Below are 57,671 nucleotides of genomic sequence, written 5' to 3'. Positions count from 1 at the left end.
CAGCTCCGCTTCCATGGATTTGGAAGAACAATTTGAAGTGATGAAGAAGTTCTATGACAAGGGAAAATTCATCGTACGCCTGCATACGGGTGACCCTTGTATCTATGGTGCCATTCAGGAACAAATGAACTACTTTGACCAGCACGGTATGAGCTACCACATCACCCCCGGCATATCCTCCTTCCAGGCGGCGGCAGCTGCCTTGAAGTCGCAGTTCACCATTCCGGAAAAAGTGCAAAGCATCATCCTAACACGCGGCGAAGGACGTACGCCCATGCCCGAACGCGAAAAGCTACATCTCATGGCACGCTCACAAAGTACCATGTGCATCTTCCTCAGTGCAAGCATTGCGAAGCAGGTGCAGGAAGAACTGTTGCAGGAATATCCGGAAACTACCCCCGTAGCTGTCTGCTACCACTTGACATGGAAAGACGAACAAATATTCAGGGGGGAACTCAAAGACCTTGCCAGAATAGTGAAGGAAAATAACCTCACCTTGACAACCATGATTGTCGTAGGCGAAGCCATCGGCAACCGTGAAGGTCTGTCACGGCTCTATGCACACGAGTTCAAACATCTGTACCGGAAATAAATCAACGATTAATCACCCATAAACATTCAAACATGATATTAATATTTGGCGGAACCACCGAAGGACGCATAGCCATCCAAACCCTTGAAGAAGCCGGAAAAACTTTCTACTATTCTACCAAAGGGGATGAGCAGGACGTACTTCTGCATAATGGCATCCGCCTGCAAGGCGCGATGGATGCAATAGAAATAGAAACATTCTGTGCACAGCATCACATAAAGCTGCTGATAGACGCCGCGCACCCCTTTGCCACACAGCTGCATGAGACTCTGGAACAAGTCTCCGTGGAATCGAATATCCCCGTCATCCGTTTCGAGCGTATCTTCCCGAAACGCGATGAAGAACACATCACCTGGTGCAGGGATTATGACGATGCCATCGAGAAGATACAGAAAGAAAAGATTTTCATCTTACTTGCACTGACCGGCGTACAGACCATAGGTAAGCTGAAGCCTTTGTGGCAGAATGCCTGCTGTTACTTCCGCATCCTCGACCGTGACAGCTCGCGCAAGCTCGCCCGGGAACAAGGTTTCTCCGAGAAGAACCTCTACTACTACACGCCCGGAGAAGACGAGCAAGTCCTGATGAAACAGCTTCATCCCGAAGCCATCCTCCTCAAAGAAAGCGGGATATCGGGCGGATTCTGCGAAAAGGTGGAAGCTGCCCGGCAACTGGGTATACGCATCTTTGCCATCTGCCGCCCCAAGACATCCGACAAGTTTATCTGTGTAAACGGCGAGCATGGCCTGCGCCGCATAATCGAGAAACATTTACCCGACTTCTTCCCCCTGCGCAGCGGACTGACCACCGGAACATGTGCCGCCGCTGCCGCCGTAGCCGCCACCTGGGATGTATTCAATATCTACTTCAAAAAGCGTCCTACGGAATTTCCGGTAGTTCTTCCCAACGGAGAAACCATCCAGGTTCCCGTAGAGCCTCAGCACCATATTCCCCACTCCGACCTTCTGGAAAACGGTGACGGCATGTTCGAGACAAGCGCTACCGTCATCAAGGATGCCGGCGACGACCCGGACATCACCAACGGGATGAAAGTTGTGGCCAATATAGCCGTACCTTTCCGCACAGACGACCCGCTGCCGGAAGACACTCCCCAGGATGACTACAACATCATCGTCTGCGGCGGCGAAGGCGTAGGTGTCGTCACCATGCCCGGTTTGGGACTTGAGCTCGGTAGCTCTGCCATCAACGACACCCCACGCGAAATGATAAAGAAGAACGTCAAGCTATGTCTTGAACGCCTCCATATTGCCAAACAGCCCAGTCCTATTCTCATTACCATCTCCATCCCCGGTGGAGAAGAGATAGCCAAACGCACCTTCAATCCCCGCCTCGGTATCGAAGGAGGCATTTCCATTATCGGGACCTCCGGCATCGTGAAGCCATTCTCCTCGGAAGCCTTCGTCAATTCCATCCGGAAGTCCATGGAAGTGGCAAAGGCGACCCGGAGCCCTCGTATCGTCATCAGCTCCGGCGCAAAGAGCGAACGTTTCATCAAGGCGTATTATCCCGACCTCCCTGCCCAGGCTTTCGTACATTACGGCAACTTTATCGGCGAAACCTTGAAAATAGCAGCCGAAGAGCAAGTACCGCACGTCACCCTCGGCGTGATGATGGGAAAGGCCGTGAAACTGGCCGAAGGCAATCTGGATACCCACAGCAAGAAAGTGACCATGAACAAGGAATTCATCCAAGACCTGGCACGCCAGACGGGATGCAGCGAAGAAACGCTTGCCGCCATCGGACAGATGAACCTGGCCCGCGAACTCTGGGACATCATTCCCGAAGAGCTGCTGGAAAAGTTTGGCAAGGCACTGATTGAGCTCTGTCACCGGCACTGTACCCCCTTGCTGCCCAATGGCGAACTAACAGTATTACTCATAACCGAAAACGGAAAAATTTACTCATGAAGAAGAAGATAATCATTACCGTCTGTATGGCAATGACCGTACTGACCGGTCTGGCACAAAGCCCGCTGTCCTTTCATGCAAAAGCTGGAATCGGTACCTCCCATTTTCATGGGAAACACTCCAGCAGTGACACCCAAATAGCTTACAAAGCTGGTGTCGGTGCAGAATATGTCCTCAACAAGACCTTGGTGCTGCAATCCGCATTGGAGTTCGTGTCCATCGGCGGTAAAGACGAGATAAGCCAAATCGGCAAGGCCAAAATGCATGAACTGTATCTGCAAATCCCCCTCATGATAGGGGCCCGCCTCCATCTGGGCAGGGATTATCATGCCTCGCTGAGCGTCGGCCCTTATGCGGCCATAGGCGTGGCAGGCAAGACCTCCGGCGAGACCTACGATTATAGCAGCAGTAGTATGCAGGGAGGATACCAGTTCAAGATAGACACTTTCGGCAGCATGGTAGACGGGAAAATGGGTAACAACCGTTTCGATGCAGGTATTGCCCTGGGACTTACTTTTGAATACAGAAGATTCATCATCGGTACAGAGATGCAGGTGGGACTGGTAAAAATCAATGAGCAGATAAACCAGATGATAGACTATTCGGAAGAAGGAGGATATTTCCCCAAGAACTTCGCCGCATTCTTCACGCTGGGGTACCGGTTCTGGTATCCGTAGGCATCGAATACCATGCAGCTCCCCTCGATAAAGTAAAGCGGCAACTGATAGTCCCGTAAGCATTGAATAAGATACTCAAGACTACCGCTGTTGCAGTTGTTCCGCCTCCTTCCTCTTCATCTCCGCCAGCACCCCGCAGGTCAATGGAATGGCGAGGAAGAAGGTCAGCATGTCCGACGCCGCCTGGCACATTTCCACCCCTTTCAGTCCTAAGAAATAAGGAAGAATGAAGATGAGGGGGATGAAGAACAGCCCTTGACGGGCAGAGGAAAGTATCGTAGCGCGTACGGGCTTGCGGATCGTCTGCAGCATCATGTTGCTGACCACAATCCATGCACCCAACGGATAAGTGATGAACTGCCAGCGCAATGCTGCCGCACCGGTAGCTACAACAGCAGGGTCTCCCTTGCGGAAGATAGAGACAATCTCCTCGGCATATCCCATACCTGCCACCGCACAAACCAACAAAAAGAAAAAGCCTACCTTCACACAGAACCAGAATCCCTGGCGCACTCTAGCATACAGCCCGGCACCATAATTGAATCCGCATACCGGTTGGAAGCCTTGTCCGAAACCAATCAGGAAAGCATTGATGAACATAGAGATACGCGTCACAATGGACATCCCTGCAATAGCTGCGTCACCATACGCACCGGCCGCCACGTTCAGCAAAATGGTTGCCACGCTTGCCAGTCCCTGGCGGGTGAGTGACGGAGTTCCACCCCCGATAATTTCCTTAATGAAAGCCAGTGTAGGCGTAAAGTTTCTGTAACGTATACGTATATTCCCTCCTCTGCGCCCCATACATAAAAGAAGGATGAAACTGCATATCTGGCTGATTACCGTGGCAAGTGCGGCACCGGATATGCCCATATCGCATACAAAAATCAGGATAGGATCGAGCACCACGTTAATGACCGCTCCACTCACAATCCCCACCATGGCATACGCCGCATTACCTTGAAAACGTATTTGGTTATTCAGCACCAATGAGGCGGTCATAAAAGGAGTCCCCAGCAGAATGATTTCCAAATAGCGCTCCGTATACGGAAGAATGGTATGCGTTGACCCCAAAGCAAGGGAAAGCGGTGTAAGGAACAGCAATCCCAACACAGCCAGAACCGCCCCGACAAACAAGGCAAAAAAGAAGCCGGTGGATGCCATCTTCTCGGCATCCACCGTTTCCTGCGCCCCTAACTTACGGGAGATGTAGTTCCCCGAACCATGACCGAAGAAAAATCCCACAGCCTGGATAATGGACATCACAGAAAACACGATACCTACGGCAGCCGTAGACTGGGTATTTATTTTACCCACAAAATAGGTATCTGCCATGTTGTAGAAGGACGTCACCAGCATGCTGATGATGGTTGGCACAGCCAATGACGTAATCAGCCGGGGGACCGGAGCCGTCGTCAAGTGGACATAATTATCTTTTGTAGAATGATGTATCATAGTGAATGGAATGACAAAACTATTTGAAGCAATTCCTCAATGGAGTACACCGTTACCGGCTCCTTACCCGGCCGATGGAACACGAAGCTGCCGTCTCCCTTCAAATCTCCGGTTTCGATATAGATCTCCGATTCAACATTCCGGTTTGCCAGAATCCCGTTTCTCTGGAATGCCTTGCGCACCATGGCATACTTCTGTCCGTGACCCGCCAAGCGTATCTGGGAGGTATATTCATTGGCTACCCTGAACAGTCCCGTTTCCAAATCAAAGGCAATACCCTTACGGGCAAAGAAATTGCTCAAGCTGCCGTTTAGCGATAGGTCTTCGGGCGTGCCGATGGTCACTCCGTTCGCCTTGTCCATCAGCCATATTTTGTCCGCTATCTGCAGGGCCAGTTCCAGGTCATGGGTAGAAAGGAAAATCGTCTTGTCCATTTGCCGGCTGAGCTGGTGAAGCAGTTGCATCATCTCTACTTTACTGGGAAAATCGAGGAAAGCTGTCGGTTCATCCAGATAGATGACGGGAGTTTCCTGGGCGAGCGCCTTGGCTATCATCACCTTCTGCCGTTCACCGTCACTCAGCGTATGCACCATGCGGTGTGCCAGATGGGGAATGCCTACCAGGGCGATGGATTTGTCCACCACAGTCTTGTCCTCTTTCGAAAGAGTTCCCCAGAAACCGGTGTAGGGGCTGCGCCCCAGACCTATCAGTTCTACGACGGACATATTGCGTATATCGCACTTCTCTGTCAGCACCACACTGATGACGCGCGAAAGCTGCTTGTCGGTATAGTCCCCTATCTCTTTTCCTTCAATAAATATGTTTCCTCCAAGTTTTGACTGGAAGGCGGACAACGTACGGAGCAGCGTGGACTTCCCCACTCCATTAGCTCCCAACAAGCAAGTCAGCTCACCACTGTTGATTCCGGCGCAAATGCCGTCTGCCACCACTTTCACATCCCCCTTACCGGGGTAACCGATGGAAAGATTCTCTATATGTATGGTTTCCTTATTCATTCAATTCTCCTTTCCGTTTTCTAAAAAGTACAGAAGCCACTACCGGCGCACCTACCAGTGCCGTCACCGAGTTTACCGGCAAAGCTCCCTCGAAGCCGGGCATACGGGCTATCAGATTGCAGACCAATGCCAGGGAAGCGCCTACCAGCAATGTGGCAGGCATCAGCACCCGATGGTCCGAAGAGTGGAAGATGGCACGACACAAATGAGGAACCGCCAATCCGATAAACATTATCGGACCGCAATAGGCCGTTACAATCGCCACCAGCACACCGGAGCATGAAATAACCAGCAGACGTGCCCGCTTGATGTTCAGTCCCAGATTGCGTGCATAGCCATCGCCCAGCAGCAACAGATTCATCGTCTTTATCAGCAGGAAGGACAACGGAAGCAGCACAGCCATGATGCAGACAAACAGCACCATCTGGTCGCCCGAGACACGGGCAAAGCTACCCAATCCCCAAATGACATATGCACGTATATCTTCCTCCACACTGAAATATTTCAATACGCCGATGACGGCACTTGCCACATAGCCTATCATCACACCGATTATCAGCAGCGTCACGTTACCCTTCACCTTCTGGGAGACGTAGACAATGAGTGCCATCACAGCCAGCGCACCGATAATGGCGGCAACCGACAAGGCAACCTCGCCCATATACCCCAAACGGCTCAACGCCACACCGCCCATCGCCCCGGACAGCAACACCACACAAGCCACACCCAGGCTGGCACCTGAACTGATGCCCAATACCGAAGGCCCTGCCAGCGGATTGCGGAACACCGTCTGCATCTGCAGACCGCTGACCGACAGCCCTGCTCCCGCCACCAATGCCGTCAACGCCTGGGGCACGCGGGACTTCCAGATGATATTCTGCCAAATAACGGATTCATCCGTATTTCCCCACAATATATTCCACACGGAGCGCAGAGGAATGTGAACCGACCCCAAAAGCAGGTTCAGCAGGAAAAAAAGAAAGATAGATGCCAGTGTCAGCAACATCAACGGAAGTACGGGTCTTTTTATCATTTCAGCAGTTCGTAGTAAGTCGGTTTATAGTCGGGCAACAAATCGGGATGGAAAGCATGTATCAGGTCTTCCAATACAATTTCGGGCTGCATGGGCATACTTTCGTAGAAGGGTTTCTCACGCATGTTGCAGTATACCACTCCCTTCTCACGGAACGCACGGAAGTCGGCATAACGCGGGTCGAGGGACTTCAAGGCATCATACGTGAATGTCCCGTCGTAGCTGTTGACAATGCGCCAGTAGTCGGCACTCTCTGCCTGGCTGTATACGGTTTCAAAGTCCAGCGTAACACCTCCCGAACGGGGGTCGTCTTTCAAGAAATAATCCGCACCGGCATCACGGAACAGTTCGGCAAGAAAGCTCTTTCCTCCCACTGCATACCAGTTGCCCCCCCGTATCTCGCCGCTGAATACCACCGGACGCTTCTTCACATTGGCAGCCAGTTCCTTCAATTCGTTATAGCGCTTCTCTATCGCAGCAAACTTTTCATTCGCCTCCACTTCCCGGCCAATGAACATGCCGATGAATTTTATCCATTCGGCCTGCCCCAACGGGGTCATCTCCTTGTACCCCAAATGGGGAACCAGTGGGATGCCTATTTCCCGCATGGCATCATACCCGCCCCGCTTGAAAGGAGAGATAAAGATAACATCCGGATTCATGCTCATTATCACTTCATTATCAAAGTTCCCTTCGATACCAATCTTCACAGTCTCGCCGGACTTCAAACGGTCGTTCATCTCCTTGTTGAAGAGATGGCGCGTACTGGTGATACCCACCACACAATCGCAGGCATCCAGACGGATGAAGTTGGAAAGTTGCAGAGATGTCATACACATGACGTGCTCCACCGGCGTTTCTATCACCGTATAATCATCTGGTACACCGGCGGGTTTTATGCCTTTCGGTACCAGTGCGTAATGAAAGGTGTTGCCATTTTCTTTCTGAGGGTCGTGTATATCCACTAGGCGGACATGGTCCGGCAAGTACTTCACCGTATAGCCTTTAGCATAAAGCGGGACAATGGCAGCCGCCGTATCTGCCGCAACTGGCAAATGACTCTTTTCTGAAGAGGATGCTGTAGAAGTCTGTTTTGATTTTGAACTGCAAGAGGTTACGCATAAAGCGCACAGCAGTGCAATGCCTATGGCAGATATCCGGGTCATGATTATCAGGGTTTATAGAATTCGGGCACAATATTCGTCATTTTTGGGGAGATACGCAAATGCTCTTCCTGCAAATTGACGGATATTGTGCCTAAATAATCTTTAAAAGCCCATCAGGTCATTCAGTGCTTCACTCATGCTGGGATGTGTAAAGACCGGCAGTTTGTTGCCTCTTATATTCAATCCCTTCTTGCGTGCTTCCGGTTTCATACGTCTATTTCCTTAATTGGTTCAATACTCTTTTTGCACTGTCAGACAGTACGACAATGGCACCGGCAAGAATGGCCGTATCCTTGATGACCAAGCGCCCTGCCCCCGTCAGCAACGGAAAGCCGTGCTCCCCGCTTCCCAAGTCGGGCACCCACACCTCAGGAGTTGTCACCAGGAAAGAGAGGGTACCCATCGTCATGACAATGGCAAGTGCGGCTCCCGCCAGTCCGATTTTCGGAGAGAATATCCCCAGAAATGTCAGGATGCCGATGGCCATAATCAGAATGCCCAGACCGTGGGAGAAACCATACGTATTGTTCTCCACGTGCCACTGATGTTTCGCCTCATTGAACTCGCCCTCTTTCAGCTTATACTCCTTGTACTCCGGGGCACTCTTTGTATAAAAGAAGCTCATGAACGGGCTGTTCGCCACAAAAGGGACAATCCCTTCAGCCTCATAATTCCAGAATTTCAACCCACCAATCCATACGAAAATAACCAGGATGGCTACACGAATCAAATTAACACCCAACTTTTGAGTGGAAGCGGCCAGCGTCAACGCAGCCATAAACAAGTTTTGCAATTTCGTTTTCATCTTTGTTCTACTTTTTAAATGGTTTCAGTAATATGACTTGATTTTTGTTTTTGCAAAGTTCCTTGTTTTCCACCACGTACGAAATGGCAATTATTCCGCAACAGTTGGCAATTCTTCCCGTTTCACTCTTTTCCGGTAGTCCGAGACACTCTCGCCGGTCATTTTCTTGAAAAAACGGCTGAACGCGGGCAAGTCTTCAAAGCCCAGAATGGAGCTGATTTCTTTGGCGCTCTTGCGGGTATACAACAGCAGTCTCATGGCTTCCGCCTCAATGCGCTCATGAATCACCCGCAACGGGGAAGGCAACCCGCAGGCCGAGAACAGATTGGAAAGTGTCTTGGGAGAACGGCAAAGAATATCGGCATAATCCTGCACCTGCTTCTTCTCCTTGAAATACCGGTCCACCAGCACATAATACTGTCGGATGATGTCAAACGTCTTTTCCTTCTCCTGCCCCACCCCGAAAAGCTGGCGCGCAATGCGTGTGCAGGTAATGATGAAACGTTTCAAGACAATGCGCAGCATCTCCTCCTGCAGATTGTCATGAATGACCGATTCCTGCCGGAAAATGCGGACTATGTCATGCAGGTTGGAAGACTGCCCGGCAGAAAGCGCCAGTCTCATCACCTTGGAAGAGCCATAAAAAAGGAATCCGTTGCAAGAGACCTCGTTGTCATGTCCATAGATGCAATAAAAATTGCTGTTGAATACAAACGTCAGGTATTCACCGTCCACCTCTTTTACCTCCAGGTGATGCAACGGGGTCAAGGTCACGATTTCGTCCTTTTCCAAGCGCATGGAGATATGGTCTATTTCCAGAGTGAGCGTACCGCTCTGTACCCAAATGAATTTATACAGAGTCTTGTCACGTTGCAGCGACGCACGCTCATGGTAGCTGGAAGTCATGGCTATGTTGCCATTCAAGCGGGTGTTCAGTTGATAATCCATAAAAAACAGATTGTTTTAGTAAATAACAAAGATAGCGAATATCTTGTTTGCTACTGATTATTTCCCCACTTTTGTAGCCGTTTTGCTGTTCTTTAATTTTTAACCTTTAATGTCTTCATGCAAATGTTCCCCGTCATATTTGTATCTCTCGGTCCCGGCGAACCGGAACTGATTACCGTAAAAGGCTTGAAAGCCCTGCAGACAGCCGACTGTATATTCTGTCCCGAGACACTGGCCAAAGATGGAAACAGAGTTTCACGCGCAGCCGACATCCTATTGCAACTCGACATTCCGGAAAACACGGTGCACCGCTTTCCACTCCCCATGAGCAAACAGCGCGAAAAAGCCCTGAGCGCCTACGACGAGGTCTATATGGAGAGCTCCACCCTCCGGCAACAAGGAAAGAAGGTCTGTATCGTTGCCGAAGGAGATGCCGGATTCTACTCTTCCATACACTATGTATATGACAAATTGCAGGCAGACGGCATCCCCGTGAAGCACATCCCCGGTATCCCCGCCTTCATTGCCGCCGGCGCATTGGGCGGGCTCCATGTAGCCAGCCAGGAAGAACGGCTGACGGTGATACCCGGCATCGTCACGACAGAAGAGATAGAAAGACTGACAAGCGAAAACAGTGCGGTTGTCATCATGAAGCTGTCCAGATGCACCGATGAGATTCACCGCTGCATCCGCCTGCATCCCGAATACCGGTATCACTATTTTGAGAATGTTGGCACTCCGGAAGAGAAGTATATCAATGACAGCAAGCGGATAGCGGCCATCCGCTTCCCCTATTTTTCCCTGCTTATCATTCGCCCAGAGGCCTTTTGAGCCCGATTTAATACAATTTCGCACACCATAGGCATTATTTTAATGAAAATGGGTTACCTTTGCGCCGTTGAAATATAAAAAAGATAAGAACATGAAGAAAGTCGTTTTTTATATGATGATGCTGGTTATGAGCATCGGTTATGCCTATGCACAAGGAAAGGCAGACATCAAATTCGAACAGACCACCCACAACTTCGGCACATTCTCCGAAAACAGTCCGGTAGTCAGCTACACCTTTAAGTTTACGAACGTAGGCGATGCTCCGCTTGTCATCCATCAAGCTGTAGCTTCCTGCGGATGTACCGTTCCCGAATATTCACAAGAACCGATAGCACCGGGAAAGACAGGAACAGTGAAAGTAACCTATAATGGAACCGGAAGATACCCCGGACACTTCAAGAAATCCATCACCCTGCGCACCAATGCCAAAACGGAAATCATGCGATTGTTTATCGAAGGGGACATGACCGCTAAAGATGCCAAATAAGCATTTTACCATACAGAATTAAGGAGATTTTTTTAAATCTCCTTTTTTTTTGCTTTCTTTGCCTAAAATGCGAAGATAGGCTGCACCTCAGCAGAATAATAATGAGCTTGCTCATTTTATCCAGCATTCGGTTTGCACTATCTTTGAAGTCTATTAAAGAAAAACATAAAACTACAAAACCTATGAAACAAGAAGAAGAACCTATTACCGGCTTGCCGGAAAATGCGTTCCGTGAACTGAAACCGGGAGAAGTGTACAACCCTCTGATGAGCCCGGACAAGAAGTATTCAGAAGTAAATGCCTGGTCGGTGACATGGGGTATTCTGATGGCCATTCTCTTTTCGGCCGCAGCCGCCTATCTGGGGCTAAAGGTGGGGCAAGTATTCGAAGCCGCCATCCCCATCGCCATCATTGCCGTCGGCGTATCAGGTGCCGCCAAACGCAAGAACGCATTGGGCGAAAACGTCATTATCCAGTCTATCGGTGCCAGTTCTGGCGTCATCGTGGCAGGTGCCATCTTCACCCTTCCGGCGCTTTATATCCTTCAGGAAACCTATCCGAAAGAAATCACTGTTACCTTTGCACAAGTCTTTATCAGCTCTCTGCTGGGAGGTGTGCTGGGTATTCTCTTCCTTATCCCCTTCCGTAAATATTTCGTGAGCGACATGCACGGCAAGTATCCCTTCCCCGAAGCAACAGCCACCACACAAGTGCTCGTCTCCGGTGAAAAGGGCGGCAGCCAGGCAAAACCATTACTCATGGCAGGTATCATCGGTGGTCTATACGACTTCATCGTGGCAACCTTCGGCTGGTGGAACGAGAATTTCACTACCCGCGTATGCGGCCTCGGCGAAATGCTGGCCGAGAAAGCCAAGCTGGTATTCAAGGTTAATACGGGTGCTGCTGTGCTCGGTCTGGGTTATATCGTGGGACTGAAATACGCGTCCATCATCTGTGCCGGTTCGCTGGCCGTATGGTGGATTATCATCCCCGGTATGTCCATGATTTGGGGAGACTCCGTACTGAACCAATGGAACCCCGAAATCACAGCAACCGTAGGCGCTATGGCTCCGGAAGATATTTTCAAATACTATGCCAAGAGCATCGGTATCGGTGGTATAGCCATGGCAGGTATCATCGGCATTATCAAGTCCTGGGGCATCATTAAGAGCGCCGTAGGGCTGGCTGCCAAGGAAATGGGCGGTAAATCCAATGTAGAGGCCAGCGTGAAGCGCACGCAACGGGACATCTCCATGAAGATTATCGCCATCGGCTCCATCATCACATTGCTGCTGGTTGTTCTGTTCTTCTACTTCGATGTGATGCAAGGTGACCTGACACATACCATTGTAGCCATCCTGCTGGTAGCAGGTATCGCTTTCCTGTTCACTACCGTGGCAGCCAATGCCATTGCGATTGTGGGCACAAATCCCGTATCCGGAATGACGCTGATGACATTGATTCTGGCATCCGTAGTCATGGTAGCCGTAGGGTTGAAAGGTCCCGGAGGAATGGTTGCGGCACTGGTGATGGGTGGTGTTGTATGTACGGCACTGTCCATGGCGGGAGGCTTCATCACAGACTTGAAAATCGGTTACTGGCTGGGTAGCACGCCTGCCAAGCAGGAGACCTGGAAGTTCCTCGGAACCATCGTTTCTGCCGCTACCGTAGGTGGTGTAATGATTATCCTGAACAAGACATACGGTTTCACCAGCGGACAACTGGCTGCTCCGCAGGCCAATGCCATGGCAGCCGTTATCGAACCTCTGATGAACGGTGTGGGTGCTCCTTGGCTGCTCTACGGCATCGGTGCAGTGCTGGCCGTCATCCTCAACTTCTGCAAGATTCCCGCACTGGCATTTGCATTGGGTATGTTCATCCCATTGGAACTGAATGTCCCGTTGGTAGTAGGCGGTGCCGTCAACTGGTACGTGACCAGCCGCAGCAAGGATGCCGCTCTCAATGCCGAACGCGGGGAAAAAGGCACACTGCTTGCCTCCGGTTTCATTGCCGGCGGTGCATTGATGGGCGTGGTAAGCGCCGCCATGCGCTTCGGAGGAATCAACCTCGTGAACGATGCATGGTTGCAAAACACTTGGTCTGAAGTGCTGGCGCTGGGTGCTTATGCCATTCTGATATTCTACCTCATCAAAGCTTCCATGAAAACCAAATAACCTTTAAATACCAAGAACATGAAAAAGATTCTACTTTTATCTTTTCTATTTGCAACGACCATGTTATCTGCACAAAAGCCCGTTGAGCTGCCCCTATGGCCCAACGGTGCCCCCAATAACAACGAACTGACCAATTCCGGACAGAACCATAACAACGAATGGGTGTCCGATGTCACCACCCCTACCCTTACGGTGTATCCTGCCTCCCACCCCAACGGCATGGCCATCATCATGTGTCCGGGAGGTGGCTACGGAGGGCTGGCCATGAAGCACGAGGGACACGACATGGCTCCCTGGTTCAACACACAAGGCATCACCTATGCAGTACTGAAATACCGTATGCCCAACGGGCACCATGAAGTGCCCCTTTCCGATGCCGAACAAGCCATCCGCATGGTACGCAAACATGCCGCTGAATGGGGTGTCAATCCTCAGCGCGTAGGCATCATGGGCGCTTCTGCCGGCGGCCATCTGGCAGCTTCGCTTGCCACACTATACAGCAGTGACAAAACCCGTCCCGACTTCCAGATCTTGTTCTATCCGGTGATTTCCATGCAGAAAGGCGTTACCCATGGAGGTTCCCGCCAGAACCTTATCGGAGAAAATCCATCTCAGGAGCTGGAACAAAAATACTCCCTCGAAAGACAAGTGTCCCCACGCACTCCGCAGGCTTTTATCATGCTTTCTTCGGACGACGACGCAGTGCCACCCATCAACGGCATTGGCTATTTCCTCGCCTTGCGTGACCACAAAGTGCCTGCCAGCCTGCATGCCTACCCTACCGGCGGACATGGCTGGGGATTCCGGGACAACTTCACCTACAAGCGTCAATGGACGGAAGAACTGGAGAAGTGGTTGCGTGAAGGGCTCGTATTCCCGGTCTCTGAACCTACCACAAAGAAATAAAAGCAATTATGAATAAAAAGTATTTTTTACTCACTTGCCTCGCAGCTTTTCCCTTTGCCCTGACTGCTCAGGAGAACAATCGCTACGAAGAGATTACCAACCCCAAGCTGACAAGCATCAACCGGGAGCCTGCCCGCAGCACGTTCACCTCCTACGTCACGGAGGCCGATGCCGTCATCAATGACCGCAAGAACGGAACCTTCCGCTTGTCCCTTAACGGGAAATGGAAATTCCATTATGTGGAAACCTTCGCCGACCGCCCCACGGACTTCATGATGGACCGTGTGGACGCCAGCCGCTGGCCGGACATCAATGTACCCGGAAACTGGGAGTTGCAAGGATTCGGCACGCCCATCTACGTGAACCATCCCTATGAGTTCTGTTCTTCGGGCTATCCTCCTTATTGGGACAAGCCCAACCCTCCGTACGTTCCCAAGGAATGGAATCCCACCGGCACCTATCGCCGCGAGTTCACCCTTCCGGGAGACTGGGACGATAAGGAGATTTTCCTGAGTGCCGACGGTGTACGCGGGGCAGCCTTCTACTACCTTAACGGCAAGTTTGTAGGCATGAGTAAAGATGCAAAGACTCCGGCGCGTTTCAACGTCAGCGCCATTGCCAAGAAAGGGAAGAATGTCATTGCCATTCAGATACACCGCTTTTCCGATGCCAACTATCTGGAATGCCAGGACTTCTGGCGCATCAGTGGTATCGAACGGGACATTTACTTATATGCCCAGCCTCAAATCCATCTCACAGACTTCAAGGTGGAAGCTCCTCTGGACGACAACTACCGGAACGGTATCCTCAAGGTAAAGGTGCAGTTTACCAATGAAAGCGGACAAAACGCCCCATTTGTCGTTGGTTACCGCCTGCTGGACAAGAACGACCAGCAGATAGCCCAGTCCTCTACTCAGGTCAGCGGTGACCAAACGGAAGTGGAATTCACCAAGAAGACCATCCAGGAACCCCTGCAATGGACAGCCGAAACGCCCAACCTCTATACCCTCGTCGTCAGCTTGAAGCGCCCGAACGGAGATGTGATTGAAGCGACAAGCTGCAAAGTAGGTTTCCGTACAGTGGAAATCAAGGACAAGCAACTGTTGGTAAACGGACAACCTATCCTCGTGAAAGGCGTGAACTATCACGAACACAACGAGAATACCGGTCACTATGTCTCCGAAGAACTGATGAAGAAAGATTTCGAGCTTTGGAAGAGATACAATGTCAATACCGTACGCACTTGCCACTATCCCCAGCAGGAACGTTTCTACGAACTCTGCGATGAATATGGTATCTACGTCATCGACGAAGCCAATATCGAAAGTCACGGCATGGGTTACGACTTGCGGGTAGGCGGTACGCTGGGAAACAATCCGCTCTTCATGAATGCCCATCTCGACCGCACCATGAATATGTACGAGCGGGACAAGAACCATCCGTCAGTCATCATCTGGTCGCTGGGCAACGAAGCCGGGAACGGATTGAATTTCTACGTCACTTACAACACCTTGAAGACACTCGACAGCCGTCCCATCCAGTATGAACGTGCACTGTTGGAATGGAATACGGACATCTACTGCCCGATGTATGCTCCCCCTTCCTATCTGGAGAAGTATGCCCGGAACAAGGAGATGACGCGTCCCCTCATTCTTTGCGAGTATGCCCATGCCATGGGCAACAGTCTCGGCAACTTCCAGGACTACTGGGATATCATCGAAAAATATCCCATCCTCCAGGGCGGCTGTATCTGGGACTGGGTAGACCAAGGCTTTGCCGCCAAGACAGACGACGGCCGTAAATACTGGACCTATGGCGGCGATTATGGCGAGAACGGCACTCCCTCCGACGGCAATTTCTGCATCAACGGCGTGGTATACCCCGACCGCAGTGTCAAACCGCAGACGGAAGAGATGGGGAAGGTCTACCAGAACATCAAGTTCCTCGACTTCGACAAGCAAACTTCCACCGTGAAAATCCGCAATGATTTCTCTTTCACCAATCTCGACAAGTACGACTTCTACTACATCATCCGCGACCATGGAAAGGAAGTCTACCGTGGCAAGATTGAAAATATCCATGCTGCACCGGGCAAGACAGTAACCACCGGCTTTCTGAACGGCATACCCAAAGAGAAACAGACAACGGGAGATGTACGCATCGAGTTCTATGCAGCCATCAAGACGGCAGAACCTTTCCTCCCGGCCGGCACGGTCATTGCACGCGAACAGACCTACGTCCATACCTTCTACAAGAAAGAGGCTACGGCACAGAAGCCCGCCACTTCTAAGGAAGAAGGAAATTTGGTGGCGTTCTTCGGTCCCGACTTCAAAGCCACCTTCGACAAGCAAAGCGGCCTACTCACCTCCTATTTGTACAAGAAGCACGAGTACATACTGAACGGTCAAGGTCCCCGCCCATTCTTCTGGCGTGCACCGACGGACAATGATTATGGAGCCAACCTCCCCGTCCGCCTCAAAGCCTGGAAAGAGGCAAGCTATCAAGAACCAAAAGCCGAAAGTTTCCAAGTGACTCCGGGCAGCAATGCCACGACAGTAAAGGTGACCTATCATTTTCCGCAGACAGATGCCCGTTGGGACATCACCTATAAGATATATGCCAACGGAGTTATCAAGGTAGACAACCGCTTCGTGGCCGAAGGAGACCAGGCTTCGATGATACCGCGTGTAGGCCTGCGGATGCAGTTGCAAAAGATCTTTACAGACTTGACCTACTACGGTCGCGGTCCGAAGGAAAACTACCGAGACCGCCGTACCTCCCAGTTTATTGGAGAGTATACTATCCCGCTCAAGGATATGTACGAGCCTTACGTCCGCCCGCAAGAGAACAACCATCGCACAGACATCTATTGGTGCGCCCTTACCGATAAGACGCAACGTGGCTTGCTACTCATCGCCGACCGCACCTTCGAACTGAACGCCTCCAACTATCCCCTGGAGAGCATGGATAGCGGCGACACGATTGATAACGGTGCTCCGCGTACCGAAAAGACCCATCATCGCCACCTCACCGATCCTCTGCCGGAAAAGATGGTTGATTTGTTCATTGACTACCGCATGATGGGTGTCGGTGGAGACGACAGTTGGGGCGCAACCGCCCATGAACCCTATCTGATTCGTCCGGGCAAAGAGAATGCCATTGAATACGGTTTCTCCCTTGTTCCGTTCGATAAAAAGGAGGATTATAAATATTTAATCCAGCAATATTGAATTTAATCCCTCCGGATTAAGCTTTTATAAAAAGGATGTAGTAAATTTGCTGCATCCTTTTTACGTTTAAGAACAATAATAATCAAAAGAGAGAAAAATGAAAACAATGACTAAATTTATGTTCAGCGCCCTCTGCGCCGCAGCCATGGTAACTTCCGTTTCTGCCCAGGGAGGGAAAGATATGTTGAGCAATGGAATAAAGTATCTGGATGTGCCATACGTAGCCCATACGCTGGAAGCAGATGGTCCCGAAGAACTCGTCATCAACTGCGATGAGGTAGACTGCACCACGCTGGTGGAATATGTGCTGGCAGAGACACTCACCCCCAAATTGGCCGACGGAGACATCTCGGAAAGCGCTTTCGCCGATAACCTGCAAAAAATCCGTTACCGTGACGGTAAAATCGACGGGTACACTTCCCGCCTGCATTATATTGCCGACTGGATAAACAATGGCGTACGCAACGGCTTCCTTCAGGATGTAACGGGCGCCATGAGTCCCGACACCGAACAGTTATCCATCTCCTACATGTCTTCCCACCCCCAACTCTACAAGCAGCTGGCAAATTCTCCGGAGAACATAGCCAAAATGAAGAAGATTGAACAATCCTTGTCCAGCAAGGAAATTCACTATCTTCCCAAAGCCAAACTTCCCGCCGATGGTCTCCCGTGGATTAAAGACGGCGATATCATAGCCATCACCACCAACACTCCGGGGCTGGACGTAGCCCACATGGGAATCGCTTTCTATGCAGATGGCAAACTCCTGTTGGTACACGCTTCTTCTACCGACAAGAAAGTGGTTGTTTCCAAAGTCCCCTTGTCCCAAATGCTGAAAGACAATAATAAGTGGACGGGAATACGGGTGCTGAGAATGAAGAAATAAGGTGAAATTTTATAATATGGAAAAGGCGATGGAGAATTAATTCTCCATCGCCTTTTCCATATATATGATTGTTCGTTCCTATTCCTCTACGACAATATATTCATCAATATTCCGTGTTTCTTTACTGAAGTTCACACCTACTTTCACTAATTTCCTGCCATCCAAGGTATAAGGAATCAGATACCCCTTCTCATCTATTTGCTTCAGAGCTGCGTCGGCTGTACCGTCCAGTTTGAACTCAAAAACATAAATAGCGGTAGGGGTATGAACTACCGCGTCCGCACGGCCGCGGCTGCTGCGAACCTCGGACCGGATGAACTGTCCCAGCAAAGTAAATACTACATGAAAAATAACCTGATAATGACGTTCCGTATCATCACTCAACTCGTACGGAATACCGGAGAAGAATATCTTAAGACGCTCCATAAACGCCTCCACATCCCCACTCTTCAATTCACGCATGAATTTAGCGATGTGGAAACCAGTCTCATCATCAGTAACTTTAGTATAAAAAGGAACCAGAAAATTCAGAAAGCCGTAACGAACCTCATCATTTGGAAAGCCTAAAGTGTATAGCTTCACATCATCATCATACCCTTTTATGGTCAAATAACCACTTTGATAAATCATCGGAAGAGGATTATTTGTTTCCGCACGATATTCAGAGAAAGCGGAAGCCAGCACTTCCACTCCATCTATCAATAGACGTATATCGTAATCACTCTGCTTCAGCAAGTCAACCAAGTAAGTAGGTGTGCCGGTCTGAAACCAATAATATCCCATCTCTTCTGCATCAAAAGCATTCAATACACTGAACGGATTGAACATTCCTACACCTTCCGGATGAAAATGATAACCATCATATTGACGTTCCATCAAATCAATCACTTCTTGTAAGGATATCCCTCTTCGTTTAGCCAGTCTCTCAAGTTCCGGCAGAAAGGTTTTCACCAACTCCTCTTTGGTAATACCACACAAAGCAGCGTAAGGAGACTTCATGCTGATATCATTCAGCTGGTTCAAGTCACTGAACACACTTACTTGCGCAAACTTGGTCACTCCGGTCAGGAAAACAAAACGAAGATAACGGTCAGCGCTCTTCAAGACACCGTAGAATGCTTTCAATGTTTTCCGATACTCATCCAGCAAGTTCTCATCCAAGACCGCTTGAAGCAATGGCTTGTCATACTCATCAATCAGCACAACAACCTGCTTTCCTGTCTGCATGCATGCCCGCTCTATCACGTAAGCAAAACGCTCTTCCGGATTACGGTCTTTCTTCTCCTGACCATAGAGCAGCTCCCATTTCTCCAGATACTGATTAAGCATAGCCGTCAGGTCAGCAGCAGTTTCATATTTCCGGGCATTCAAATCCAAGTGCAAAACCGGGTATTCTTCCCATTCCTTTTCCAGCTGTTCGATGGCCAAACCTTGAAACAGATCCTTGCGTCCTTGAAAGTAGGCTTCAAAGGTAGAAAGAAGCAGACTCTTGCCAAAACGACGGGGACGGCTCAAGAAATAAGGTTTACCTACATTTGCAATTTGATAAACCATAGCCGTCTTATCTACATAGAGATAACCATCCCTACGTATTTCCTCAAAAGTCTGTATGCCAATCGGCAGTTTACGCATCTGTTCCATGTTATTATTATAACCTGATTGGTATATGACAAAGGTACGATTTATATTTCAAAAATAAGACGAAAGGCGATGGAGATTTTAGTCTCCATCGCCTTTCATTATTTTACTAATCATCATTTCAGTATTACTCACGTAGACTGGTGCAATCCGAAATACTTCTTCATAAAGCAGGTATAAGAAAAACAAAGCAAAAGAATTATACCTGTCAAATACCAATAACCGTAACCTAAACACATTATATATCCTACGATTATGATTGCCTGCACCGCCATGTAAATAGAAGAAACCATTACATGAGGAATCTTCAGCTCATTCGCCATAATCTGATACAGATGCTTGCGATGCGGTAGCCCGATATTCTCATGAAGCATCAGGCGGTGAATGATAGTCAGTACACTATCCACACCATAAACGGATAAAAGGACTATCCAGCTGAAATCTTCCGTTTCAATGATGAGCCTGCCTATCAGGAAAAGAAGGATGAAGGCAATGCTCACCGCCCCCACATCACCCGCAAAGCATTTGGCTTTCTTACGAAAATTGAAGAAACAGAAAACTAGAACGGAACAGATAACGGTATAGATGAAATCTGCTTCCACAAAAGTAACCACCTCCTTATTGATATAGGCCAACGCAGCAAGAATAACCAGAGAATAACCACCGGTTATGCCGTTAATGCCATCCATAAAGTTGTAGGCATTGATGATGCCCGTACAGACTATCAAGGCTATGACTATCCACCACCAGGACAAAGAGAACAGCCCCCACTGATAAAACATCATAGCCATAGCAGAGAAATGAAAAAGCAGTCTTGTCATCTGTCCGGTGGATTTTATATCGTCCACGAAGCTGATGAACGTCACCAGTGTCAAGGCAAGCAGGAACCAGGGATATTCAAAGCCACTCGTCAGGAAATAGGCAAACGCCCCGAAATAGAAAATAATCCCACCACCGCGTAAAGTCACTTTCGTATGGGAACTCCGCTCATTGGGCTTGTCGATGATATTGCACCTATCAGCCACTCTAAAATAAAAAAGTTCTGCCAAAAACAGCAGAACCAAGACCATCCAATAATACATCATCCGTTTTTGATTATCCAGTAAAACCAAAGCTGAATACATGTAAATCCCAAAGATACAATACCCAGCCCTATCAATATGACATCTAAATATACATTCATTCTATCTTGAAGTTTTCCAATACACGGGTCGGCTTCCATCCCAATTCACGCATCGCCTTTTCGTTACTGAAAGTAAGCGATTCTGTGATTTTCTTCAGTTTCAAAGAATTGATAGGCGCTTTCTTTCCTAAGCAATCTCCTACCAAAGCCATACATTTAGCTGCCCAATAAGGTATTGAGAAAGGCATTTTTTTATTCAGCTGTTTGCAAATAACCGCTTCCAACTCTCTGAAAGAAGGATGGTAACTATCACATACATTATAGACACCTCCTTTTTCTGCCAACAAAGGAACCAGACTTGCTATATCCTGTACCATCAACACACTCTTCCGCGCACGACTTCCGGCAATACCTAAATATCTTCCATTGCGTATGCCTTGAATCATCGCTCCTAAATTTCCCGGAGGATTACACCCAGCAATTAAGGAAGGACGAATAATACCCAAAATAACGTTGTGTTTGTAGCACCATTTATGCAAAAACTCTTCGGCCAGACGTTTGCTCATGGCATACGGAGTTTTCCCACCCAAAGGATACTCTTCTGTTATCTCTTCTCCATACTCGCAACCATATACGGCTACTGTAGAAATAAAGATAAAAGCTCGGGGAACCCCTCTTCTTTCCAATGCTGCACAAAGATTCTTTGTACCTTGCAGATTTACATCAAAAAAAGCTTGTTTCTCTGCTTTCGTCTTGGGTGTCACATGTGCTTTTCCAGCTGCATGAAGAACGATATCATACCGTTCACGCAGCTCCGGTATCTCCTGTGCCATGTTCACGGTATAGTCATCCTGTGGCAACAGACCTACAGTAGTAACCTCATATATAGCTTCCAAAAGAGGATGCACGTTGTTACCCAAGAACCCGGAGGCCCCTGTAAATAAAAGTTTCATGAAAATTAAATAGAAAAAATTAACTCAAAAGAAAAGTAATATCAAAATGCTGTTCCGGAGTCATAACAAAATTCCTTCCCCATCTCAACTAATAACAACAAATCAATGTCGCTATCCGAACGTACATCACCACGTGCCTCGCTCCCATAAAGAATAACCTTCAAATCAAGAAAGTTACGATGTAATGCTTCTTTATATTAATGATACGACATGTGGACGACTCATAGAAACTTTGTTAAGTATGGTGACAAAGTTTCCGTAAGTACTCAATTTAGGGCATACCCCTTAATGAAAGCACTTTTCAGTGCCCTAAAACGAGTTTTGTTAATTAATTAGTTTTGAATTTAACATTGGCTGGTAGCCAAAGTGATTTTGCCAGGAACCATGTTAACATAATCCCTGCACCCGTTAAAAATATTTTTGAAAAAAGTTCCAATGAAGTTCCAGATAGAACAGCCATGAAGCTTTACAGTTCCTATTACACTATGATAAGTTACAGCCATCCCAGCACCGGAATCACTGCCATAATGAAGGGAATTGTTGCGTTGAGTGGTCAGCTTCCGAAGTAAGCCCGGCTTCATCATAAACATGTTCTTTCAAAAAGAATCTCTTTAAAAGGTTTGAAAAACGCCCGGCTACCGGTTCACCGCCTTGATTACCGGCTTTAATGAACTTGTTGTTTGCACGAGACATGCAAACCTGATGTATAGCTGATTTCAGCTCATTGCCGATAAATACATAAGCATTGTATCCGTCAGACATAATACTCTTTAATTCCGAATCACCCAAGAAGTCTGTTAGTACCTCACGACTGCGAGAGTCATTCTCATAGAAGAAAGGCTACTCCCATCGTTTTATACCCGTCGGGACGATTGCCCAGGTCACGTTCCTTTTGGGGAAGAACCGGCCTATTCCGAAATTTATTTTTGTCCAGAGAATCTGTACGGAGTGTATCGTCCGTACCGTCATATTTAAACCTTTGATTTACAAACACAAAGGCAGCAAAACAATCTCGAAACCTCAAGTAAACAAACCTATTCGTCTGATTTTTTAATATTTTAACCATAGGAATCTCAAGTATCAGAATTACATCTTTCCAGTCGATCCGATAAACCGTATCTGCCCCATTCCGCTCTACTTTCATAAACTGATAGCCAGCAACAAACTTCTTTTCGAACAGGCTGTATGAACGGTTGTCAAATGAAAACATACGGACTATTCTCCGATTTCGAGACAACGCATATCGGCAAAGTCACGGACATAATAGAAATAATTCAGACCAGTTACATTCAATATAATCTCTTCAGTTTCTCTACCATGCGAACTAAATCCTGATAACTTAAATTCTTTTGGGATAAACGCAGCCTATTGCTGATACGAATCTCAAGCCAAATACGAGCAGAGGTATCATTACTGCTTTTTGATGCAGGGGTAGGTTGGTCACTAGTCCTGTTTTTTTCCTCATAGGTAATCACAGAGACATCATCAACCCAGACTGCAACCACTTTTTTGCGAGTATCCTTAAACCATTTCTGGAAAATGTTATAAGGTACTTTGTTCCTAACACAAAACGATTGGAGAGATTCTCCATGAGGCAAGCCTCGCTCTGGTACTGAAAATAAAACCTTTCAAGATATTCACTGCTATACATAATTCTATAAATTTAGTTGGCAGCAAAATTATTACTTTCAATTAATAGCCATTTTTTGACTGCTTACTCATCTATTTGTTTAATCCACAATTCCATTATAAATCCTCAAATATCCATCTATCATATTATCAACAGTCAGCTTCTTTTGATAGCTTTTTAAAGCGTTTTTTGAGAAACGGGTATAAACATCTTTATTCTCTAAAATATAGCAGATTTTCTCACAGAAAGCTTTCGCTGAATTCTCTACTGTATAACCATTTTCATCATCTAATACAATCTCGCTAATACCTCCTACTTTTGAAGCAACCACCGGTTTTCCAAAAGCCATGGCTTCAATAATAGTCATCGGTAATCCTTCATAATTACTGGGAAGAATAAACAAATCAGCGTATTCATTATACGCGCCCGCATTGGGAAGACTTCCCATGAAAAACACATTTTCAGAATACTGTCCACGAAATTCATGCTGATTACCAATCCAAACAAAGGCATATTGAGGTAATAATTCAGAAACTTTCAGAAATAAGTCTATATTTTTTGGGGGAGATAATCTGGCAATACATAATATTATCTTTGAATAGCTTCGCATTTTATTAAAGGGACTTTCCGGTAAACGCAATGGTTGACTAATACCATTATATACAAAACAAACATTGTTATTTATCCCCTCATTACACAAATTATCTTCATCATATTTACTTACACCAATAATAGTTCTACACCTGAATTGCAGCATCTTTTCGAGGAATAAATATTTTCGATGGGCTATACGTATAGAATCAAAGCCATGAACTGTATATACTATTTTTGCAGAAGGAAATGCTATTCGGCCTAATAATCCGGCTTTTGATGAATGCAAATGAATTATATCTGGGTGATACTTTTTATAAAGTTTCCGCATAGCTCGAATTGTCTTGATTTCATTGAGTAGAGACAAAGCTCTTCGTAACGATGGAATGCGTTCACATATCACAGACGGATGAAGCAACAACCACATTTTTCCGTCACCAGCTCCCGCCGCCACTATCACCTCATGTTCTTTAACCAACCTATTTGCCAGATTGACAACGACCGACTGTGCTCCTCCAAGATCACAGAGAGTTATTACTTGAAGTATTCGCATAAAAATAACGTTCAAAAATGACGTATAATATAATTTACAAAATCATTAAAAAGTCTGAAACAATTTATTATAGAGGTATAGGAAAAAATAAAGGCGGTATCTTAAAGCATAAGTCATGCCTATTGCAATCAGATTTTTTCTATATACAGCATGCCGTATGGCATTATCATAGTAAGGGTTTTTCAGTTCTTTATTAATCTCGCGGCACACCTCTCTATATTTTTTATTTTCAAAGAATTGAGATGCAGCTACCGTAGCCACTTCATGCGTAACAAATCGATATAACTGCTCTTTAAAGTCATATTTAGACATATCAATTTGTTTTTCTAAATGCCTACCTATAACTTCCGGAGTATTCCAAGGGAAAGCTTTTCTGCATTTTGTCATAGACGACGGATTCATTCTATAATAATAACCGCAATAATCCATCACTACTGCGTTTCGAGCAAAGTTCATAAATGCTATCGTACAGGCTTTGTCCTCTCCAATCTTCAGAAACAAACCTTGCTGTTGTTGTTGTTGTTGTATGTATATATCAGATTTAAATGCCTTACCCCACAATTGTCCCGGCAGACAAGCATCATCATTCCTTCTCATAAGTAGAGGATAGATTTCCTTCACCAATTGTTCTTCATTATAATAGCCTGTTCTTAACGAAATCCTTCGATACTTGTGATTGGTTTCCAAAGCAAAAACATGTCCCATCATAACAATATCCGGATTTTTATATTGCTTTATGCTATCAGATATCAATTCAAGATAACGGGAATCTATCCAATCGTCCGAATCCAGACAAATACAGTAATCTCCTCGCACTTCATCAGCTCCTGCTATTCTTGCACTCACCAATCCACCATTCGCTTTATTTACCAACCGGAAACGGCTATCCCTTACCAAATACTCCTGACAAATGGTCAAGCAGTCATCGGTTGACCCATCATTCACCATAATGGCTTCAAAATCCGAAAAAGATTGGTTCAGAACACTGTCAAGGCATTGTCTAAGATACCTACCTGTATTATAGATTGGAATTATAATACTAAATAAAATCATACTAAACTATTCATTACAATATTACCATCTTGAACTAACATGTAATCCGACCTTGATATAAAGCCTTAGCAATGCTATCATCTTTGTATCCAGCAGAAAAAGCAATAATCTGTCTTTCATTCCGATTTTAGTTTTATCACCCCCCGATATGTTTGGAAAAAGAGAGATAGAGTATTTGAAAGCTTCTTCATTGTAGAATGATGATTTCATAGAATGTACTTTTACATAAACCTTTGCCAGGGATAATACGGGTGCATAATACTCAAGATTTATCTTCAAAAAGAAATCCTCCAACAGCAAAGCGGCTCTTTCCAGACTTTTAATAGATTTTACACTCACAGATGCGGTATAAGACGTAGCTATATTTTTAAGATAATAATAGCACGTTTTCTTCAGATATGCCACCTTATTGGAGTTATAAACCAGTCGTGGACTGGTAGCATAGTCTTCACTATAACAGATGCTTTCATCCAATTCAATGCCGTTATACACTTTTCTATTACAAAAGCGGAAGCAGAGTTCAAACCTCGTCTTTCTTATAATCATTTGATACAGATACTGCTCTTTTGTTTCAGGCATGGATAAAGTAATGTGTTTTGTGAAGTTGTCATATAATTCGTCTATGTCAAACACCACCATATCGGCATTTTCATCCAAAGCCTTGTTTACAAGACATTCTACTGCATCTGTCGAGATATAGTCATCGCTATCAATATGCCATATATACTCACCTTGGGCATGCGACAAGCCTGTTTTTCTGGCAGCAGTCAGCCCCTTGTTCACTTCATGATTTATTAATATCACTTGCTCCCTCCGATGTGGATAATCAGTCATTTTATCTTGGATATGCTTCATGCTATTGTCTATAGTACAATCATTTACAAAAATGTATTGCATATTTTCGTAAGATTGCGAAAATAATGAATCCAAACATTTATCAATGTAGCGTTCAACATTGTACACCGGAACGACAATAGAAACTAAAGGTTCTCTATTTCTTAACATAATCATTTAATATAAATATAAAGTTCACCGTTGGGATTAACATTATTCATCACCCAGTTATCGTCATAGTCCATGGAAAGAGCCACGGGATATGGACTGAATAAATAGTACCACCTTGTTATGGTATGTTTTCTCCATTCAAGCATGAATCCGAATAGAGTAAGGAATACATAGGTTTTAAAAAGAACTTTCAGTTTAGACATTCCCGCATATTTCATTAAGAAAAAGATGCCGTAATAATAGAAATATGCCATCACTCTACCATTTACGGCAAAAAATGCGGAAGTAAATGCCGTCAGCAGAAATAAATTATACACCAAAGATGTCTGTTTTGTTATAGGAACATTCTTGCAGAAAATAGCAAAAAACAATATATTGCAAGTGTAATGTCCTATCGTAGGAAGCCAAAAAAATATATTATGCCCCTCAAGATATTCGGTAGAAGCGTATTCTCCCTCTGTATAACTAACAAGATAATCATTTAATTCTCCTAAAGGAAGAACGGAAACCAATAATCCAAACGATTGCGAAACAAAAAAAAGAATTCCAAAAACCAAATAGAAAATGGGCTTATGCCTTACATACAATCCAACCTCTGCCAGCAGAATGAGTGGTATCACCATCATGACACCAAAATGAAAGAAAAAGGCAATTAATAACAGCCCTATGTCAATAAAACGTTTTTCGTTCAGCACATAGTGTCTGAAAATGTAATAACTTACTAAAGATGCTGCAAAAGAGCTTCTCAATCCTACTGCAACAGCAGCGTAGGGAATTATAAAAATCACGAACCATAAAAACACACAGCGGTCTCTATCGTTCGGCTTCATGCTTTTGCAATAGCTATTATAGGCATTTAAGAAGAGCATTGTAGTGCTCGCAACAAGCAAGAACCTCAAAAATCCAAAAGAGATACCATATTTTATAAAAATAAATTCCAACAATGGTAATAGGAAATCCACTTTTATGTTCACTCCCAAAAAGAACAAGAAATCGTTCCACTCAAACAGCTTTATGTCTTGAAAGTTTACCCAATGCCTATACAAATCTGCTACGGGAGGATAAAGCAACATGGCGCATAAACCCATAAACAATGAAAAAAGAAGATACATATTCTTCTTTTGCCGATAGCAGCCATTTATCACCATGGGCATGGCCAGTACAGGGCAGCAAAAAAAAGCCACCCACACAAACCAATCAGTTCGGATTAAGCTCCTCAATTTCAAATTGTCCATATACATTCAATAATTCCGGATGACATTTAAACCCAAGAAGATGTTTTTTACATTCCTTCGGGAATGAAAAGATAGAAGTACTATTAATTGTATATGCATCGGTAAAGTACAAACCTATCAAAGAAAACAACTCCGCCGGCATTTTTTTTGAATATACCATTACATCGGGAAACATTCCTCTGTAATCCATAGTATCTCTGGGATGTGTCTTGATTACTACATCTTCTGCATTGTATTGATTAATTATACCTTGATATATCTCTCTCATCACTTCGTCACCCACACCTTGATTGAAAGGTTGTGCCAGTATAATCACCTTCTTTTCGCGAAGTTTTTCTATTTCCTCCTTATTAAAGCTGAACATATCAAGAATATAATCTTTATAATCACACGTTTCCCATAACTTCCTGATATCGACAAGTATAGCTTTTTCTTTGAGACAAGCAGGAATAGATCCCATAGCACCGGTAAGAACAACTTGTGAAGCATATTTAGAATTACCATACTCACCATAACACATGCTGGAGCCAAACAGCAATCTGTATAACCACTTGTGCTTCATCGTTGACGGTCTTACTAAAGCGCTTTCTATATAGTTTGCCAGACCATCTTCAATAACCACCATAGAGCGTTTGCGCAACAGAGCCGGAGTGTACCACAGGTGATCTTGACCAAAAATCGGGAGCGTACACAGAAAAGGCCATTTCATATAGGCTGTACATTTTAACCAAAAGCGGCATAATACTCTCAACACAAACGGCTGTGAGGTCATTTTCACATAAGAGAGAAATTCCTTATACTTGAGTTTACTCTGAAATTCAGACGAGAATGCATCTGATATAAAAAAGAAAGTCTTGTCAAATTGTTCCTTTCCATATACCAGCATATAAATGAGCATGGTATACGTTGAATCAACAAAACATACAGCTTTCAAATCTTTATATTTCTTCATCTTTATTCTTATTTAGATTTATTATTCTATTCATATTGTGACGTAATCACCTCACGTATTTATTAATTAATCCTTTAGCTCTAAAAACCACCATCGCCACCATAAGGGCTTTAAGGAAAACATAGAGCAGACAGGTATAGTAAAGGCTGTATCTGGTAAACAGCATTGACAGTCCTAAATGGAGAACAGAGCAACTGAATGTTATGAACATCAAATCCTTGGTTCTATCATAGTAGAAAAGATAGTTGGTATAAAGAAAATATATACACTGAAAATATCCGGAAATGCCTAATAAATAAAAATAAGGCAAGGAAGATGAATACTTGGGCAACAAAATAGGGATAATGACTGAACAACCTACAAAAACGATGACAGCCCCAATTGTATAAATAACAAAGATATCCCTTGTTTGGCGTTTCAGCCGCAACCACCTGTCATTCGCTTCCGAAGACAATATTTGATAGATTGACACAGAATTTGTCTGATTAAATGCCGCCCCAATCATATCTATGATATTCGAAAGATTGAGTGCAAAACTGAAGATTCCAACTTCGGCAAGGGTATAATAGTAATTGATGATATATCTGTCACCGCCTTGCTTAATCCAACTCGTAGCCAAGTGTGGAATTAAAGGAATGCCCCACATCAAGATAGGCTTTACCTGAAGCCACGAAAGTCCCTTGAAAATAAATAGGCGATAGCGAAAACACACATAAAAAGCTACAAGTCCATAGAGTACTCCGCAAGCAAGCTGTGCATAGATACGTCCCACCCATCCCTGCTTCAAAGCAACAACAAACAGCATAGTTACAGCGAAATTTACAACGGCAAAGCTGCAACTCACCAAACCAAAAGAAGTCAGTTTCTCACGGATGCGATAATAGTCGAGTACAATTTGAAAATAGCAGTTCATCACAGAAATGACTAATGCAAACCAAAGATAATGTATCGGCAATTCTAACACTTCCGCAACAAAAGTATTACCCAACAGAAGCAAAAAAGCGAAAAACGTAGCTACCGCAAAAGTGATTAGGAAGATGAGAGTATAGTCTTGCTTAAATTTCTTTTCATCCTTTTTAAAGAAAGAAATAGTTATGTAACCATGCGTTGAGAGAGAAACAACAAACCCCAAAAAAGAAATGATGGTGTTGAATAAGCTCAAAGTACCATAATCTGAAGGAGCAATATAATTGGCCAGAATAATCAGTAACAAAAAGCTTGCACCCTGATTAAAAAAAGAGAAAAAAGAGAACAAAGCTCCTTTAAGCAGAAGCTTGTTGCCTAATAAACAATTTAAAAACATTATTTTTATTCAGCAGCAGTGCTACGCAATCCTCTCCACCTTTTCCACACTATCACCGGCAATATGCTCAGTGATACGGTAAGTATTATCGTCAGTGTAGCGCAGATGTATTTATTGCCCACAAAATCCAGCAACATTCCATGTGGAAAGAATGCGAAAACAAACATCTGAAGGAGAAAAATCTCGAAGGAATATTTCCCCATCAGACCTATAAACTCTTTTAGTTTAGTACTCAAACGATTATAACAGAATTTCAGAAAGAAAAGGAACAAAGAGGCTACATAGAAGTAGCATATCCAATGATATATCTTCCAGTCTGTCTGAAAAAATAAAGGTTCGAAATTAATTGAGGTATAAGCGAACATCAAAATAAACGCTATACTGACCACAGAAAGCAGCAATCTAATATTATCCAAGAGAATACCTTTCTCCACCCACATATATCCCAAATAAATCAAAAAGAAATACCGGAAAAATAAAAGCCTGTAAAGCATCTCAGGTATGTGGATATATATGCATACCAACTCCCAAAGGCAGCTTAACGCAATCATCAGCAAGCATATTTTACCCCCCCTACAACTTTATTTAACAATTTGATTATCAATGCAATAATAGGCAACAACAACGCAAACTGTATGTATATCCACACATAGTAGGAACCAGGACCTATACCGCCACCAATAATAACAGTCTTCATCACCTGCAAAGGATCTCTTTGCAATACCACTACCAGCAAAAATACCTCAAAAAGCAGTAAGAGAAGAAAAGGCTTGAAAATCCTATTAAACAGCTTAACCAAATTAGGCATTTTCACAGCCTCGTCCACTCCATGCTTATAGGCATGAAAGACCTGTATCAATAGGAACAAAGGCACTGCTTGGTCTCCCCAAAGAGGAAACAAGATATATTCTGTGTGTGGCAGACAGTGTGCCAACACTACCAAGAAGATACAGACTCCTTTGAGATAATCTATGAAAGGGTCATATCCCTCCTTTTGTAATGTAATGGGTAGCATTCGTTTTATATTTGTAAGCACTCAATTTAAGGTATCCCCCTTAATTAAGGCACTTTTCAGTGCCCTAAACCGGTAAGTTCTCTCCTGCTTCCCTGAAGGGACATCAGGCATATCGCCAAATGCTTATGGAATATTATCACCGGGAAGAGTACCGTCAAAAACTGATAACCTTCGACCTGAACGAAAAGACGCTCAAAATCACTGCTACTAATACATACTTCTATTTAGGTCGATGACAGCAGCAAAGGTCGAAATCTTTAGAATAGAAAACAAAACGGCATTTTTGGACGCTTACTTTTATATCCAATTTATTGGCAATCTATTCAACAACACACTCATGCCGTTCGCCAAAGTTCTTTTTTCCCTATACACATAGGAAAATACTTCACAAGTAGTAGAGTAAGGAAGTAACTTACCACTATAATCAAAGGAAACTCAAAACACAACACAGCCGCCCAACTATTGGGGACTATGTGTAATACTTTGACTACGGGTATCTGTGCAAAAGGGAACATTGCCAAATGGACACCGAATATTACAATGGAATTTCTTCCAAAAAACAAAAAAGGCCTATCAAAAACCAAATACCGCCTACTCCTAAAGGATTGGGTTCAAGAGCATCTATTGGTATAACAGTAAAGAGTTTGGCAAGTCCTATAAATTTATCCAAAATAGAAAATTCAAATAGGCCTTCAAACAGATAGCGTACACACTGCACCAAAAGTTGCAAAGTTATTCCGAATAACCAAAAGAACACAAAGGGTACTAAAAGTGTATTCACTTTCTTGATAAAAAAGTCCTTAAAACAACTCCGTTGTCTGAAAAACAATCCGGATACCAAGAAAAAAAGAGGTAATCGTAAAGGAGCATTTATCGCAACTCCGGTCAAATCGAAATGATAAAGTACCACCCAAAGTACTGAAAAACCTTTTATCGCATCTATGTAATCTATACGTTTTGTTGCCATTGAATTTAATATAAATTATTCCTTACATAAGCACAATATCTATAAAAATATTACATTGGGGACGTCAACAATTAGCATCCCCAGCTGATATGCAAATTAAACCTTCTCTTACTCTCTCTTTCTCACCTTCAGCCATCCCTCCAGCCACTCATTCACCATCTGCCTGATTTCATCATCCTCCAAATCCATGGAGTAGTAATAAAAAAGTGACTGATAAGCACTTAATCTCACATCCAGCCCTTTTTTATTTTTCCATACGTAGTTGTACAAATATGGGCTTCTTTGGCAAGAGTATTAATATTCAAGTCTTTCTCTTTACGCCATTTCTCAAATAAAGCACCCAGTATAGGGTGGTCACTGTTTACATTCATCGTCGTCTTGTATTATGTTATCAGAATTAAAAAAGTACATGTTATTAAACGTTATTTTAGGTTTCTCACATTTAAAATATTTTCCATATACAGAAAATATTTAATGAGAAAAGAGCCCTAACTTCGCACAAAATCTTTAAAACAACAAAATGGAAAATCTATTCAAAATGTCACTTTTCATGCCGCCCATATCACCGATAAAAGACGAAAACACCGGAAAAACCGTAAAAAGTGCCACACTCACCCCATTCAGGACAATGAGCATTGACGAAGTACACCGTCTTATCACCTCCGACCAGAGACTTGCCGAACTGACACTCGCCATAAGAAATGCCGCAGCACAAGGAGACGAAACTACCGCACGATTCCTCAAACAACAGACACTACCCTACGTCACTCCCTGCGGCGTATTCACCCGACGACGAAGCGACTGCCTCACGGAATCCTCCGGCCTGGTTGTAGTCGATATCGACCACCTTGAATCCGCAGAAGAAACGGAAAACTTACGGCAACAACTATTCGATGACCCCTATCTATGCCCTGCGCTGGTGTTCATCAGCCCCACCGGACGGGGCGTAAAAGCGTTTGTTCCCTGTCTTCACGGACAGAATCCTGCAGAAGGAATACAATGGGCCATGAACTACGTCCACTGCATGTATGACACCGAAAACACACAACCCGGAAAAGGAGTGGACACTTCGGGGAAAGACCTCGTACGTGCCTGTTTCCTCTGCCATGACCCGAAGGCACTGCTCAGAGAAGTTGTGAATTTCGAATGATGAGTCATTGCAAATCACCGACTACAAATTACTAATTATAAATTACCAAATCCGATGGAACCACTATCTTCATTGCACCTTCTGGCCGAAGCAGTCAGAAATGCAGGAGCAGACATTGCTCCAACCTATCAAGAATATATACAACTGGCATTTGCCATTGCCACCGACTGCGGAGAAGCAGGACGGCATGATTTTTTAAGTCTGTGCAGCCTGTCGTCCAAGTACGACCAACGGGCAGCCGACAAACTCTTCAGCAATGCCCTGAAGACCGGCCGTAACGACGTGCATCTAGGAACCGCCTTTCATCTGGCCGAGCTTTGCGGCGTGAAGATTCAGCATGAAGCCGCACCCGCCATTGGTACACTTGGTACACAAAGTTCACCCCTCTCTTCTACCTCACACACACGCGCACGCGAGGAAGAGTCCGCATCGGGCATTGAACCACTGTCTCCATTACCCACTTTCGACGAACACCTCCACTGGCCTTATCCCCTGAATCGCATCATGAGCTGCGGAACCTCCCTCGCCCAATACGATGTACTGCTACTGGGTGCCATCACCGTATTGGGTGCCAGTATGGGAAAACACGTCCGATGTTCCTATGGAGGAAAAATGATGTCCCCCTGCCTGCAAACCTTTGTAGTAGCCCTACCTGCATCCGGCAAAGGAGTGCTCTCCTTGGTACGCCTGCTTGCCGAGCCCATTCACGATGAAATACGTGGGCAGGTAGACGAAAGCATGGCATGTTACCGCCGCGAAAAAGCAAAATACGACACACTGGGCAAGGAACGTGGAAAAACGGAGACTCCCGTAATGCCTCTCAACAAGATGTTCCTCATCTCGGGCAACAACACCGGAACCGGCATCCTGCAAAACCTGATGGACTCCGACGGTACCGGACTGATATGCGAAAGCGAAGCCGACACCATCTCCACCGCCATCGGTTCGGAATACGGACACTGGAGCGACACCATGCGCAAAGCCTTCGACCACGACCGACTGTCCTACAACCGGCGCACCGACCACGAATACCGAGAGGTAAAGAAAACTTATCTTTCCGTACTTCTGTCAGGCACCCCCTCACAAGTGAAACCACTGATTCCCACTGCTGAGAACGGGCTCTTTTCTCGCCAGGTATTCTACTACATGCCTGCCATACATCATTGGCAAAACCAGTTCGACCGCAATGACAGCGATCTTGAAGATACCTTCAAGGCTCTGGGCATGGAATGGAAGGACAAACTGAAAACCATTGTCATGAACGGAATATTCACCCTTCACCTTACGGACGGACAGAAAGATGAATTCAACCGGCTCTTCTCCCGGCTTTTCGTACGCTCCGGACTAGCCAACGGAAACGAGATGTCAAGCAGCGTGGCACGTCTGGCCATCAACATCTGCCGCATCATGGAAGTGGTGGCCATGCTCCGCGCAATGGAACAAGGGGAAATCACCGCCTCGCCTTACGTGTCGCCCGACCCTCACACAGCCACAGACAATCTGAAAGACCACATTGTCAGCCGATGGAATCTCCTCATTGCTTCCGCTGACTTTCATGCCGTACTCTCACTGGCCGAAAGCCTTTACCGGCATACCACCCATATCCTCTCCTTCCTGCCCAACACCGAAGTGACAAGCCGCGGCAATGCCGACCGGGATGCGCTGGTAGACAGCATGGAAGAAGAATTCACACGGGCCTCTTTCCTGCAGAAAGCCGGAGAGATGGGCATCAAATCGGAAACCGCCTCCACCTGGCTCAAACGTATGCAGAAACACGGGCTGGTGGAAAATGTAGATGGCAAGGGAAACTACCGGAAACCCAAAGTCTGACATTCACTTCGCTTCACGCACGCGTATGTGTGTGAGACGAAAGGATGGATGAACCTCTGTACCAAGTGTACCAACCTGACCTTTACGCCATCCAACCTCAGGTTTAAGGCTCTCCAAGTGCAGCCACTATCAGCTGCACTTGGGCAGGCGTATAAGAGCGGGAACGGGAAGAACCGCCCAAAGCGGAAAGTCCGTCACGCAAATCGGGACAAAGGTCTATCCAGTGTTTCAGTTTGCGGAAGGCAGCCTCCGGACAAAGATTGGGACAATAGATTTGGGCCAATTCGGTACGCCCGTATGTACGTATGACAAAAGAATCCATAGTTGACAGTTACGATTTATATTTCATCAAAAGTAACTATAAATCATGACATTATCAAACTTACAAGCGTAAATAACCGACTAAAACAGACCCAAACAGACGAGAACCTGCAAAAACCGACAAACGCCCGTATCCACAGCCTTATCTTTGCATCGTTGAGTTCAACACAGCAAATGTTTTTATCCTTTAACTTCTAAATTTTAATTGTATGATTCGTTACAAAAAGTATCAAGTGACGGGCGAAGACAGCCCACTGAAAGGCCTCAGGTATGCACGCCCCGTAATCGAAGAAACCTTCGACATCGAAAAATTGGCCAAGCACATGTCCAATCACAACACCCCCTATTCGAGTGGTGTCATCAAGGGAGTACTGGCAGACATGGTTTCCTGCACCAAAGAATTGATTCTGGACGGCAAGAACGTGAAACTGGATGACCTTGCCATCTTCTCCGTAGGAATCGTCAGCAAGAAAGGGGCGCAATCCGCTGCCGACTTCTCGCTGGCCAACAACGTGAAGGGGCTGAAGCTCCGCGCCCGTGCCACCGGCGAACTGAGTAATGCCCAAATCAACCTGGATGGACAGCTGAAAGAATCTTCCCTGTACACCGTAGGTGGAAAAGCTCCCGATGGCAGTGGTTCCGACGGCGGTTCCGGAGGAAGTGACGGCAATCAGGGCGAGAATCCGTTAGGATGAGAATAATTACAAATTACTAATTATCAATTACCAATCATCATGAGTGAAGACAAAAAGTCAAAATCCGTATGGGGCATTGTCCTCAAAGTAATCATCACCGTAGCTACCGCCATAGCGGGAGCTTTAGGTCTGGGCGCTTGCAAATAGCCATGCGTACGATTACCCTGCTCATTATTCATTGCTCAGCCACGCCTCAAGGCGTGGCCCTGGGCTTTGAGGATTGCCGCCGCGACCACATCCACCACCGCGGCTTCCGTGACATCGGCTATCATTTCTATCTGACCCGCAACGGCGAAATACACCGCGGCCGCCCGTTGGAAAAAATAGGTGCGCATTGCCTCAATCACAACCGCCATTCTATCGGCATCTGTTATGAAGGAGGACTGGATGCTGCAAGTTTTCCTGCCGATACCCGTACATTGGAACAGAAGGCTTCGTTACTGGCACTGCTACGTGAGTTGAAGCGTATCTTTCCACGGGCGCTGATTGTGGGGCACCATGACTTGAATCCGACGAAAGCGTGTCCGTGCTTCGATGCGGAAAGGGAGTATAGGGGGCTCTAAAAGGCTCCCTTCTTCATTCTACCATCCGCACTATCTGAAATGCCTCGGCCAAGTGTTTGCCTACGGTATAGCCGCGAAACCGGGCAAGGGCTTTCAATGCCTCCGAAGAGCGCGGATGCGGAAAAGCACGGCTCTCAAACTCATAGGCCGCCATGGCAGCACATTTTGCTTTCAAATCATCCTCCGAAATCTCCATATAGAAATTGGCTGTGAAATGGCGTGGGTCGCAAGTAGCCTGCCACTCACTGGCTGATGGGGTCTCGAATGTAAAAATAGCCTTCACCGGTTCGTCCTCCATAGGGCGTGTGGCAGTCATCACTGCTTGAAAAGTCATCTGATGGTCAATATTAAGGTCGCCACCATGGTGGGTAAAGATAAAGTCCGGACGAAACTGTTCCTTCTCATGCTCCACTACCTTTACGATATCAAGCAGTGCATGGCTGTCAAAACGGTTGTCGGAAAAATTATATGCCTGCACGCTGTGATAGCCTATCAACTGCCGCGCCGTCTCCACATTCTGATGATGCCTTTCCAAGACTTCCTTCCACTGCTCCGTGTCACGGGTATCTGAGCGTGAAGTAATCCCCTCTCCCAAAATGATGACCCGGGTCTGTACTCCTTGTGCCTTGACTAGTTTGTGCATGGTAGCGCCTAGGCCCAGCAGTTCATCATCGGGATGGGCGGCAACAACCATGATACGTTTATTTGTAAATAGAGACATAAATATATTACTGAACGTACTCCATTTTCATTGGAGTACCACGTTTGACATCACGATTGACAGTTCTACCTAGAAGTTCATCCAAATATCGCGGATGCAATCCTTGCCCTGGCCGAATAGAGCGTAAGTTATTAGCCGTAAGCGTTTCGCCGGCTTTCACATCCTCAACAATAAACAAAGAACGAGCGAAACCTCTATTGAACCGTGCATGTTCGTTTAGTTCATATTGTACAGTGCCTAAAGCCTTTTCTGTATTACGGATTTCATCTACCATCGTCTTGAACTCATCCGGCTCCATTGAGAAAGCAGCATCAGGGCCTCCCATTGCCCTACTTAAAATGAAGTGCTTTTCCACAATCTTTGCTCCTAATGCCACAGCGGCAACAGCAACAGAGTGTCCCATAGAGTGATCTGAAAGGCCTGCCACAACTTTAAAGCGCTTGGTCATATCGGGAATTGTCAAAACATTAGCTTCTTCTAAAGGAGTGGGATAAGAAGATGTACACTTCAGAAGAGCAATCTGATTATTACCCTCGCTACGGCAAATATCAATGGCTTCTTGTATGTCAGTCATCTCGGCAATTCCTGTAGAAATAAGAATAGGCCTGCCTTTTGAGGCCATTCTGCGAACAAGAGCTGTATCTGTAATCTCGAAACTTGCAACTTTATAAGCAGGAACGTTCATCTTTTCCAGAAAATCAACTCCTTCCAAATCTGATGGTGCTGAAAAGAACTCCATATCCAAATCATGGGCAACTTTCTGCAATTTGGGCAACCACTCCCAAGGCGTGTATGTTTCCTTATAGAGTTTGTTCAATGTCTTCCCGTCCCACAAAGTGCCTCCACCAATTTGAAAATATTCATTATCACAATCAATGGTAATACCTCCGTCTGGATTGTCATTCTGTACTTTTACAACATCGGCACCTGCCTTTTTCATTGCCTCGATGGTACGGACAGCAATATCAAAGCTCTGCAAATGATTACAAGACAGTTCTGCCAAAACCAGCGTTCTGTCCAGTTTATCAAAATTGATTTCTACCATATCTATATCTATGCAAATATACTATATTTAGAATTTGATGAGTTCTCCTTCAGAGTTAGTAAAATACTCCAAGTATCTACGTTTCATACGGGTGCCAAACTGAGGCGAGACATGGGGCAATGGTTCGCCTAACAATTGTTTAATGCGGAGATAAGGCAAATTTACTCCACCTGCTGCAATTACAGATACCGTAGCCGTCAAACGAGGATTAATATCCATTAAAACTGCCGTTCCATCTGCACTGCGCATAAAGTCAAAACCCACATTACCATCCATGTGCATTAAGCGCACCACATCGCTACATATTTTATAAGCTTGCCTGTCATAAGCCAATACGCTTTCCTGTGCAATACTCATAAGGCTAACGACATTTTCACGGCCTACCTGATAGATTACAGTACCCTTATGAGCCAAAAGGTCAACTGTGTATTCATTACCTGGCATGAACTCCACCAACATAAGCTCATCCAGCACATCCACTTCTTTCAAAATGCTCAGCATATCATCGTAAGAAGTATAGAAACTGTTGGGCTTCTCATGGGCGAATAGCTGATAACGGGACTTGTTCGCATCAATAATTCTTACACCACGGCTTCCACTACCATTGACTATTTTTAGGCATACAGGTTTTTGGGGATAACCCATATACTTACACCCTTCAACAAAGTCATTGACTGTATGGACTGGATAATATTCAGGCACCGGTATCCCTGCCTCTGCAAGCATTTGGTATGTCTTAAGCTTGTTATTTGCCACATCTACAGAATTGCTGTTGGAAACCGACAAAGTGACCCCTATCCGCTTGAAATCGTCCCATCGTTTCACCAATGCACTCACTTCCGCCGAAACTCCCGGGAAATAGATATCTACATGTTCTTTCTTGCAAATATCGAGCAATATGTTACAATAATCAGGATGAGTAGCTGCAGGTACATGATAAAAAGCGTCAACCATATACCTGGCAGAAGGTTCATCAGACATATCCACACCTACTACCCTAATTTTACGTTCTCCATTATTTTTGAAGCAAGCTATGATGCCGGGAATAGATGGTGAGCCACTGGCGGAAATTAATACTGTGAGGTCTTTCATTGCTTCTCTGTTATAAAAGTGTTGAACACATCATCAAAAGTTTCTGCCCGTTTGATTACCTTAATCGTGCCATCTTGCGAATAACACAACATTTGGCAATCCGGTTGGATAAACGGTGGTTTTGATACGATTGAATAGCCCCCCACATTACCAAAGAGCAAAATGTCACTTACAGAAACTGGTTCCTTAAAGTCATGATATAAACAATCTTGTTCCAAACAAGTGTATCCCATAATATCTGTGATTCCCGAACTATAATTCGCATTGACAGAACCTGCAGAATGGACCACTCGATAAGGCACTTCCTTGAACTTGCAAATTTCACCGGCATTGTAATAGCAACTGTCCACGGTTACAAATTGTTTACCTCTAATAGACTTGATATTATCCACACGGGTTGCCAGTGATATAAACTTTGATATGAGGGTAGTACCCGGTTCTGAAAACAGAATAGGTTTCTTTTCTGAACCAGAAAAGAACTGCGCCATAGTTCCAGCCACTACGCGGGCGTAATCATCATAAGTCGGAACATGATCCCCAAACTGAATAGCGAGAGAAGGATCCATTTGTCCGAACATACCACTTCCAACGTCAACGTAGTCTACGGCTCCGTCAAAATAGTTAGAGATGACATCCAATAAACCGTCAATTCTATTTTGCCAAGCCTCTAATCCCCGTGCACGACTTATATGGCAGTGTACACCGCTCAAAACGACATTGCCGCATGCCTTTAGATAATCAATCGTACGTCGGAAAGATTCACTGTCTTTTTCCAGACCAAAACGTGAAATGTATCCAGCACCAATATCCATGTTAACACGAATACCGACCCTTATAATCTTGTTTGAATGAATGCGGGATATTTCAATGACACGTAAAGCTTCATCCTCACTGTCTATATTAGATATGCCCCCATTAAGAATATGCTCCTCCATACAACGGCCTTTACAAGGTCCGTTATAAATAATCTGACTGTCCGGATAGCCCAATCTTTTTGCTAAAGTATATTCCATATCGGACACAACCTCGGCATATCCCCCCATCTGTTTAACTAAATTACATATGTAGGGGGTATAGTTGGTCTTATAAGAGTAAGAAGGAATATAGTTATCGTAAACAGCACGGAAAGAGTCACATAATGATTGGAAGTTTTCACAAAAATCTTTTTCATGAAACAAATAGAATGGGGTTCCATAATCATGGACTAATCTTAGGATTTCACTATCCAATGCACTTTTCGTATCGGGATCCTTGGTATAAAACGGAAAATCTAACAGATATTTATTCATAAAAACAGTTTAAAATTTCAATACGGTTCCCGCCCAACTTAATCCTACCCCGAATCCGGTCACCATCACGTTCATACCTTCATGTACTAGCCCACAGTCGAGACAATCTTTTAGACCAATCATAACAGTAGAAGATACAGTGTTACCTGTAGTGTCCAGATTCATATAGAACTGGTCTTTGGGCAACACACACACCTTGCGAATAGTATTAAGCATAAACTTATTAGCCTGATGAAAAATGTAATAATTCACCTCTTCCTTACTTAGGTTATTCTTTGTCAAAACATCCTTCATCAAAGCAGGAACAGCTTCAAGTGTAAAGTTAAAGATGGCACCACCATTCATATAGAGGTAATCTTCATAAGCCGTATGCCCTTCGTCATCAGTCATAGAAACACCCGTAGATTGCCTCTGACGCGATGCTCCTGTCTTCACAATCAGATGCTCAGCCCCACTGCCATCAGTACCCATTGAGAATTCACCAATTTCTGCCATCCCCTCAGTAGATACCAAACAAGCAGCTGCACCATCGCCAAAGATGGAACGGTTGCTCTTATCTGACGGATGCAGATATTTGTTATAAGTTTCAGCGGTCAATAATAATACATTACTAGCAATGCCAGCCGCTATCAGCCCTTTTGCCACTGCCAAACCATAAACACAACCCGAGCAACCTAGATTATAGTCGAACGCACCAATGTTGGTACGCAAACCTAATTTGTGTTGCAAGATACAAGCCGTCGATGGCAGGAAGTAATCCGGACTTTGGGTACAGAGTAACAAAAAATCAATATTCTGCGGGTCGATATGATGCTCACTGAATAATTGGTAGGCAGCCTTTTCGGCCATATCACCAGCTGTTTCGTCTTCAGCAGCCAGATGACGGGAGTTCACACCTACTTTCGCAGCTACTTTATCTATACTCCACTCGGGAAATTCAGAAACTAATTCTTCGTTAGTCACTACCTTAACTGGCAAGTAGTATGAAATCGCCTTAATATATGCCTTCATAATTATAATTTATTACAAATTACTCTCCCCCCCCGTCAAATCGACATTCGTTCCTGTCATCCATGCAGATGCCTCGGACAGCAGATAAATGGCAAGATTTGCCACATCCTCGGGTTGGCCGTAACGTTTTAAAGGATATTGCTGTTCAGCTTCTTGCAAGTCCTCTTTAGTTAGTCCTCCTTTTAGAATCAAATCTGTCCACACCATAGCAGGACAGATGCAATTCACACGAATCTGCCGGGAGGCCAATTCAAGTGCCAAACATTTGGCATAGGAAATGAGCGCACCTTTTGATGCACTATAGATAGCATTGCCAATACTGGGTGAAAAAGCTGCACGCGAAGCTATGAACACAATGGAAGATGCTTTTTTTATTTTCTTGGCACGAAGTAACTCAGCTTGCAGTAAAGCGATAGACTTGAAATTAATATCCATCACCTCGTCCACATCGTTTTCGGTAATAAGTTTGCAAAGCTGACGTTGGCCGATACCCGCAGCATAGACCACTCCGTCCAAAGCAGGTAACTGGTTCACCAATATTTGTCGTTCTCCAATAAGAGCAAGGTCAACTATGATTGATTTATGTCCATTACCAACTAAAGCCTCTGCAGTAGCGGCAAGCCTTTCTTCATTACGCCCTGTAAGCACAATCGTAGCACCCATTTTAGCACAAGCTTCGGCTATGCCACGCCCAATACCAGAAGAAGCTCCAGTCACCAAAATGGTTTTTCCTGAAAGAGAGAAAGGGTTAAATACTTCTGTCATTATCATTTAGCAGCCACTAAATTAAACAGCTCTTCCACTGTGTTGCAAGAACGAATTTCCTTGCCTGTGAGTGTCTTACCATATTCTGTTTTTACAAAAGCTATTATAGCCATAGCAGTCAATGAAGACCATTCATCTAATTCTTGAAATTGCGTATTAGCCTGAATTTCTGATGCGTCTGTGTCATCGAACTGATTAACAAAGCCATTAATGAAGTTTTCTATTTTCATTTTTTACAAATTTTATATATTCCACAATCGTTTTTTCGTAGTTTGAATCAAAATCTTCAGGTGTAAGACTATCACACACATAATAAAGTTTCTTCATACTGCAAATTGATTCTATTGTTTTAGAGGAAGTAAACTGACAGCCTAAAAAAACATCAATTAAATAGGCTTGTACATTATCCGCATCGACCGAACCGTAGAATCGTTTAAACTGTAATATATGAAAGTAAAAATAGAAACACTCTTTTACAAAAGAAAACCCATCGCCATAAGTTCCAGGGATTGCATAATAGCCTAATTCACCACAATCCTCATCTTTTTTTATTGATGTAACATATGTAACACCAATGGGATCACCATCAGGATCGTAAACTAACCAATAATAAGCATCAGCTCTATTGTGAAGGCTTGCTACATAAGCCAAATGATTATCCAATGGAATAATCTCATTGGAATACATCCATTTCCTTACATCAACATGATTACGCCAAAAAAGAATTTTCTTTAACGTGTCCATATCTAAATTGATAAAGTTACGAAACCTGTAACCATGCGAACTATAATCTACATTTCTATCTATTTCTATCATTCATAAAAAACATTATTCAAAAATATTCTTTGTGACAGTGTCTTTGTACCTTTCACTTCTACTATTAATCCAAATAATTTACCTCTCCCATACCTAATAAAATAATAAATCTAAATCTTAAGAACGTACATTCCTAAGGTAATAACCGTCTTGTAAGTTATGAAATAGCTGGCAATAGTTTTGACGAATGTCTTTCCCTATAGATGCGCAAGGAACCGTTGATGCATTAAGAGCATCCATATCTATATAGGGGTGCTCCACATTACCCAAACCGATTACCCATCCTTTAGCAGTGACAAGATTATAGAAATCCATCTGATTATCTACAAACCACCCTGCCGCTACTTTTGTATTACAAAACAAAGCCTCAATGCACACTGTACTTGCTGAACAAATAACGAGATCTGACTGCCTAAACAAATCAGCCATTTGTTCAGCTGAAAGGCCTGAACAATATGTAAGGCGTCTATCTTGTGATATAGGGTGGATTGGTTTATAGGCATCACCTACAACTGCGGTTATTGATTTAACATTTTTGCTCTCAAGAAGATTACTTGCATAGTAACCGGTTGCATCAAAATCATCACAACCGCCAAATGTAATAGTAACTTTTTCTATACTCCCTATAGTATGACAACGTTGTTCTTTTACAGCTTCGATAAACGGATGACGGAGCAACGCCCAATCAACCCCCAAACAGAGTTTGGTATAGGGCTCTACATCAAACAAGGATTCATCCGTTAACCCATGGTTTATCACAACATCAGCCACATAATGCTTGTCGTGCATATCATCCACACACACCAGACAGCATCCCTTTTCTTTAATGGTACGCTGGTAATCAGTAGTAAAGAAATAGTTGTCAAGTACCACAATTTCGTCACCTTGCAAAAGGGAAAGGAACTCATCATAATGTGATTCTTCCTGTAAGGGGATGAAAGGACATACCTTCTCCATCTCACTCACCTGATAAGGGGTAGGATGGCAAGTAAAGAAGGTACAATCAAAATCGTCCTTCAGCATATCGGCCAAAGCCAGAGTACGAATAAAGTGACCGTAGCCGATGGCAGCACTTGCATCGGCACGGAGATAGATTTTCTGCATTACATCATTTATGAAGCAACTCATACTTCATCTCTGCCAATGCCCAGTCAGTCTGTGTATCAAGGTCCTGCACTTCAAGTTCGGAAAGTACCAACCCGGCTGTATTCTCACCCCAAAAAGTCCGGCTCTCCACAAAGGGAGCAGTGCGAGAGAAATAGAACTGACCGGCATCGTGATAAATCGGTTCTAAATCTTGGGAACGTGCATTTTTGTATTCGGGATAAACCATACTAATTTTTCCATCCACGATGTGAAGGCTGCGCTGTATAGGATAGGAATAAGCCACACAAGTGAAAACGGAATCTATCTCCGAATTCATTTTTCCGTATGCTTCCCGGAGTCTTTCGGGAGTGACAAAAGGAGCCGTTGAGTAAATGCAACAAACCGTTTCAAACTCCCTGCCTTGCTCTTTATACTTCCTCAGTACTTCAAGAATTACATCATCAGTACCGGCATAGTCATTTGACATCTCGGCACTCCGCATAAAAGGAACTTTGGCACCATATTTACAAGCTATTCCGGCAATCTCCTCATCATCGGTAGAAACCATCACCTCCTCAAAAAGACCGCTTTGTAAAGCTGCCTCTATGGAATATGCAATGATAGGTTTACCCATAAAGGGCTTGATATTCTTACGCGGAATACGTTTACTGCCGCCACGTGCAGGAATGATTGCTATATTTTTCATTTCTCTACAAATTCTATAACCTTTTCAATCACATACTCCTGTTCCTCGTCCGTCAACGTGGGATACATCGGAAGACTCAGACAATGTTCGTAATACTCTTCTACTATAGGTAAATCGCCTTTCCTATTTCCCCACTGCTGATAGTAAGGCATCAGATGAAGCGGAGCATAATGAACCTGCGCATAGACATTGTTCTCGTGCAGATAATTATAAAGGCCCAAGCGGTCAGCTACTTGAATGATATAAAGGTGATAAGCATGATAGACATCGGCAGCATTGAACGGAGTCTTGATACCATCTATTCCGGAAAACGCTTCATTATAGCGTCTTACGATTTCATGGCGGCGTTCAAGACCTGCTTTCGCACGCTCCAGCTGAGAAATACCCAAGGCAGCCTGAAAATCAGTCAGACGGTAATTATACCCTAACTCCTGCATCTCGTAATACCAGCCACCATGATGCTCGTGCAATAAAGCAGGGTCTTTCGTAATGCCATGCGTACGGTAAAGACAAAGCTTGTCATAGAGCTCCTTGCTGTTGGTGGTCACCATGCCTCCCTCACCCGTAGCGATATGTTTCACGGGATGGAAAGAGAATACGGCACAGTCGGCAAAACAACCGTTACCACAATGTTGTTTCTTGCCTTTACTGTCCATGAAATAGCCGCCGGGAGCATGGCAGGCATCCTCGATAATCCACAAACCGTACTCGTCGGCAAGCTTTCTGAACTCTTCCAGATCCAAAGGATAGCCTGCAAAATCAACCGGAACAATACCTTTGTAAGTACCGCGGGGAGAAGCTTTAAGCATGGCTTCGAGTTTACGGATATCCATGAGGTAAGTATCCTTGTCAATATCACAGAATACCACCTCGCCGCCACAATAGCGGATGCAGTTGGCACTGGCAGCAAAGGTCATGGGAGTGACAATCACCTTGTCACCCGGCTTTACATTCAGTGCGGTAGCTGCAAGATGAAGCCCCGAAGTAGCATTGTTCACCGCTACGGCATATTGTGCACCTACATATTCGGCAAATTTCGTTTCAAATTCCCTGATTTTGGGACCTTGTGTCAGGTAATCGCTTTTCAGGGTATCGATGACTGCCCGGATGTCCTCATCTGTGATATGCTGACGACCGTATGGAATAGGCTTGCTTATCATTTCACCTCGAAATTAGGGTCAACGTATTTCTTGATATTCTCGCGCATAGTCTCTACTGTCTCCCACTCCGTATTGTTGTCACTGCTGTAGTGGAAACCGTCGGGAACGGGTACTGCATTGTGATGTCTGATGAACTCTTCGCGACTGTGCTTGAAAGATACGGAAGGAAGAATGACATAATATCTGCCCAAATCGATTGTATCAAGAGCATCGGTTACAGTAATCATCTCCTCGTGCAGTTTCTCTCCCGGACGGATGCCCACTTCCACCTGCGGCAGATTGGGTGCAATGGCGGTAGCCACGTCCTGGATATGATAGGAAGGAATCTTAGGAATAAAGATTTCACCACCCAGGTGATGTCCGATGGCATACATGACCAAAGCGACACCGGCTTCCAGTGAAATGTTGAAACGGGTCATGCGCATATCGGTTATGGGAAGTTCCTTCGCCCCGTTGTCACGCTTGTTGATAAAGAAAGGGATTACGGAACCGCGGGAACCCATCACATTGCCATAACGGACTACGGAGAACCTGATGTCCTTGGAACCGCTGATATTGTTGGCGGCAGTAAACAGCTTGTCGGAAGTGAGCTTGGTGGCGCCATAAAGATTAATGGGGGCACAAGCCTTGTCAGTAGAAAGGGCCACCACATGCTGTACACCGGTGGCAAGAGCAGCCTTTATCACATTCTGCGCACCGTGTACATTGGTTTTGATGCACTCTTCGGGATTGTATTCAGCGGTATCCACCTGCTTGATGGCGGCTGCATGGATAATCACGTCCACTCCTTCGCAAGCCCGCGTCAGGCGTTCGAGGTCACGGACATCACCGATAAAGAAACGCAGTTGCGGATACTTATGACCGGGATATTTCTGTTTCAGCTCAAATTGCTTCAGCTCATCGCGGGAGTAAATAATAATTTTCTTTACTTGCGGATAATCACGGAGAATGGTTTCCACAAACTTCTTTCCGAAGGAACCCGTTCCTCCGGTAATCAATACGGATTTATTGTTAAGCATTATAATGAAAAGTTTTATTCATCGATATATTCCCACGGATAGGGATTGTCTGTCACATTCTGAAACTCATCAACCGCTTCCTGCTGTTCGGGAGTAAGTGATAAGAAATCCCAGGAGGCGATGATGGAACGGCCTTCGTCGGCCAAAGACTCGTCGAACACTTCACCGTAGCAGGCGGTAAGCAGGCGGAGCTTCAGTAAGGAAGCGGGAAGGGCATCGAGCACATCCCAACAACAGTCCAGCACTTTCTGGACATGCCGCTGCTTTTCGCCATGGTCCACAAAAGAGGCGCTGTAACCCATAAGAAGGGCAAGACAGACATTTGCCTGCTCTTCGATGGTAGTGCCTTTTACACCCGACCGGTACAAAGCCATGGTAAGACGGTAGACCTCACCGTTCCGCCGTGACAAGTCATCGCTATAGACGGGACTGCCGTCCATACCCAAATACATCAGTTCGTGCGCAGCACGCTGAAGAGTGATTGCTTCTTCGGAAAGAGACATAAGCAATTATAGAATTAAGAATTAAAAATTAAAGTTCAGCCGATTACTTCTATAAGATCGGGATGGATAGTGGCCATGGCAACAGCTATGACACCTTGTATTTCGATAACCACGCGACGGTCACGTGCACCTTTCACCTTCAGAAACACACCCTCTTGCCCCTCAAATTCACCGCCGGTAATCCGGACTTTGGTGCCTTTGGACAAGTTCAATTCATCCGGTTGAAAATAAAGAAGATGATCATCGTAAGTGCCGGATACGGCAATGAAACGCTGCATCTGACTGTCGGGGACAATAATCTTCTGCCCACTGCGGGTATCGGTGATATATTGCAGATAAGTGACTTGAGATTTTACACGCTGCACATCGGAAGGACGGGCATGGACAAAAAGCAGATTATGAACGACCGGAACCAGAGCACGGACTTTTTTCCCTTTTTTTATACATATCTTGTATTGCATAGGAATGAAACAGCCCAAATTTTCTTTCTTGAGCAGATGCATGGCATCCGGTTCTCTGCGGTAGGTGGCACGCATAGCATACCAGATTTCGACCTCTTTCTCTATTCCCATTTTTATGCTTTTGTTCAGACAAGGGTGTTCTCCTGGGGCTTTGAATCTCTTGCATACACTTGAAATTCAATTACTTGCGGACACTTTATGTAGAATACGACAAGCTTTATGCCCTTCTTGTCAACAGATTTTTTGCAGTCATTCATTACCTAACAGGTAAAATGCTGTAAACGAATCTATTGCAAGCAAAAAGCGTTCAATAGACGTTCGTTTTTTGAACGTCAATATTTAAGAAAACTAAAGAGGGAAGATTACTTAAAAATTAGTAAAAGGAAGAAGTTAGAGAAATACAATGCAATAGGCTTACTGACAAAGTATTATACTCACTAAAAAGAAATTTATAGAATATTTTTATTAAACATTTTGCGAGATTCAAAAATACACGTTATCTTTGCGTTCATTAAACGAACGTTTAAAAAACACCTTTTCCAAACGAAATATTCCACTGTATAACAAATAATTACATTGAAATAAAAAATATCGTGTTTATAGAAATCAGATTCCTACAAACACGATATCAATTAAAAAAGAAATTACTATTCTCAGAAGTTAAAGATACCCAATTCCGGGAAAGTAGCCCCTTGCACTGCAAAACAGATTCCGAAGCAAGCCGCACTTACAATCCAAAGAATAACCAGCGTCCACTTCAAACCGGAATTCATCGGCTGCCATTTGAATATCTGACTGAAGATGGCCCATACAAGACTGACCAAAGGAATTCCTACCAGCAAGATTCCTGCAATGTACATCACAATGGCAGACAACGGAGAAGTAGGCAGTACCACATCAGCCATCGGGAAAAAGGAAATGAGAGCCGCACCGCCACCAACAGCCACCGCTATCGCAGCAAACAACAACGCCACAAATACCACTCCAAATACAAACAGTACCGGACTGCAGATAATGGCAAATATCACCAGACAGATTTTCAAGAACCAGCCGACAATCATCACCAATGCATCTCCCAACTTCTGCAAGAAAGTACGGGGTTTGTCCGACCTCATATAATCATTCACCCCATTGGCAACCTTCTCAAAACCGTCCGTCACCGTCTTTCCGATATTCTCTACCGTAACGGCCTCGCCACGCATACTCAACTTCTCGGCTGCTGTGCGGGCTTCCGGTATAACCAGCCAACACACGATATAGACCGGTATCAATGTCCCTACCCCACAAATCAAGATGACAAGCAGTAACAGTCGAAGTAAAGTTACATCCCATCCCAGATAGGCAGCCATTCCACTGATGACACCACCCAGCATTTTGTCATCCGGATTGCGGTATAGACGACGGCGTGTAGTGCCATAAGCGGTATTGCTGTTCCAAGCACCGGCACCATAGCCGCCCCCGGCACTCGTGCTGCCGGAATCGGCACTAGCACTCTCTCCTTCTGCCTCCATATCTTCCGGCTTTCCCATGCGGGCAATCACCTCTTCCACGTCGGCTATCGTGATTACTTGTGAACCGGCCGACAATTTCTCGGCAAAGAGTTCGGAAATACGGCGTTCAATATCATCTACAATCTCGTCGGCACCGGCTTCCTTGCGGAAGTGCATCTTGAGATTACTCAAATAATTATCCAAAAGACGGTATGCGTCATCATCAATATTGAAAACGGTTCCACCTAAATTTACAGTTAATGTCTTTTTCATAACACATTATTTATTTACAATTTTACTATTTACGATTTACCATCCGGCGAATTACGGTATATTCTCTTCGGCTATTTCAAGAATTGCTGATGTGATTCACCGTCTCGTTCAACTCTTTCCAGGATGTTTCCAGTTCACCGAGAAAGACTTCTCCTTTTTCCGTCAACCGGTAATATTTACGGGGAGGCCCTTGTGTAGACTCAATCCATTCATACCCCAAAAGGTCGTCGTTCTTCAAACGGGTGAGCAACGGATAAAGTGTACCTTCCACCACAATCAGTCTGGCTTCTTTCAACTTCTGAATGATATCCGAAGCATAAGCCGGCTCTTTGTGAAGCAGCAGCATGATGCAATATTCAAGCATGCCCTTGCGCATTTGCGACTTTACATTGTTTACATCCATAATGGTATTTACTATTTGACAATTTACTATTTGGCTGCGCAATAGAGTAATGAGTGTCCTTATTAATTCTATTGTTGTTCCTTGTATGGCACAAATATATGTATTATACCAGTACCTTGTATTACAAAGTACTTTATATTAAACATTATTAACAAGAAAAGTAGTTCACGCTACTCTATAACATCAGTAACGTGAACAGAGAGGAAGAGGGATATTTACCGATGGATAACAATTTTATCCAATATACCGGTCAGACTCGCAATTGCTACTCCGTAGTTGGTTATGGGGATGTGCTGTGCGCAAGCATGGGCTATACGATTGAGAACGTACTTCCGGTTGAACATGCAAGCGCCGCAATGGATAATTAAATCATATCGGGACAAGTCTCTGGGAAAGTCATTTCCAGAGACAAAGTCTATCTGCAATTCCTCGCCGATGCGCTTTCGTAGCAGGCGGGGAATTTTGACGGTGCCGATGTCCTCGGTCAGCGGAGCATGGGTGCAAGCTTCGGCTATCAGTACACGCGATTGGGGTGTCAGGCTATGAATAGCGGCAGCTCCCTCTACAAAGGCATTGATGTCTCCTTTGTAACCGGCAAAAAGAACCGAGAAGGAAGTAAGACTACTTTCGGCAGGCTTTTGTTGATAGACGATGGGGAATACTTGTGAATCGGTGATTATCAGCTTAGGCGGACGGACAAGGGCTTGCAGGGAGGCTTGCAGCTTGTCGGTGGTGCAGCTCATCACTAAGCACTTTTTATCCAACAGTTCGCGGATGGTCTGCACTTGCGGAAGAATGAGACGACCTTTGGGGGCTTGTATATCCTGGGGCATCACCAGCAGGACGACATCTCCTTCACTTACCAAATTGCCCGTGATAGTCTGCTCACCAAAATTCTCGGGAAGCTTTTCGAGGATAGTATCGAAAATGCCTTGAATGCCGGTACCCTCTTTGGCACTGACCACAACGGGAGCCTGCCCGCACTCCTTTTCAATCCGAAGAACCACGGAAGCGGTGTCTTGACGGGAATCGGCTTTATTCAGTATCAGTATCACGGGGATTTCGCGCGCAGCCAGTAGCTTTAGCCATTGCTGTTCCAGCGTTCCGTCAGCTTCATAAAGCAAGAGGGCGATGTCTGCTTTCTCCACCGTCTTTAAGGTACGCTCCACGCGCATACCGCCCAGTTCGCCTTCGTCGTCATCAAAACCGGGGGTATCGATAAAGAGGCACGGGCCCAAAGGATATACTTCCATGGCTTTGGTCACGGGGTCGGTAGTAGTGCCGGGCGTTGCGGATACCAATGCCGTGTCTTGCCCGGTCAAGGCATTGACAAGGCTGGACTTTCCGCTGTTCCGTCGTCCAAAGACGGCAATGTGCAGGCGGTTGGAACGAGGTGTATTATTCATAAATCCGAAATCTAAAATCTAAAGTCTCTTTTCCCCTCCCCTATCTCCTGAAGATTACGTTCGGCTATCGCCCGTATCTTGGGGTTCGGGATATGCTCCATCTCCTCACGAATCAGCTGTATGCCCTTCTCCTTGGTTTCGGAGGAGGCATAGTCCTCCAGATATTCTTTTAATGTCATCAGTGCATTGGGCTGGCAGCAGTTTGCTATCTGTCCGCGCTTAACGAGCGACATGAAGCGGTCTCCGGTACGTCCCTCGCGATAGCAGGCGGTGCAGAAGCTGGGGATATGTCCCAGATCGAGCAGCCAGCTCACCACTTCATCCAGCGTGCGCCGATCGCTCACATCGAATTGGGAGGAATCTTCCTCTTTGGCTTCCGGCACGGCATAGCCTCCCACGCTGGTGCGCGAACCGCCGCTTATCTGCGAAACGCCCAGTTCGAGCACCCGACGGCGTACGGCTTCCGACTCACGGGTGGAAATAATCATTCCCGTATAAGGCACCGCAATGCGGGTAACCGCCACAATACGGCAGAACATCTCATCCGAGATGGCATCGGGAAAATCCTCGGTCGAAATATCATCTGCCGGACAGATGCGCGGCACGCTGATGGTATGCGGACCCACGCCAAAGGTAGCTTCCAGATGTTCGGCATGCATCAGCAGTCCTACAAAGTCATAGCGATAGGTATTCAGACCGAACAATACACCGATACCTACATCGTCGATGCCACCCTCCATAGCGCGGTCCATCGCTTCGGTGTGGTAGGCATAATTACTTTTCGGTCCCGTGGGATGCAAGGCTTCGTAATGCTCTTTGCTGTAAGTCTCCTGAAAAAGGATATAAGTGCCGATACCTGCCTCTTTCAGCAACCGATAGTTTTCCACTGTAGTGGCGGCTATGTTGACATTCACCCGGCGGATGGCCCCGTTCTTGTGATGGATGCTGTAGATGGTGCGGATAGACTCCAAGATATAGTCGATAGGGTTGTTTCGAGGGTCTTCTCCGGCTTCCAGCGCCAGGCGTTTATGCCCCATGTCCTGCAAGGCGATAACCTCGCGGCGTATCTCCTCTTGCGAGAGTTTCTTGCGGGGGATGGTACGGTTCTTGGCATGATACGGGCAATAGACGCAACCGTTCACGCAATAGTTGGAAAGGTAAAGCGGGGCAAACATCACAATGCGGTTGCCATAGAATTTCCGTTTGATTTCACGTGCCAGATGATAGATGCGCTGCACCAGTTCCGGCTCGTCACATTCCAGCAGCAGGGCCGCCTCCCGATGGGAAAGCCCCTGGCACAAAGCAGCCTTGTCAATCAAACTTTCAATGAGCGGACGGTTGTTGCGGTTTGCCTGCGCATACTCCAATGTATCCAATATCTCCTGGTGATTGATGAATTCTTCTGCTTGTCTTGACTTTATGTTATACACTTCGTAAATTGATAATTGGTAATTAAAATAAAGAATGAAGATTTGAAAATTATCAATTATCAACGGTCAATTCTCCATTCTCATAATCTCCTCTCTCTCTTGATACCTCGTAGCCTATCCCTTTCAGTTGTTCCTCCAATTTTAGCAAACCTTCTGCCGCTTCGGCACCCGCAGAAGCTTTGTTATCATAGAGGGAGTACTTCGCCCGCTGATGAGAAGGCGAAAGATTAGGCATCACGACATTGGCGCCAGCCAATATTCCCCGTTCCCGTCCGTCCGGAGCAAGTGTGGCCAGGGCAGTGGTAGCAGGTATCAGTGCCGCGGGATGCATCAACCGGAAGATAGAAAGCAACTTCAACGTCAACTCCATATCTCCCGGCGGAAAAGAGGAAAACGGAGTATCGTGATGCGGAAGAAAAGGTCCCATGCCTATCATCTCCGGCTGAAACCGTTCGATGAAGAGAATGTCTTCTACCAAATGGTCCACCGTCTGGTAAGGACTGCCCACCATGATTCCGGTTCCCACTTGATAGCCTATCTCTTTCAGCCAGTCCAAGCATTGCAACCGATGGGAAAGGGACATCTCCGCAGGATGAAGCCGGTGATAATGCCCTTCGTTGCAGGTTTCGTGCCGCAACAGATAGCGGTTGGCACCTGCCAGGAAGAAACGTTCGTAGGCTTCCCGCGATTTCTCGCCCAAGGATAAGGTAATGGCACAATCCGGGAAGGATTGCCGGATAGCGGCAACTGCCTCCACCATCCCCTCATCCTTCACCGCCGGCACTTCGCCCCCTTGCAGCACAAAGGTACGGAAGCCCAACCGATAGCCTTCATGGCAACACGAAAGAATCTCCTCCTGCGTCAGCTCATAACGGGTTATGTTCCGGTTCTCCTTCCGTATGCCGCAATAGTAGCAGTTATTGCGGCAACGGTTGGTTATCTCAATCAGTCCGCGAATGAAGATTTTATTGCCAAAGCGGGCAAGCGCTTCTTCCCGAGCAAGCTCCTGCAGGTAGGCTGCAAGTTCTGTGTCCCGGCAAAGAAGCATGGCTTTATACTCTTCGGCATCCAGCCTGCGGTTGCTCCGCAGTTTGTCAATCAAATGCTTCATATAAACGGACAAAGGGCTAATACGTCTCTTTCCTCTTTGCCAACTCCTGCGTCAGCTGGCGCTTTCCGGCAGTTATTTCATTGTGCGAACATGGCCCGGTAATACAACCGCCCTCGCAAGCCATCACTTCAATAAATTGCCCCGGAGCCTTGCCCGACTTGGCGTAAGCACGCAACGCACCGATAGCCTTCTTATCCAGATTAGCCACTTGTACGGCATTGATTTTATCTGCCTCTTCCTTCAGATAGGCTTTCACGGCACCCATCACGCCTCCTGCCTGCGCAAAACCATGCGCCTCGCGCACGGAAGTGAAACTCATGGAATAGGGCTTTGCCTGCTCCATCTGAATATCCAGCCCGGCAAGCACGGAAGCCACCTCCTCGAAAGTCATGATAAAGTCCACCGCCTCGTCGCGCTGCGCCTCTTTGCGCTTGGCAACGCAAGGACCTATGAAGACCACCTTCGCATCCGGATACTTCTCTTTAGCAATGCGGGCAGCATAATACATTGGCGAACCGGTGCCCGACACGTAAGGCTTCATGGCAGGAATATGCTTGTTCACCAACTCTATATAAGACGGACAACAGGAAGTCGTCATAAACTTCTGACCCTCCTCCAGCTTCTCAATCAGCTCGTGCGCCTCGTTGCTGACGGTATCCATCGCACCCTGAGCCACCTCAATGACATCCGTAAAACCGACTTGTTTCAATGCGCCATATACTTGTTCAATAGTCGTCTTGAACTGCCCCAGGATGGACGGAGCCACGATAGCCACCACCTGCTCACCCTTGCGGATTCTGTGCAACACGTCGAACACCTGCGATATTTCGAAAATTGCTCCGAATGGACATGCATTGAGACACTTTCCGCAATAGATACATTTGCTTTCGTCAATATGCTCTATCCCCTTCTCATCCTTACTGATGGCTTTCACGGGACAAGCTTCCTCACAAGGTACGGGAATATAAACAATGGCATGGTAGGGACAACTCTTATGGCAGATGCCGCAACTGATACATGCATCATGGTCAATCCATGCCTGACCGCTCTCCTTGACATGCACTGCCTTCTTGGGACAATTCACCTGGCAACTGCGTGCCGTACATCCGCGGCAGAGGTTCGTAATCTCGTAGTTAATCTGCACACATGCCGAACAAGCTTCGTCAATCACACACATGATGTTGTCTTTCGGCCTGCCATTTTCCGCTCTGTCCAGTGCACGGGCAGCGTACTCCGACAAGGGGGTCAGCTCATCCGTCTCGTCCTCCATATCGAGTCCCAGAAGCGGCAATGACTTGTACTTCCACACCGCGCGCTCTTTGTGCACACAGCAGCGTCCCGCGTGCTTGGACCTCTTCGGACTCAGCTCGATGGGCAGCCGGTCTATTTTATCCACAAGTTCGTTGTTATTCCACAGCTTTACCAGTTCCTTCAGTAATCTGTGGCGGACAATCATAATGTTGCTCGTAAATGCCATAATTTTTAAAATCAAAATTAGTTAGTTCGGTAACGGTCTGCAAAGATAACGATTGTTTCACAAAAAAGGCTTAACTTTACACCCCAAACAGTATAAATACAACCGATATGTTTACCATAAGAAAAGCAACGACAGCAGACTGCGCACTGATTCAGAAACTTGCGCAGCAAATATTCCCCGTCACGTATAAGGATATCCTTACTCCCGAACAGACCGACTACATGATGGAATGGATGTATTCATTGGACAATATCCGCAAGCAAATGGAAGAGGAAGGCCACGTCTACTTCCTGGCCTACGAAGAATGTGAAGCGGCGGGCTATGTGTCCGTACAGCAGCAAGGAGAAGATTTATTCCACCTGCAAAAGATTTATGTGCTCCCCTATTACCAGGGTGCACATTGCGGCAGTTTCCTCTTTCGAGAAGCCATCAAGTACATCAAGGAAGTACATCCCGGCCCTTGTCTGATGGAATTGAATGTAAACCGCAACAACAAGGCACTGCAGTTTTACGAACATATGGGAATGCGAAAACTCCGTGAAGGGGATTTCCCGATAGGAAACGGATATTACATGAATGACTACATCATGGGACTGGAAATCTGAGTCCCGGCATTAAAAGCCCTCCAAAAACTAAAGGCTGCGCAGTTCATTACGAACATTGCGCAGCCTTTAGTTTTATCTTTCGTTTCCGATTACTTCGCCACCTTTTCAAGCCATTTCAGCATGAACAGCATGGTGAACATGGAAATGCAGCACGCTACTACAAATACCGTCCACGTCATCCAGATAGGAATACTTTCGTAGAGGATAGCACCGATAACGAGCAACTGATTACCAATGGCAGTAGCACCGAGCCAACCGCCCTGCATGATACCCTGATATTTGGGAGGAGCCACCTTGGATACGAATGAAATGCCCAACGGAGAAATGTACAACTCGGCAACAGTCAATATCAGATAGGTAACCATCAGCAACAGCGGAGTCACCTTCACCGGAGAGGTACCCAAAGCGATAATATCCTTGTGCATCGGCAAGTTGCTTACATAAGAACCGATAGCCATTATAAGGAAGCCAGTGGCAGCAATACCCATACCGATGGCAATCTTCCGCGGAGTGGAAGGCTCTTTACCCTTGGCACGCTGTGCTGCAAAGACAGCCATGATGACCGGAGTGAGAGACACAACGAAAATCGGGTTCAAAGACTGGAACAGCTCAGCTGAAATAGCCATGCCGAACAAATTCAAATCTGTATATTCCTTGGCAAAATAAGTCAGTGTCAATCCATTCTGATGGAACGAGAACCAGAAGAAAATTACCACACCGAATACGGCAAACAATGCATACATGCGCTGTCTTACCTCTTGTGCATTCATCTCCACTGCAGTGGCATCGCCCGCTTTTGCAGCAACCTTCTTGCTGGGATCGGGGAATTTCTTTCTGTTGATGACGAAAATTACCAAAGAGAGAACCATAGCCAGGATAGCTACACCGAATGCATAATGGAAACCAGTGGTGAACACGTTCAGATATTCATTGGCAAATACCGTCATATCCGTTACGGGTGTTCCGGAAATAGTGGCTTTGGCTGCCAATGCGCTATAAGTGTCCACAGCCTCGGGAGTCAGCGTTCCTGCCAGATGTCCGTGGCAAAGGGCAGGCAGGTCGGCATCATAATTGTAGCCGAATGTGGACAA

The 57,671-nt window shown here is 45.6% G+C and carries 57 protein-coding genes and 2 pseudogenes (2 of these 59 only partly in view); 15 read left to right on the top strand and 44 right to left on the bottom strand.

Going from position 1 to position 57,671, the window contains the following annotated elements; genetic code table 11:
* The 3 genes in view from cobM to JXR92_RS12155 are tightly spaced (at most 32 nt apart) and all read left to right on the top strand, a layout consistent with a single transcriptional unit that may run on beyond the window.
* Positions 1 to 592: the 3' portion of a precorrin-4 C(11)-methyltransferase gene (cobM, locus tag JXR92_RS12165; RefSeq protein ID WP_022401024.1), read on the top strand. It extends 1,262 nt beyond the left edge of the window; the window shows 592 of its 1,854 coding nt (coding positions 1,263–1,854); the start codon falls outside the window, past its left edge; it ends in the stop codon at positions 590 to 592.
* Between the two features lie 32 nt (positions 593 to 624).
* Positions 625 to 2,520: a cobalt-precorrin-5B (C(1))-methyltransferase CbiD gene (cbiD, locus tag JXR92_RS12160; protein WP_119961906.1), complete on the top strand. Its 1,896-nt coding sequence runs from the start codon at positions 625 to 627 to the stop codon at positions 2,518 to 2,520.
* On the top strand, positions 2,517 to 3,197 hold the full coding sequence (locus tag JXR92_RS12155) for an outer membrane beta-barrel protein (protein ID WP_117599528.1): 681 nt from the start codon (positions 2,517 to 2,519) through the stop codon (positions 3,195 to 3,197). Before cbiD ends, JXR92_RS12155 begins: the two co-directional genes overlap by 4 nt.
* Before the next feature lie 81 nt (positions 3,198 to 3,278).
* Here JXR92_RS12155 and JXR92_RS12150 read toward each other — a convergent pair whose 3' ends face one another.
* From JXR92_RS12150 to JXR92_RS12125, 6 genes are all read right to left on the bottom strand, one after another.
* Positions 3,279 to 4,652, bottom strand: a complete 1,374-nt coding sequence (locus JXR92_RS12150; protein WP_117599527.1) for an MATE family efflux transporter — start codon at positions 4,650 to 4,652, stop codon at positions 3,279 to 3,281.
* On the bottom strand, positions 4,649 to 5,668 hold the full coding sequence (locus JXR92_RS12145) for an ABC transporter ATP-binding protein (protein WP_138346181.1): 1,020 nt from the start codon (positions 5,666 to 5,668) through the stop codon (positions 4,649 to 4,651). Before JXR92_RS12145 ends, JXR92_RS12150 begins: the two co-directional genes overlap by 4 nt.
* The gene (locus JXR92_RS12140; RefSeq protein ID WP_034529853.1) at positions 5,661 to 6,698 is read right to left on the bottom strand and encodes an iron ABC transporter permease; all 1,038 of its coding nucleotides are present in this window, start codon (positions 6,696 to 6,698) and stop codon (positions 5,661 to 5,663) included. Before JXR92_RS12140 ends, JXR92_RS12145 begins: the two co-directional genes overlap by 8 nt.
* The gene (locus tag JXR92_RS12135; protein WP_138346179.1) at positions 6,698 to 7,867 is read right to left on the bottom strand and encodes an ABC transporter substrate-binding protein; all 1,170 of its coding nucleotides are present in this window, start codon (positions 7,865 to 7,867) and stop codon (positions 6,698 to 6,700) included. Before JXR92_RS12135 ends, JXR92_RS12140 begins: the two co-directional genes overlap by 1 nt.
* A 214-nt stretch (positions 7,868 to 8,081) precedes the next feature.
* A complete protein-coding gene (locus tag JXR92_RS12130; RefSeq protein WP_044468336.1) occupies positions 8,082 to 8,672 on the bottom strand; it encodes a DUF417 family protein in 591 nt (196 codons plus the stop codon).
* A 90-nt stretch (positions 8,673 to 8,762) separates the two neighbouring features.
* Positions 8,763 to 9,620 carry an AraC family transcriptional regulator gene (locus JXR92_RS12125; protein WP_138346177.1) on the bottom strand — a complete coding sequence of 286 codons (858 nt, stop codon included), beginning with the start codon at positions 9,618 to 9,620 and terminating at the stop codon, positions 8,763 to 8,765.
* A 123-nt stretch (positions 9,621 to 9,743) separates the two neighbouring features.
* Between JXR92_RS12125 and JXR92_RS12120 the strand changes: the two genes are divergently transcribed.
* From JXR92_RS12120 to JXR92_RS12095, 6 genes are all read left to right on the top strand, one after another.
* The gene (locus JXR92_RS12120) at positions 9,744 to 10,451 is read left to right on the top strand and encodes a precorrin-2 C(20)-methyltransferase (RefSeq protein ID WP_171030463.1); all 708 of its coding nucleotides are present in this window, start codon (positions 9,744 to 9,746) and stop codon (positions 10,449 to 10,451) included.
* A gap of 91 nt (positions 10,452 to 10,542) precedes the next feature.
* On the top strand, positions 10,543 to 10,938 hold the full coding sequence (locus JXR92_RS12115) for a DUF1573 domain-containing protein (protein WP_117599729.1): 396 nt from the start codon (positions 10,543 to 10,545) through the stop codon (positions 10,936 to 10,938).
* A 182-nt stretch (positions 10,939 to 11,120) separates the two neighbouring features.
* The gene (locus tag JXR92_RS12110; RefSeq protein ID WP_119961901.1) at positions 11,121 to 13,112 is read left to right on the top strand and encodes an OPT family oligopeptide transporter; all 1,992 of its coding nucleotides are present in this window, start codon (positions 11,121 to 11,123) and stop codon (positions 13,110 to 13,112) included.
* Between the two features lie 18 nt (positions 13,113 to 13,130).
* Complete coding sequence (locus JXR92_RS12105) at positions 13,131 to 14,018, top strand: alpha/beta hydrolase (protein WP_119961900.1); 888 nt, start codon at positions 13,131 to 13,133, stop codon at positions 14,016 to 14,018.
* Between the two features lie 8 nt (positions 14,019 to 14,026).
* On the top strand, positions 14,027 to 17,248 hold the full coding sequence (gene lacZ / locus JXR92_RS12100) for a beta-galactosidase, LacZ type (protein WP_131226224.1): 3,222 nt from the start codon (positions 14,027 to 14,029) through the stop codon (positions 17,246 to 17,248).
* Between the two features lie 97 nt (positions 17,249 to 17,345).
* A complete protein-coding gene (locus JXR92_RS12095; protein WP_117599519.1) occupies positions 17,346 to 18,134 on the top strand; it encodes an N-acetylmuramoyl-L-alanine amidase-like domain-containing protein in 789 nt (262 codons plus the stop codon).
* Between the two features lie 78 nt (positions 18,135 to 18,212).
* Here the strand turns inward: JXR92_RS12095 and JXR92_RS12090 are convergent, their stop codons facing one another.
* The 16 genes and pseudogenes from JXR92_RS12090 to JXR92_RS17465 form a co-directional block, all read right to left on the bottom strand.
* Positions 18,213 to 19,775: an ATP-binding protein gene (locus tag JXR92_RS12090; RefSeq protein WP_131226222.1), complete on the bottom strand. Its 1,563-nt coding sequence runs from the start codon at positions 19,773 to 19,775 to the stop codon at positions 18,213 to 18,215.
* Between the two features lie 128 nt (positions 19,776 to 19,903).
* The gene (locus JXR92_RS12085) at positions 19,904 to 20,854 is read right to left on the bottom strand and encodes an MraY family glycosyltransferase (protein WP_131226446.1); all 951 of its coding nucleotides are present in this window, start codon (positions 20,852 to 20,854) and stop codon (positions 19,904 to 19,906) included.
* Positions 20,855 to 20,951: 97 nt separating this feature from the next.
* A complete protein-coding gene (locus JXR92_RS12080; RefSeq protein WP_119961895.1) occupies positions 20,952 to 21,848 on the bottom strand; it encodes an NAD-dependent epimerase/dehydratase family protein in 897 nt (298 codons plus the stop codon).
* 41 nt (positions 21,849 to 21,889) lie between these two features.
* Positions 21,890 to 22,012, bottom strand: a complete 123-nt coding sequence (locus tag JXR92_RS12075; protein ID WP_226791161.1) for a nucleotidyltransferase domain-containing protein — start codon at positions 22,010 to 22,012, stop codon at positions 21,890 to 21,892.
* Between the two features lie 180 nt (positions 22,013 to 22,192).
* Positions 22,193 to 22,685, bottom strand: a pseudogene (locus tag JXR92_RS12070) (IS66 family transposase); the annotation flags it as partial.
* 452 nt (positions 22,686 to 23,137) lie between these two features.
* Positions 23,138 to 23,499 (bottom strand): annotated as a pseudogene (locus JXR92_RS17490) (hypothetical protein).
* Positions 23,500 to 23,578: 79 nt separating this feature from the next.
* Positions 23,579 to 24,622: a glycosyltransferase gene (locus tag JXR92_RS12065; RefSeq protein ID WP_119961894.1), complete on the bottom strand. Its 1,044-nt coding sequence runs from the start codon at positions 24,620 to 24,622 to the stop codon at positions 23,579 to 23,581.
* A 45-nt stretch (positions 24,623 to 24,667) separates the two neighbouring features.
* On the bottom strand, positions 24,668 to 25,675 hold the full coding sequence (locus tag JXR92_RS12060) for a glycosyltransferase family 2 protein (RefSeq protein WP_119961893.1): 1,008 nt from the start codon (positions 25,673 to 25,675) through the stop codon (positions 24,668 to 24,670).
* A gap of 21 nt (positions 25,676 to 25,696) precedes the next feature.
* Positions 25,697 to 26,680: a glycosyltransferase family 2 protein gene (locus tag JXR92_RS12055; protein ID WP_165491400.1), complete on the bottom strand. Its 984-nt coding sequence runs from the start codon at positions 26,678 to 26,680 to the stop codon at positions 25,697 to 25,699.
* Between the two features lie 2 nt (positions 26,681 to 26,682).
* On the bottom strand, positions 26,683 to 27,915 hold the full coding sequence (locus JXR92_RS12050) for an EpsG family protein (RefSeq protein WP_165491399.1): 1,233 nt from the start codon (positions 27,913 to 27,915) through the stop codon (positions 26,683 to 26,685).
* Positions 27,878 to 28,867, bottom strand: coding sequence for a glycosyltransferase family 52 (locus tag JXR92_RS12045; protein WP_008663378.1), 990 nt, complete (start codon positions 28,865 to 28,867; stop codon positions 27,878 to 27,880). Before JXR92_RS12045 ends, JXR92_RS12050 begins: the two co-directional genes overlap by 38 nt.
* 46 nt (positions 28,868 to 28,913) lie before the next feature.
* On the bottom strand, positions 28,914 to 30,170 hold the full coding sequence (locus JXR92_RS12040; RefSeq protein WP_117588790.1) for a lipopolysaccharide biosynthesis protein: 1,257 nt from the start codon (positions 30,168 to 30,170) through the stop codon (positions 28,914 to 28,916).
* A 5-nt stretch (positions 30,171 to 30,175) separates the two neighbouring features.
* The gene (locus JXR92_RS12035) at positions 30,176 to 30,406 is read right to left on the bottom strand and encodes a hypothetical protein (protein ID WP_131226220.1); all 231 of its coding nucleotides are present in this window, start codon (positions 30,404 to 30,406) and stop codon (positions 30,176 to 30,178) included.
* 314 nt (positions 30,407 to 30,720) lie between these two features.
* Positions 30,721 to 31,185, bottom strand: a complete 465-nt coding sequence (locus JXR92_RS12030; RefSeq protein WP_119961890.1) for an acyltransferase family protein — start codon at positions 31,183 to 31,185, stop codon at positions 30,721 to 30,723.
* 535 nt (positions 31,186 to 31,720) lie between these two features.
* Positions 31,721 to 32,152 (bottom strand): acyltransferase family protein, encoded by a 432-nt coding sequence (locus JXR92_RS12025; protein ID WP_119961889.1) that lies wholly within the window; start codon positions 32,150 to 32,152, stop codon positions 31,721 to 31,723.
* A gap of 108 nt (positions 32,153 to 32,260) precedes the next feature.
* Entirely contained in the window at positions 32,261 to 32,383 is a 123-nt protein-coding gene (locus tag JXR92_RS17465) for a hypothetical protein (protein ID WP_255260470.1), read from the bottom strand.
* A 289-nt stretch (positions 32,384 to 32,672) separates the two neighbouring features.
* Here JXR92_RS17465 and JXR92_RS12020 point away from each other — a divergent pair, with 289 nt between their 5' ends.
* Both JXR92_RS12020 and JXR92_RS12015 read left to right on the top strand, forming a co-directional pair.
* On the top strand, positions 32,673 to 33,302 hold the full coding sequence (locus tag JXR92_RS12020; RefSeq protein WP_171030458.1) for a BT4734/BF3469 family protein: 630 nt from the start codon (positions 32,673 to 32,675) through the stop codon (positions 33,300 to 33,302).
* Positions 33,303 to 33,356: 54 nt separating this feature from the next.
* Positions 33,357 to 35,132 carry a DUF3987 domain-containing protein gene (locus JXR92_RS12015; RefSeq protein WP_009038576.1) on the top strand — a complete coding sequence of 592 codons (1,776 nt, stop codon included), beginning with the start codon at positions 33,357 to 33,359 and terminating at the stop codon, positions 35,130 to 35,132.
* 103 nt (positions 35,133 to 35,235) lie between these two features.
* Here the strand turns inward: JXR92_RS12015 and JXR92_RS12010 are convergent, their stop codons facing one another.
* Positions 35,236 to 35,454 (bottom strand): DUF4248 domain-containing protein, encoded by a 219-nt coding sequence (locus tag JXR92_RS12010; RefSeq protein ID WP_138346054.1) that lies wholly within the window; start codon positions 35,452 to 35,454, stop codon positions 35,236 to 35,238.
* A gap of 208 nt (positions 35,455 to 35,662) precedes the next feature.
* Between JXR92_RS12010 and JXR92_RS12005 the strand changes: the two genes are divergently transcribed.
* Genes JXR92_RS12005 through JXR92_RS11995 form a run of 3 tightly spaced genes read left to right on the top strand, consistent with a single transcriptional unit; the run spans position 35,663 to position 36,711 of the window.
* Complete coding sequence (locus JXR92_RS12005) at positions 35,663 to 36,148, top strand: HU family DNA-binding protein (protein ID WP_138346056.1); 486 nt, start codon at positions 35,663 to 35,665, stop codon at positions 36,146 to 36,148.
* 39 nt (positions 36,149 to 36,187) lie between these two features.
* Positions 36,188 to 36,295, top strand: coding sequence for a smalltalk protein (locus JXR92_RS17575; RefSeq protein ID WP_005829485.1), 108 nt, complete (start codon positions 36,188 to 36,190; stop codon positions 36,293 to 36,295).
* A 2-nt stretch (positions 36,296 to 36,297) separates the two neighbouring features.
* A complete protein-coding gene (locus JXR92_RS11995; RefSeq protein ID WP_035457976.1) occupies positions 36,298 to 36,711 on the top strand; it encodes an N-acetylmuramoyl-L-alanine amidase in 414 nt (137 codons plus the stop codon).
* Between the two features lie 13 nt (positions 36,712 to 36,724).
* On the opposite strand, the gene JXR92_RS11990 is transcribed toward JXR92_RS11995, so the two are convergent.
* The 20 genes from JXR92_RS11990 to JXR92_RS11895 form a co-directional block, all read right to left on the bottom strand.
* Positions 36,725 to 37,432, bottom strand: a complete 708-nt coding sequence (locus JXR92_RS11990; RefSeq protein ID WP_212746042.1) for a PIG-L deacetylase family protein — start codon at positions 37,430 to 37,432, stop codon at positions 36,725 to 36,727.
* A 7-nt stretch (positions 37,433 to 37,439) separates the two neighbouring features.
* Positions 37,440 to 38,477, bottom strand: a complete 1,038-nt coding sequence (gene pseI / locus JXR92_RS11985; protein ID WP_016273592.1) for a pseudaminic acid synthase — start codon at positions 38,475 to 38,477, stop codon at positions 37,440 to 37,442.
* 27 nt (positions 38,478 to 38,504) lie between these two features.
* Entirely contained in the window at positions 38,505 to 39,569 is a 1,065-nt protein-coding gene (locus tag JXR92_RS11980) for an ATP-grasp domain-containing protein (RefSeq protein ID WP_117599509.1), read from the bottom strand.
* On the bottom strand, positions 39,566 to 40,858 hold the full coding sequence (locus JXR92_RS11975; RefSeq protein WP_117599508.1) for a type III PLP-dependent enzyme domain-containing protein: 1,293 nt from the start codon (positions 40,856 to 40,858) through the stop codon (positions 39,566 to 39,568). Before JXR92_RS11975 ends, JXR92_RS11980 begins: the two co-directional genes overlap by 4 nt.
* 9 nt (positions 40,859 to 40,867) lie before the next feature.
* Positions 40,868 to 41,869 carry a 3-oxoacyl-ACP synthase III family protein gene (locus JXR92_RS11970; protein ID WP_117599507.1) on the bottom strand — a complete coding sequence of 334 codons (1,002 nt, stop codon included), beginning with the start codon at positions 41,867 to 41,869 and terminating at the stop codon, positions 40,868 to 40,870.
* Between the two features lie 12 nt (positions 41,870 to 41,881).
* Positions 41,882 to 42,634, bottom strand: a complete 753-nt coding sequence (locus JXR92_RS11965) for an SDR family NAD(P)-dependent oxidoreductase (protein WP_131226153.1) — start codon at positions 42,632 to 42,634, stop codon at positions 41,882 to 41,884.
* A 2-nt stretch (positions 42,635 to 42,636) separates the two neighbouring features.
* Complete coding sequence (locus JXR92_RS11960; RefSeq protein WP_117599505.1) at positions 42,637 to 42,864, bottom strand: acyl carrier protein; 228 nt, start codon at positions 42,862 to 42,864, stop codon at positions 42,637 to 42,639.
* Positions 42,842 to 43,450 (bottom strand): GNAT family N-acetyltransferase, encoded by a 609-nt coding sequence (locus JXR92_RS11955; RefSeq protein WP_131226152.1) that lies wholly within the window; start codon positions 43,448 to 43,450, stop codon positions 42,842 to 42,844. Before JXR92_RS11955 ends, JXR92_RS11960 begins: the two co-directional genes overlap by 23 nt.
* Positions 43,451 to 43,567: 117 nt before the next feature.
* On the bottom strand, positions 43,568 to 44,554 hold the full coding sequence (locus JXR92_RS11950) for a PseG/SpsG family protein (RefSeq protein ID WP_226791159.1): 987 nt from the start codon (positions 44,552 to 44,554) through the stop codon (positions 43,568 to 43,570).
* 4 nt (positions 44,555 to 44,558) lie between these two features.
* Positions 44,559 to 45,242: a pseudaminic acid cytidylyltransferase gene (gene pseF / locus JXR92_RS11945; protein WP_005829500.1), complete on the bottom strand. Its 684-nt coding sequence runs from the start codon at positions 45,240 to 45,242 to the stop codon at positions 44,559 to 44,561.
* The gene (gene pseC, locus JXR92_RS11940; RefSeq protein WP_117599502.1) at positions 45,239 to 46,402 is read right to left on the bottom strand and encodes a UDP-4-amino-4,6-dideoxy-N-acetyl-beta-L-altrosamine transaminase; all 1,164 of its coding nucleotides are present in this window, start codon (positions 46,400 to 46,402) and stop codon (positions 45,239 to 45,241) included. The genes pseF and pseC overlap by 4 nt, the downstream gene beginning before the upstream one ends.
* Positions 46,399 to 47,421, bottom strand: a complete 1,023-nt coding sequence (gene pseB, locus JXR92_RS11935) for a UDP-N-acetylglucosamine 4,6-dehydratase (inverting) (protein ID WP_005836599.1) — start codon at positions 47,419 to 47,421, stop codon at positions 46,399 to 46,401. The genes pseC and pseB overlap by 4 nt, the downstream gene beginning before the upstream one ends.
* 14 nt (positions 47,422 to 47,435) lie before the next feature.
* Positions 47,436 to 47,924 carry a UpxZ family transcription anti-terminator antagonist gene (locus tag JXR92_RS11930; protein ID WP_117599501.1) on the bottom strand — a complete coding sequence of 163 codons (489 nt, stop codon included), beginning with the start codon at positions 47,922 to 47,924 and terminating at the stop codon, positions 47,436 to 47,438.
* Between the two features lie 35 nt (positions 47,925 to 47,959).
* Positions 47,960 to 48,496 (bottom strand): UpxY family transcription antiterminator, encoded by a 537-nt coding sequence (locus JXR92_RS11925; RefSeq protein WP_008663335.1) that lies wholly within the window; start codon positions 48,494 to 48,496, stop codon positions 47,960 to 47,962.
* A 542-nt stretch (positions 48,497 to 49,038) separates the two neighbouring features.
* Positions 49,039 to 50,148: a PspC domain-containing protein gene (locus JXR92_RS11920; RefSeq protein WP_005825340.1), complete on the bottom strand. Its 1,110-nt coding sequence runs from the start codon at positions 50,146 to 50,148 to the stop codon at positions 49,039 to 49,041.
* Between the two features lie 76 nt (positions 50,149 to 50,224).
* Complete coding sequence (locus JXR92_RS11915) at positions 50,225 to 50,551, bottom strand: PadR family transcriptional regulator (RefSeq protein ID WP_005825341.1); 327 nt, start codon at positions 50,549 to 50,551, stop codon at positions 50,225 to 50,227.
* A 215-nt stretch (positions 50,552 to 50,766) separates the two neighbouring features.
* On the bottom strand, positions 50,767 to 51,957 hold the full coding sequence (gene hydF / locus JXR92_RS11910; protein ID WP_131226145.1) for a [FeFe] hydrogenase H-cluster maturation GTPase HydF: 1,191 nt from the start codon (positions 51,955 to 51,957) through the stop codon (positions 50,767 to 50,769).
* Positions 51,958 to 51,968: 11 nt separating this feature from the next.
* Positions 51,969 to 53,387, bottom strand: coding sequence for a [FeFe] hydrogenase H-cluster radical SAM maturase HydG (gene hydG, locus JXR92_RS11905; RefSeq protein WP_034525452.1), 1,419 nt, complete (start codon positions 53,385 to 53,387; stop codon positions 51,969 to 51,971).
* A 52-nt stretch (positions 53,388 to 53,439) separates the two neighbouring features.
* The gene (gene hydE / locus JXR92_RS11900; RefSeq protein WP_138346059.1) at positions 53,440 to 54,498 is read right to left on the bottom strand and encodes a [FeFe] hydrogenase H-cluster radical SAM maturase HydE; all 1,059 of its coding nucleotides are present in this window, start codon (positions 54,496 to 54,498) and stop codon (positions 53,440 to 53,442) included.
* A gap of 16 nt (positions 54,499 to 54,514) precedes the next feature.
* Positions 54,515 to 55,975, bottom strand: a complete 1,461-nt coding sequence (locus JXR92_RS11895) for a monomeric [FeFe] hydrogenase (protein WP_005825346.1) — start codon at positions 55,973 to 55,975, stop codon at positions 54,515 to 54,517.
* A gap of 107 nt (positions 55,976 to 56,082) precedes the next feature.
* Between JXR92_RS11895 and JXR92_RS11890 the strand changes: the two genes are divergently transcribed.
* On the top strand, positions 56,083 to 56,580 hold the full coding sequence (locus tag JXR92_RS11890; protein ID WP_005825348.1) for a GNAT family N-acetyltransferase: 498 nt from the start codon (positions 56,083 to 56,085) through the stop codon (positions 56,578 to 56,580).
* Positions 56,581 to 56,669: 89 nt separating this feature from the next.
* Here the strand turns inward: JXR92_RS11890 and JXR92_RS11885 are convergent, their stop codons facing one another.
* A protein-coding gene (locus JXR92_RS11885; protein ID WP_005825349.1) for a peptide MFS transporter crosses the window boundary here: on the bottom strand, positions 56,670 to 57,671 show its 3' portion. 519 nt of this gene lie beyond the right edge of the window; only the last 1,002 of its 1,521 coding nucleotides appear in the window; its start codon lies beyond the right edge, outside the window; the stop codon is at positions 56,670 to 56,672.

Origin of the sequence: Bacteroides parvus (assembly GCF_017309675.2) — a bacterium.
Lineage (GTDB): Bacteria > Bacteroidota > Bacteroidia > Bacteroidales > Bacteroidaceae > Bacteroides > Bacteroides uniformis.
This window is presented reverse-complemented; position numbering and strand designations above follow the sequence as displayed.

Coding starts and splice junctions, on each gene's coding strand:
- pseB (WP_005836599.1), bottom strand. CDS start 47,421: ATGCTTAACAATAAATCCGTATTGATTACCGGAGGAACGGGTTCCTTC.
- JXR92_RS12025 (WP_119961889.1), bottom strand. CDS start 32,152: ATGGCAACAAAACGTATAGATTACATAGATGCGATAAAAGGTTTTTCA.
- JXR92_RS12040 (WP_117588790.1), bottom strand. CDS start 30,170: ATGTTTTTAAATTGTTTATTAGGCAACAAGCTTCTGCTTAAAGGAGCT.
- JXR92_RS12015 (WP_009038576.1), top strand. CDS start 33,357: ATGGAACCACTATCTTCATTGCACCTTCTGGCCGAAGCAGTCAGAAAT.
- JXR92_RS12110 (WP_119961901.1), top strand. CDS start 11,121: ATGAAACAAGAAGAAGAACCTATTACCGGCTTGCCGGAAAATGCGTTC.
- JXR92_RS11915 (WP_005825341.1), bottom strand. CDS start 50,551: ATGGATGTAAACAATGTAAAGTCGCAAATGCGCAAGGGCATGCTTGAA.
- JXR92_RS11890 (WP_005825348.1), top strand. CDS start 56,083: ATGTTTACCATAAGAAAAGCAACGACAGCAGACTGCGCACTGATTCAG.
- JXR92_RS11925 (WP_008663335.1), bottom strand. CDS start 48,496: ATGGGAATAGAGAAAGAGGTCGAAATCTGGTATGCTATGCGTGCCACC.
- pseI (WP_016273592.1), bottom strand. CDS start 38,477: ATGGTAGAAATCAATTTTGATAAACTGGACAGAACGCTGGTTTTGGCA.
- JXR92_RS12065 (WP_119961894.1), bottom strand. CDS start 24,622: ATGCGAATACTTCAAGTAATAACTCTCTGTGATCTTGGAGGAGCACAG.
- JXR92_RS12030 (WP_119961890.1), bottom strand. CDS start 31,185: ATGCTACCCATTACATTACAAAAGGAGGGATATGACCCTTTCATAGAT.
- hydE (WP_138346059.1), bottom strand. CDS start 54,498: ATGAAGCATTTGATTGACAAACTGCGGAGCAACCGCAGGCTGGATGCC.
- JXR92_RS12115 (WP_117599729.1), top strand. CDS start 10,543: ATGAAGAAAGTCGTTTTTTATATGATGATGCTGGTTATGAGCATCGGT.
- JXR92_RS11930 (WP_117599501.1), bottom strand. CDS start 47,924: ATGTCTCTTTCCGAAGAAGCAATCACTCTTCAGCGTGCTGCGCACGAA.
- JXR92_RS12130 (WP_044468336.1), bottom strand. CDS start 8,672: ATGAAAACGAAATTGCAAAACTTGTTTATGGCTGCGTTGACGCTGGCC.
- JXR92_RS12055 (WP_165491400.1), bottom strand. CDS start 26,680: ATGTTAAGAAATAGAGAACCTTTAGTTTCTATTGTCGTTCCGGTGTAC.
- JXR92_RS17575 (WP_005829485.1), top strand. CDS start 36,188: ATGAGTGAAGACAAAAAGTCAAAATCCGTATGGGGCATTGTCCTCAAA.
- hydF (WP_131226145.1), bottom strand. CDS start 51,957: ATGAATAATACACCTCGTTCCAACCGCCTGCACATTGCCGTCTTTGGA.
- JXR92_RS12095 (WP_117599519.1), top strand. CDS start 17,346: ATGAAAACAATGACTAAATTTATGTTCAGCGCCCTCTGCGCCGCAGCC.
- JXR92_RS12005 (WP_138346056.1), top strand. CDS start 35,663: ATGATTCGTTACAAAAAGTATCAAGTGACGGGCGAAGACAGCCCACTG.
- JXR92_RS12155 (WP_117599528.1), top strand. CDS start 2,517: ATGAAGAAGAAGATAATCATTACCGTCTGTATGGCAATGACCGTACTG.
- JXR92_RS11980 (WP_117599509.1), bottom strand. CDS start 39,569: ATGAAAGACCTCACAGTATTAATTTCCGCCAGTGGCTCACCATCTATT.
- JXR92_RS12090 (WP_131226222.1), bottom strand. CDS start 19,775: ATGGAACAGATGCGTAAACTGCCGATTGGCATACAGACTTTTGAGGAA.
- JXR92_RS11950 (WP_226791159.1), bottom strand. CDS start 44,554: ATGCAGAAAATCTATCTCCGTGCCGATGCAAGTGCTGCCATCGGCTAC.
- JXR92_RS12105 (WP_119961900.1), top strand. CDS start 13,131: ATGAAAAAGATTCTACTTTTATCTTTTCTATTTGCAACGACCATGTTA.
- JXR92_RS12150 (WP_117599527.1), bottom strand. CDS start 4,652: ATGATACATCATTCTACAAAAGATAATTATGTCCACTTGACGACGGCT.
- pseF (WP_005829500.1), bottom strand. CDS start 45,242: ATGAAAAATATAGCAATCATTCCTGCACGTGGCGGCAGTAAACGTATT.
- JXR92_RS11960 (WP_117599505.1), bottom strand. CDS start 42,864: ATGAAAATAGAAAACTTCATTAATGGCTTTGTTAATCAGTTCGATGAC.
- cbiD (WP_119961906.1), top strand. CDS start 625: ATGATATTAATATTTGGCGGAACCACCGAAGGACGCATAGCCATCCAA.
- JXR92_RS11965 (WP_131226153.1), bottom strand. CDS start 42,634: ATGACAGAAGTATTTAACCCTTTCTCTCTTTCAGGAAAAACCATTTTG.
- JXR92_RS12120 (WP_171030463.1), top strand. CDS start 9,744: ATGTTCCCCGTCATATTTGTATCTCTCGGTCCCGGCGAACCGGAACTG.
- JXR92_RS12045 (WP_008663378.1), bottom strand. CDS start 28,867: ATGAAGAAATATAAAGATTTGAAAGCTGTATGTTTTGTTGATTCAACG.
- JXR92_RS12080 (WP_119961895.1), bottom strand. CDS start 21,848: ATGAAACTTTTATTTACAGGGGCCTCCGGGTTCTTGGGTAACAACGTG.
- JXR92_RS12060 (WP_119961893.1), bottom strand. CDS start 25,675: ATGATTTTATTTAGTATTATAATTCCAATCTATAATACAGGTAGGTAT.
- JXR92_RS11970 (WP_117599507.1), bottom strand. CDS start 41,869: ATGAAGGCATATATTAAGGCGATTTCATACTACTTGCCAGTTAAGGTA.
- JXR92_RS11895 (WP_005825346.1), bottom strand. CDS start 55,975: ATGGCATTTACGAGCAACATTATGATTGTCCGCCACAGATTACTGAAG.
- JXR92_RS11990 (WP_212746042.1), bottom strand. CDS start 37,432: ATGTCTCTATTTACAAATAAACGTATCATGGTTGTTGCCGCCCATCCC.
- pseC (WP_117599502.1), bottom strand. CDS start 46,402: ATGATAAGCAAGCCTATTCCATACGGTCGTCAGCATATCACAGATGAG.
- JXR92_RS11955 (WP_131226152.1), bottom strand. CDS start 43,450: ATGATAGAAATAGATAGAAATGTAGATTATAGTTCGCATGGTTACAGG.
- JXR92_RS11975 (WP_117599508.1), bottom strand. CDS start 40,858: ATGAATAAATATCTGTTAGATTTTCCGTTTTATACCAAGGATCCCGAT.
- JXR92_RS12135 (WP_138346179.1), bottom strand. CDS start 7,867: ATGACCCGGATATCTGCCATAGGCATTGCACTGCTGTGCGCTTTATGC.
- JXR92_RS11920 (WP_005825340.1), bottom strand. CDS start 50,148: ATGAAAAAGACATTAACTGTAAATTTAGGTGGAACCGTTTTCAATATT.
- JXR92_RS12050 (WP_165491399.1), bottom strand. CDS start 27,915: ATGGACAATTTGAAATTGAGGAGCTTAATCCGAACTGATTGGTTTGTG.
- JXR92_RS12145 (WP_138346181.1), bottom strand. CDS start 5,668: ATGAATAAGGAAACCATACATATAGAGAATCTTTCCATCGGTTACCCC.
- JXR92_RS12020 (WP_171030458.1), top strand. CDS start 32,673: ATGGAAAATCTATTCAAAATGTCACTTTTCATGCCGCCCATATCACCG.
- JXR92_RS11995 (WP_035457976.1), top strand. CDS start 36,298: ATGCGTACGATTACCCTGCTCATTATTCATTGCTCAGCCACGCCTCAA.
- JXR92_RS12010 (WP_138346054.1), bottom strand. CDS start 35,454: ATGGATTCTTTTGTCATACGTACATACGGGCGTACCGAATTGGCCCAA.
- JXR92_RS12125 (WP_138346177.1), bottom strand. CDS start 9,620: ATGGATTATCAACTGAACACCCGCTTGAATGGCAACATAGCCATGACT.
- JXR92_RS12085 (WP_131226446.1), bottom strand. CDS start 20,854: ATGTATTATTGGATGGTCTTGGTTCTGCTGTTTTTGGCAGAACTTTTT.
- lacZ (WP_131226224.1), top strand. CDS start 14,027: ATGAATAAAAAGTATTTTTTACTCACTTGCCTCGCAGCTTTTCCCTTT.